This window comes from Cohnella terricola, assembly GCF_007786475.1.
Taxonomy (GTDB): Bacteria; Bacillota; Bacilli; order Paenibacillales; family Paenibacillaceae; genus Cohnella; species Cohnella terricola.
The window spans coordinates 396,741-454,411 of sequence record NZ_VNJJ01000003.1 but is presented as its reverse complement, the minus strand read 5'-3'; the positions used below and the strand labels follow the sequence as shown (position 1 = coordinate 454,411).

The 57,671-nt window shown below is 54.0% G+C and carries 55 protein-coding genes (2 of these 55 cut by a window edge); 47 read left to right on the top strand and 8 right to left on the bottom strand.

The window, feature by feature from the left end:
* The 15 genes from FPZ45_RS07745 to glnA form a co-directional block, all read left to right on the top strand.
* A protein-coding gene (locus tag FPZ45_RS07745) for a putative amidoligase domain-containing protein (protein ID WP_144700022.1) crosses the window boundary here: on the top strand, positions 1-1,215 show its 3' portion. Its footprint begins 288 nt before the window's first position; 1,215 of the gene's 1,503 nt are visible here — the last part of the coding sequence; its start codon lies off the left edge, out of view; it ends in the stop codon at positions 1,213-1,215.
* Between the two features lie 273 nt (positions 1,216-1,488).
* Positions 1,489-4,158, top strand: a complete 2,670-nt coding sequence (mutS, locus tag FPZ45_RS07740; protein WP_144700021.1) for a DNA mismatch repair protein MutS — start codon at positions 1,489-1,491, stop codon at positions 4,156-4,158.
* A complete protein-coding gene (locus FPZ45_RS07735) occupies positions 4,155-5,576 on the top strand; it encodes a S41 family peptidase (RefSeq protein ID WP_144700020.1) in 1,422 nt (473 codons plus the stop codon). The genes mutS and FPZ45_RS07735 overlap by 4 nt, the downstream gene beginning before the upstream one ends.
* A 51-nt stretch (positions 5,577-5,627) precedes the next feature.
* A complete protein-coding gene (mutL, locus tag FPZ45_RS07730) occupies positions 5,628-7,556 on the top strand; it encodes a DNA mismatch repair endonuclease MutL (RefSeq protein WP_144700019.1) in 1,929 nt (642 codons plus the stop codon).
* Complete coding sequence (locus FPZ45_RS07725; protein ID WP_144700018.1) at positions 7,553-8,329, top strand: class I SAM-dependent methyltransferase; 777 nt, start codon at positions 7,553-7,555, stop codon at positions 8,327-8,329. Before mutL ends, FPZ45_RS07725 begins: the two co-directional genes overlap by 4 nt.
* Positions 8,322-9,311 (top strand): tRNA (adenosine(37)-N6)-dimethylallyltransferase MiaA, encoded by a 990-nt coding sequence (gene miaA, locus FPZ45_RS07720; protein WP_144700017.1) that lies wholly within the window; start codon positions 8,322-8,324, stop codon positions 9,309-9,311. Before FPZ45_RS07725 ends, miaA begins: the two co-directional genes overlap by 8 nt.
* A gap of 29 nt (positions 9,312-9,340) precedes the next feature.
* Complete coding sequence (gene hfq / locus FPZ45_RS07715; RefSeq protein ID WP_144700016.1) at positions 9,341-9,583, top strand: RNA chaperone Hfq; 243 nt, start codon at positions 9,341-9,343, stop codon at positions 9,581-9,583.
* A 241-nt stretch (positions 9,584-9,824) separates the two neighbouring features.
* Complete coding sequence (locus FPZ45_RS07710) at positions 9,825-12,305, top strand: transglycosylase domain-containing protein (protein WP_144700015.1); 2,481 nt, start codon at positions 9,825-9,827, stop codon at positions 12,303-12,305.
* Between the two features lie 211 nt (positions 12,306-12,516).
* The gene (locus FPZ45_RS07705; protein ID WP_144700014.1) at positions 12,517-13,077 is read left to right on the top strand and encodes a ribonuclease FAU-1 family protein; all 561 of its coding nucleotides are present in this window, start codon (positions 12,517-12,519) and stop codon (positions 13,075-13,077) included.
* The gene (locus FPZ45_RS07700) at positions 13,056-13,742 is read left to right on the top strand and encodes a YdcF family protein (RefSeq protein ID WP_246120357.1); all 687 of its coding nucleotides are present in this window, start codon (positions 13,056-13,058) and stop codon (positions 13,740-13,742) included. Before FPZ45_RS07705 ends, FPZ45_RS07700 begins: the two co-directional genes overlap by 22 nt.
* Before the next feature lie 74 nt (positions 13,743-13,816).
* Positions 13,817-14,800 carry an AAA family ATPase gene (locus FPZ45_RS07695; protein ID WP_144700012.1) on the top strand — a complete coding sequence of 328 codons (984 nt, stop codon included), beginning with the start codon at positions 13,817-13,819 and terminating at the stop codon, positions 14,798-14,800.
* 24 nt (positions 14,801-14,824) lie between these two features.
* Positions 14,825-16,114 carry a GTPase HflX gene (hflX, locus tag FPZ45_RS07690; protein ID WP_144700011.1) on the top strand — a complete coding sequence of 430 codons (1,290 nt, stop codon included), beginning with the start codon at positions 14,825-14,827 and terminating at the stop codon, positions 16,112-16,114.
* 54 nt (positions 16,115-16,168) lie between these two features.
* A complete protein-coding gene (locus FPZ45_RS07685) occupies positions 16,169-17,428 on the top strand; it encodes a methionine gamma-lyase family protein (RefSeq protein ID WP_144700095.1) in 1,260 nt (419 codons plus the stop codon).
* A gap of 103 nt (positions 17,429-17,531) precedes the next feature.
* Entirely contained in the window at positions 17,532-17,945 is a 414-nt protein-coding gene (locus FPZ45_RS07680) for a MerR family transcriptional regulator (RefSeq protein WP_144700010.1), read from the top strand.
* Between the two features lie 21 nt (positions 17,946-17,966).
* The gene (gene glnA / locus FPZ45_RS07675; RefSeq protein ID WP_144700009.1) at positions 17,967-19,295 is read left to right on the top strand and encodes a type I glutamate--ammonia ligase; all 1,329 of its coding nucleotides are present in this window, start codon (positions 17,967-17,969) and stop codon (positions 19,293-19,295) included.
* Positions 19,296-20,006: 711 nt separating this feature from the next.
* On the opposite strand, the gene FPZ45_RS07670 is transcribed toward glnA, so the two are convergent.
* Both FPZ45_RS07670 and lexA read right to left on the bottom strand, forming a co-directional pair.
* Positions 20,007-20,345 (bottom strand): hypothetical protein, encoded by a 339-nt coding sequence (locus tag FPZ45_RS07670; RefSeq protein ID WP_144700008.1) that lies wholly within the window; start codon positions 20,343-20,345, stop codon positions 20,007-20,009.
* A 153-nt stretch (positions 20,346-20,498) separates the two neighbouring features.
* On the bottom strand, positions 20,499-21,122 hold the full coding sequence (gene lexA / locus FPZ45_RS07665; RefSeq protein ID WP_144700007.1) for a transcriptional repressor LexA: 624 nt from the start codon (positions 21,120-21,122) through the stop codon (positions 20,499-20,501).
* 161 nt (positions 21,123-21,283) lie between these two features.
* On the opposite strand from lexA, the gene FPZ45_RS07660 reads away from it, so the two are divergent.
* From FPZ45_RS07660 to FPZ45_RS07645, 4 genes are all read left to right on the top strand, one after another.
* Complete coding sequence (locus tag FPZ45_RS07660) at positions 21,284-21,685, top strand: LysM peptidoglycan-binding domain-containing protein (protein ID WP_144700006.1); 402 nt, start codon at positions 21,284-21,286, stop codon at positions 21,683-21,685.
* Positions 21,686-21,808: 123 nt separating this feature from the next.
* A complete protein-coding gene (locus tag FPZ45_RS07655; RefSeq protein WP_144700005.1) occupies positions 21,809-21,997 on the top strand; it encodes a DUF896 domain-containing protein in 189 nt (62 codons plus the stop codon).
* Between the two features lie 51 nt (positions 21,998-22,048).
* On the top strand, positions 22,049-22,567 hold the full coding sequence (locus FPZ45_RS07650; RefSeq protein ID WP_144700004.1) for a hypothetical protein: 519 nt from the start codon (positions 22,049-22,051) through the stop codon (positions 22,565-22,567).
* Positions 22,568-22,579: 12 nt separating this feature from the next.
* Complete coding sequence (locus tag FPZ45_RS07645) at positions 22,580-23,377, top strand: HAD family hydrolase (RefSeq protein ID WP_144700003.1); 798 nt, start codon at positions 22,580-22,582, stop codon at positions 23,375-23,377.
* Between the two features lie 58 nt (positions 23,378-23,435).
* On the opposite strand, the gene FPZ45_RS07640 is transcribed toward FPZ45_RS07645, so the two are convergent.
* A complete protein-coding gene (locus FPZ45_RS07640) occupies positions 23,436-23,975 on the bottom strand; it encodes a 1,2-dihydroxy-3-keto-5-methylthiopentene dioxygenase (protein WP_144700002.1) in 540 nt (179 codons plus the stop codon).
* 143 nt (positions 23,976-24,118) lie between these two features.
* Here FPZ45_RS07640 and metH point away from each other — a divergent pair, with 143 nt between their 5' ends.
* Entirely contained in the window at positions 24,119-27,574 is a 3,456-nt protein-coding gene (gene metH / locus FPZ45_RS07635) for a methionine synthase (RefSeq protein WP_144700001.1), read from the top strand.
* Positions 27,575-27,738: 164 nt separating this feature from the next.
* On the opposite strand, the gene FPZ45_RS07630 is transcribed toward metH, so the two are convergent.
* On the bottom strand, positions 27,739-27,945 hold the full coding sequence (locus FPZ45_RS07630; RefSeq protein WP_144700000.1) for a hypothetical protein: 207 nt from the start codon (positions 27,943-27,945) through the stop codon (positions 27,739-27,741).
* 38 nt (positions 27,946-27,983) lie between these two features.
* Positions 27,984-28,205: a small acid-soluble spore protein Tlp gene (tlp, locus tag FPZ45_RS07625; protein WP_144700094.1), complete on the bottom strand. Its 222-nt coding sequence runs from the start codon at positions 28,203-28,205 to the stop codon at positions 27,984-27,986.
* Between the two features lie 535 nt (positions 28,206-28,740).
* Here tlp and FPZ45_RS07620 point away from each other — a divergent pair.
* The 12 genes from FPZ45_RS07620 (at position 28,741) to FPZ45_RS07565 (ending at position 41,256) form a co-directional block, all read left to right on the top strand.
* Positions 28,741-31,026, top strand: coding sequence for a DEAD/DEAH box helicase (locus FPZ45_RS07620; protein WP_144699999.1), 2,286 nt, complete (start codon positions 28,741-28,743; stop codon positions 31,024-31,026).
* Positions 31,023-32,342 carry a ribonuclease H-like domain-containing protein gene (locus FPZ45_RS07615; RefSeq protein WP_144699998.1) on the top strand — a complete coding sequence of 440 codons (1,320 nt, stop codon included), beginning with the start codon at positions 31,023-31,025 and terminating at the stop codon, positions 32,340-32,342. The genes FPZ45_RS07620 and FPZ45_RS07615 overlap by 4 nt, the downstream gene beginning before the upstream one ends.
* 7 nt (positions 32,343-32,349) lie before the next feature.
* Positions 32,350-33,192 carry an HAD-IIA family hydrolase gene (locus FPZ45_RS07610; protein WP_246120356.1) on the top strand — a complete coding sequence of 281 codons (843 nt, stop codon included), beginning with the start codon at positions 32,350-32,352 and terminating at the stop codon, positions 33,190-33,192.
* A 36-nt stretch (positions 33,193-33,228) separates the two neighbouring features.
* Positions 33,229-34,050, top strand: a complete 822-nt coding sequence (gene mutM, locus FPZ45_RS07605) for a bifunctional DNA-formamidopyrimidine glycosylase/DNA-(apurinic or apyrimidinic site) lyase (protein ID WP_144699997.1) — start codon at positions 33,229-33,231, stop codon at positions 34,048-34,050.
* On the top strand, positions 34,047-34,889 hold the full coding sequence (locus FPZ45_RS07600; RefSeq protein ID WP_144699996.1) for a deoxyribonuclease IV: 843 nt from the start codon (positions 34,047-34,049) through the stop codon (positions 34,887-34,889). Before mutM ends, FPZ45_RS07600 begins: the two co-directional genes overlap by 4 nt.
* Entirely contained in the window at positions 34,886-35,230 is a 345-nt protein-coding gene (locus FPZ45_RS07595) for a cyclic-phosphate processing receiver domain-containing protein (protein ID WP_144699995.1), read from the top strand. Before FPZ45_RS07600 ends, FPZ45_RS07595 begins: the two co-directional genes overlap by 4 nt.
* A complete protein-coding gene (locus FPZ45_RS07590) occupies positions 35,223-35,543 on the top strand; it encodes a thioredoxin family protein (protein ID WP_144699994.1) in 321 nt (106 codons plus the stop codon). The genes FPZ45_RS07595 and FPZ45_RS07590 overlap by 8 nt, the downstream gene beginning before the upstream one ends.
* Positions 35,540-36,319, top strand: a complete 780-nt coding sequence (locus tag FPZ45_RS07585; protein ID WP_144699993.1) for an ABC transporter ATP-binding protein — start codon at positions 35,540-35,542, stop codon at positions 36,317-36,319. Before FPZ45_RS07590 ends, FPZ45_RS07585 begins: the two co-directional genes overlap by 4 nt.
* Complete coding sequence (locus FPZ45_RS07580) at positions 36,316-37,338, top strand: SAM-dependent methyltransferase (protein WP_144699992.1); 1,023 nt, start codon at positions 36,316-36,318, stop codon at positions 37,336-37,338. The genes FPZ45_RS07585 and FPZ45_RS07580 overlap by 4 nt, the downstream gene beginning before the upstream one ends.
* Before the next feature lie 108 nt (positions 37,339-37,446).
* Positions 37,447-39,054 carry a serine/threonine protein kinase gene (locus tag FPZ45_RS07575; protein WP_144699991.1) on the top strand — a complete coding sequence of 536 codons (1,608 nt, stop codon included), beginning with the start codon at positions 37,447-37,449 and terminating at the stop codon, positions 39,052-39,054.
* A 148-nt stretch (positions 39,055-39,202) separates the two neighbouring features.
* Positions 39,203-39,904, top strand: a complete 702-nt coding sequence (locus tag FPZ45_RS07570) for a response regulator transcription factor (protein ID WP_144699990.1) — start codon at positions 39,203-39,205, stop codon at positions 39,902-39,904.
* Positions 39,901-41,256, top strand: a complete 1,356-nt coding sequence (locus tag FPZ45_RS07565; RefSeq protein ID WP_144699989.1) for a sensor histidine kinase — start codon at positions 39,901-39,903, stop codon at positions 41,254-41,256. The genes FPZ45_RS07570 and FPZ45_RS07565 overlap by 4 nt, the downstream gene beginning before the upstream one ends.
* 67 nt (positions 41,257-41,323) lie before the next feature.
* On the opposite strand, the gene FPZ45_RS07560 is transcribed toward FPZ45_RS07565, so the two are convergent.
* Positions 41,324-41,812 (bottom strand): C40 family peptidase, encoded by a 489-nt coding sequence (locus FPZ45_RS07560; protein ID WP_144699988.1) that lies wholly within the window; start codon positions 41,810-41,812, stop codon positions 41,324-41,326.
* Between the two features lie 298 nt (positions 41,813-42,110).
* Between FPZ45_RS07560 and FPZ45_RS07555 the strand changes: the two genes are divergently transcribed.
* From FPZ45_RS07555 to FPZ45_RS07545, 3 genes are all read left to right on the top strand, one after another.
* Positions 42,111-42,776 (top strand): GNAT family N-acetyltransferase, encoded by a 666-nt coding sequence (locus FPZ45_RS07555; RefSeq protein ID WP_144699987.1) that lies wholly within the window; start codon positions 42,111-42,113, stop codon positions 42,774-42,776.
* A gap of 1 nt (position 42,777) precedes the next feature.
* A complete protein-coding gene (locus tag FPZ45_RS07550) occupies positions 42,778-43,449 on the top strand; it encodes a GNAT family N-acetyltransferase (RefSeq protein ID WP_144699986.1) in 672 nt (223 codons plus the stop codon).
* A 156-nt stretch (positions 43,450-43,605) separates the two neighbouring features.
* Positions 43,606-44,379 (top strand): MBL fold metallo-hydrolase, encoded by a 774-nt coding sequence (locus FPZ45_RS07545; RefSeq protein WP_144699985.1) that lies wholly within the window; start codon positions 43,606-43,608, stop codon positions 44,377-44,379.
* Here the strand turns inward: FPZ45_RS07545 and FPZ45_RS07540 are convergent.
* A complete protein-coding gene (locus tag FPZ45_RS07540) occupies positions 44,376-45,035 on the bottom strand; it encodes a thiamine diphosphokinase (RefSeq protein ID WP_144699984.1) in 660 nt (219 codons plus the stop codon). The genes FPZ45_RS07545 and FPZ45_RS07540 overlap by 4 nt on opposite strands.
* A gap of 145 nt (positions 45,036-45,180) precedes the next feature.
* On the opposite strand from FPZ45_RS07540, the gene FPZ45_RS07535 reads away from it, so the two are divergent.
* Positions 45,181-45,804, top strand: coding sequence for a trimeric intracellular cation channel family protein (locus FPZ45_RS07535; protein WP_144699983.1), 624 nt, complete (start codon positions 45,181-45,183; stop codon positions 45,802-45,804).
* 1 nt (position 45,805) lies between these two features.
* Positions 45,806-46,273, top strand: coding sequence for a low molecular weight protein-tyrosine-phosphatase (locus tag FPZ45_RS07530; RefSeq protein ID WP_144699982.1), 468 nt, complete (start codon positions 45,806-45,808; stop codon positions 46,271-46,273).
* A gap of 718 nt (positions 46,274-46,991) precedes the next feature.
* Here FPZ45_RS07530 and FPZ45_RS07525 read toward each other — a convergent pair.
* The gene (locus tag FPZ45_RS07525; RefSeq protein ID WP_144699981.1) at positions 46,992-47,741 is read right to left on the bottom strand and encodes an alpha/beta hydrolase; all 750 of its coding nucleotides are present in this window, start codon (positions 47,739-47,741) and stop codon (positions 46,992-46,994) included.
* A gap of 246 nt (positions 47,742-47,987) precedes the next feature.
* On the opposite strand from FPZ45_RS07525, the gene pdhA reads away from it, so the two are divergent.
* The 10 genes from pdhA to FPZ45_RS07475 form a co-directional block, all read left to right on the top strand.
* Positions 47,988-49,091, top strand: coding sequence for a pyruvate dehydrogenase (acetyl-transferring) E1 component subunit alpha (gene pdhA, locus FPZ45_RS07520; RefSeq protein ID WP_144699980.1), 1,104 nt, complete (start codon positions 47,988-47,990; stop codon positions 49,089-49,091).
* 51 nt (positions 49,092-49,142) lie between these two features.
* Positions 49,143-50,120, top strand: coding sequence for an alpha-ketoacid dehydrogenase subunit beta (locus FPZ45_RS07515; protein ID WP_144699979.1), 978 nt, complete (start codon positions 49,143-49,145; stop codon positions 50,118-50,120).
* 88 nt (positions 50,121-50,208) lie between these two features.
* On the top strand, positions 50,209-51,540 hold the full coding sequence (locus FPZ45_RS07510) for a dihydrolipoamide acetyltransferase family protein (protein WP_144699978.1): 1,332 nt from the start codon (positions 50,209-50,211) through the stop codon (positions 51,538-51,540).
* Positions 51,541-51,543: 3 nt separating this feature from the next.
* The gene (gene lpdA, locus FPZ45_RS07505; protein ID WP_144699977.1) at positions 51,544-52,965 is read left to right on the top strand and encodes a dihydrolipoyl dehydrogenase; all 1,422 of its coding nucleotides are present in this window, start codon (positions 51,544-51,546) and stop codon (positions 52,963-52,965) included.
* Between the two features lie 174 nt (positions 52,966-53,139).
* Positions 53,140-53,631 (top strand): acyl-CoA thioesterase, encoded by a 492-nt coding sequence (locus tag FPZ45_RS07500; RefSeq protein ID WP_144699976.1) that lies wholly within the window; start codon positions 53,140-53,142, stop codon positions 53,629-53,631.
* A 111-nt stretch (positions 53,632-53,742) separates the two neighbouring features.
* The gene (locus tag FPZ45_RS07495) at positions 53,743-54,705 is read left to right on the top strand and encodes a thymidylate synthase (RefSeq protein ID WP_144699975.1); all 963 of its coding nucleotides are present in this window, start codon (positions 53,743-53,745) and stop codon (positions 54,703-54,705) included.
* Between the two features lie 46 nt (positions 54,706-54,751).
* Positions 54,752-55,243, top strand: a complete 492-nt coding sequence (locus FPZ45_RS07490) for a dihydrofolate reductase (protein WP_144699974.1) — start codon at positions 54,752-54,754, stop codon at positions 55,241-55,243.
* A gap of 124 nt (positions 55,244-55,367) precedes the next feature.
* Positions 55,368-56,858: a glutamate synthase subunit beta gene (locus FPZ45_RS07485; protein WP_144699973.1), complete on the top strand. Its 1,491-nt coding sequence runs from the start codon at positions 55,368-55,370 to the stop codon at positions 56,856-56,858.
* A gap of 93 nt (positions 56,859-56,951) precedes the next feature.
* Positions 56,952-57,278, top strand: a complete 327-nt coding sequence (locus tag FPZ45_RS07480) for a hypothetical protein (RefSeq protein WP_144699972.1) — start codon at positions 56,952-56,954, stop codon at positions 57,276-57,278.
* A gap of 120 nt (positions 57,279-57,398) precedes the next feature.
* Positions 57,399-57,671: the 5' portion of a hypothetical protein gene (locus tag FPZ45_RS07475; protein ID WP_144699971.1), read on the top strand. 828 nt of this gene lie beyond the right edge of the window; the window shows 273 of its 1,101 coding nt (coding positions 1-273); it begins with the start codon at positions 57,399-57,401; its stop codon lies off the right edge, out of view.

Below are 57,671 nucleotides of genomic sequence, written 5' to 3'. Positions count from 1 at the left end.
CCTGCCTCGGAGTTGGAGCGTCGGCTTCGCCGGGAAGGGCTACCCGCTAGAATCGGAGATCCCGTTAGAGGAATCGACAACACGATTATAACGGTGGCTGTATGGGGATTCGACGCGGTCGAAATGAGGAGAATCCTAGCTGAGTCGGCGGGATTGAACGGGATACGTGTGCCTGGCAAAGATCTAAATCCATCTGTTATTCCTTACGGACACGGGTTATGGAAACCGGCCGAGAGGCTGTCTGTCCGAGCGATCTACGCTTTGGGCCTCGATTTTGGACAAGTCGAGTTGACGCTTAGCGGCGAGGGGAGGCTCGGCATTACAAGTATATCGTCGGAATTGAACGTGCAAACCCCCGAAGGCGAGCGGCGACTCAAGGAGCTTCTGGTCGCTTTTTCGACGGAATGGGAGCAAGAAACAGGCCGCGACGATATGAAAGTTACGCTTGGTGCGGACCCTGAATTTGTTCTTACGTCGGCAACCGGTCGTCTCGTGCAAGCCTCTAAATTTTTCCCTCTTGGAGGCGAAACGGGATGCGACTCGATTCGGTTTCGCGGCGAGAAATATTGGCCTTTGGTCGAGCTGAGACCGCGACCTTTCGCGGAACCTGGTCGGCTGGCGGCGGATTTGCGGAGGTTGCTTAATGTCGCTTCCGGATATACAGCCGGGGCCAAGCTCTCATGGAGAGCAGGGGCGATGCCGGTTCAAGGCGTTCCTCTCGGGGGGCACGTGCACATCAGCGGAATAGCCTTGCACGGAGAACGGGTGCGCGCTCTCGACAACGCCGTCGCACTGCCGCTGCGCCTGCTGGAACCGGCCGTCGCGAAGCGGAGAAGGCCGCGTTATGGCGCGCTTGGCGATGTACGCAGGCAGCCGCACGGCGGATTCGAGTACCGGACGCCGCCGAGTTGGCTCGTGTCCCCGCGTCTTGCGCTGGGCACTTTTGCCTTGGCGAAGGTGGCGGCGGAACATTCCCGCGAGCTTGCCTCCGATGGTCGGCCTCTCGACGACGACGCCGTCCGCGACGCGTTCTATGATGGCAATCGCGACATTTTGTTACCCGCCGTGGAGCAAATGTATCGAACGTTGTCCGCGACGTCCGGGTACGCAGCGCATAAAGAGGCGATCGATTTCGTATTCGATGCCATTATGCGGGGGAGGAGTTGGGACGAAAGCGCGGACATTCGAATTAAATGGCGGATACCGATCGTGTGAGTTGAATATGATCAAGCAGGCTACGGGTATCCCTTCCGCTCAGAGTGGATAGCCGCACATTACAGGGAACGTTCGAACGAAGGCCAAAAAAGTGCCTCAGCTGGACGAATCCCGGAACAGCGTGCGAATGAAGGCCCACCTCAAAACTCGCAATCCCCGTTCATCTGCGCCAACCGTCCTCATTTTCCCCGCGCCCTGTCCCGGCACCTTACAGTTTGGTATAATGAGATATTGAACTCATTATGCATTGCTGAAGATATCGGGAGGAAGACCATGGCCGGATACACCCCCATGATGGAGCAATATTTATCCGTTAAAGCGACCGCGAAGGACGCTTTGCTGTTTTTCCGCTTGGGCGATTTCTATGAAATGTTTTTCGAGGACGCGATTACAGCGTCGCGAGAGTTGGAGATTACGCTTACTGGCCGCGGCGCCGGACAGGAAGAAAGGGTGCCGATGTGCGGGGTGCCTCATCACGCCGCGGAAGGTTACATAGCCCGATTGATCGAAAAAGGCTACAAAGTCGCCGTATGCGAGCAGGTCGAAGACCCTGCCAGCACGAAAGGCGTCGTCAAACGGGAGATCGTTCGCATTGTCACGCCGGGTACGGTGATGGACGCGAAAATGGTCGGGGACGCTTCGAACAATTTTATCGTCGGAGCGGCCCGGCAGACCGGAAGATTCGGTATGGCGGCGTGTGATTTGACGACGGGAGAGCTGTATTTAACTTCCTTCGCGGAATCGCCGGAAGCGGTCAACAACATTTTGAACGTATACCGGCCGGCGGAAGCCGTGGGAGACGAGGCGTCCATCGCCGCGATCGATCAAGTCGCTCCGCCTGCTCTGCGGTCGCTGACGACGACGATCCGCGAAGAAGCAGATCTCGCCAAGCTGTCGTCGCAATTTCCGGACGAGCCGTGGAACGTTCATGAAGCCGTTCGTCAGCAAGCGGTAGCCCGGCTGATCGCTTATTTGGAAGAAACGCAGAAGCGTTCGCTCGCCCACCTGCGTGCAGTTAAGGCGTACGAGTCCGAGTCGTTCATGTCGCTTGATGCGTTCACGCGACGCAACCTCGAGCTGACAGAAACGGTTCGCGACCGCTCCCGCAAAGGCTCTTTGCTTGCCTTGCTCGATCGTTCCCGTACGGCGATGGGCGCACGTCTCCTTAAGCGCTGGATTGACCAGCCGCTGTTGAACCGCGAAGAGGCGGAACGCAGGTTGGATGCGGTCGAAGCGCTGAACGGAGACTGGATCAAACGCAAGGAACTTCGAGACGAGTTGGGCGAAGTGTATGACCTGGAGCGGCTAGCGGGAAGAATCGCCTACGGCACGGCGAATGCCCGTGATTTGAACGCGCTCCGCAATTCGCTCAGGCGAATCCCGACCGTACAAGCGCTTTGCCATAGCTTTGGCACAGCTCCGTTAACCGCGTTGGCCGAGCGGATGGACGCTTGCGAGGACATCGCGGACGCCATCGAACACGCGATCTCGGACGATCCGCCGGTTACGCTTAAGGAAGGCGGAATCATTCGCGCGGGCTACGACAAGAAGCTCGACGAGCTTCGCGAAGCGAGCCAGAACGGCAAGCAATGGATCGCCGAGCTGGAACGCCGGGAACGCGAGGTTACCGGAATCAAATCGCTGAAGATCGGGTTTAATAAAGTGTTCGGCTATTATTTGGAAGTCACCCGTTCTAATCTGGCCAGCTTGCCGGAAGGCCGCTATGAGCGGAAGCAAACACTCGCGAACGCCGAGCGCTTCGTCACGCCGGAGCTGAAAGAGAAGGAAGCGCTCATCCTGGAAGCGGAAGATCGGATGTTCGATCTGGAGTACGAGACGTTCATCGCCTTGCGCGATCGGATCGCCGAACAGATGGCCCGTCTGCAGCGGCTCGCCGAAAGCGTCGCGACGTTGGATGTTCTGCAATCGTTCGCGGAAGCGAGCGCGGAACGCAGATATTCGCGTCCAAGCTGGACCGATGGCGACGGCTACGATCTGACGATCGAAGACGGGCGGCATCCGGTCGTGGAATCGGTGAACGAGAACGGCGTTTTTATCGCCAATGATACGTCGTTAACTGTCTCTGGAGGTTCGATTCTATTAATTACGGGACCGAACATGGCGGGTAAAAGCACGTACATGCGACAAGTGGCGATGATTTGCTTGATGGCGCAGATCGGTTGTTTCGTTCCGGCACGGCGCGCGGTATTGCCATTCGTCGATCGGATATTCACCCGGATCGGCGCGGCGGACGACCTGGTCGGCGGCCAAAGCACATTCATGGTTGAGATGAAAGACATCCAAGTGATGACGGAACAAGCCACTTCGAGAAGCTTGATCATTATCGACGAGCTGGGACGGGGCACTTCGACCGACGAGGGGATGGCGATTGCCCAAGCGGTAATCGAATACGTACATCACCATATCGGCTGCAAAGCGCTTGTCTCGACGCATTTTCATGAGCTGGCCCATCTAGAAAGCTCACTACCCCGACTCCGCAACGGATGCATGGCGGTCAGGGAAAGTGCGGACGGCGTCACGTTCCTTCGCAAGCTTGTTGCTGGAGCGGCGGATTCCAGCTATGGGATTTATTGCGCGCAGTTGGCCGGCTTGCCGGATACAATCGTCTCCAGAGCTTATTCGCTACTGAACGATCGCGGCACGGTTGATGTCGAGGGACATATTCCCAAAGATGTTACGGCGCGGGAAGCAGCGGCAGCGTACAGCGCTCCTTCACCGGAACCGGTTGCTAACAAAGAAATCGAACAACTAAGCCTGTTCCCTGAAGCGGCGCCTAAGGCCAAGGCCGCCAAATCGCCGGCCGGAGACAAAGTGCTGGAGAAGCTGAAAAAGCTCGACGTGATGAGAATGACGCCGATGCAGGCTTTGGAATGGTTGAACGATGCGAGAAACCAATTGACGGAAAGCGGTGAACACGGATGAACTTTTTCAAAAAAATAAAAGCTTCAATCGGGATACTTCTCACGTTCGCCTTATTTTTCGTCTACGTTCCGGCTGCGCTGGGCGCAAGCGCCGTACAGACGGAGGAAGTGCGGGAACTACTTGAACAATATCATCTCAGCAAACCTGCGGATAACGATCTTGTGGACAAAGACGTTGAAGAGATGGTCAATGCGCTCCACGACCCGTATACGAAGTATTTCAACGAAGACGAATGGGAGTCGTTCAATTCGGACCTTGAACAGACATTCGTCGGAATTGGCATCGTCATGGCTGAAGACAAAGGGATCGTCTATGTCGACGACGTTATTCCGGGCAGTCCCGCCGCTTCGGTCGGCATACTGCCGGGGGATGCGCTCGTAAGTGCGGACGGAAAATCATTCAAAGGCAAATCAACCGCGGAGATCCAGTCCGAGCTGCGCGGCGCGGAAGGTACGGTTGTCGCACTTAGCGTATCCCGCAATGGCCAAACGCTGAAATTCAAAATTACGCGCAAATCGGTCCATTTGCCGATCGTCACGACCGGCATGTTGGATAAGGGAATCGGATACTTAGCTCTGTCGGGATTTACTTCCGACTCGGGCAAAGAAGTCAAACGCCAATTGGCAAACCTCGAGAAAAACGGATTAACCTCGCTTGTGCTGGATTTGCGCAATAACGGCGGCGGTTATGTGAATGCAGCTCAGGAAATTGCCGGTCTATTCATCGAGAAAGGCATTCTCGCCCACATGCGAGACCGGGATGGGGTGGATCAGCCCCTCGAAATCACCGGCTCTGCAAAGCCTTACCCGGTCGTCATTCTCGTAAACGGCAATACGGCCAGCGCTTCGGAGCTGCTTTCGGGCGCGTTGCGCGATTACGGTGTCGCCAAACTCGTCGGTACGAAAACGTACGGTAAAGGCGTTGTTCAGTCGCTCATCCAAATGAAGAGCGGCGGCGTTCTGAAAATAACGATTCAAGAGTATTACACCCCGCTCGGCAAAAAAGTCGACAAAGTCGGCTTGACGCCCGATCTTGTGCTGAACGGTTACGCGCAACAGTTGATCGAAGCATACCGTCAAGCCGGGGGTAGGAAGGTATCGATCACTTCCGGCAAAGGCGGCTTGACGGTGAACGGCATTCGTTCGGCGCAGCCGGGTGCGATCCGAAAAGAAAACAACGTATGGTACGTCAACCTCAAACTGGCCGCGACTTTGGTCGGCGCGCAACTGACTTATGACGCGAAAAGCCATACGTACAAGCTGGACAACGGGAACCGTAAAGTCTCGATCAAGACGAACGACGCCCAGCTTAGGATTCTGGACGGGCAATCGAATGTCGATGTTAAGTGGCTCAAAAAATGGTTCCCTGATTTGACGTATTCGGCATCCGGCGACACGCTCAAGCTGAGCATCGGTTAAACGACGCGCCGGCAAAGGGGATCATCACAATCGGAAAGGAGTGGGGACGGTATGGGGATCATTCGCTCTCTCGATGAACATTTGGCGAATCAGATCGCGGCGGGAGAAGTCGTCGAACGACCGGCTTCGGTGCTGAAGGAACTGATCGAGAATGCTGTCGACGCCGGCGCTAGCCGTATCGACGTATCCGCAGAGGAAGGCGGCCTGCACATGCTCCGCGTTGCGGACAACGGCAGCGGGATCCAGCCCGACGACCTGCTGCTAGCTTTCCAGAGGCACGCTACGAGCAAAATCTCGACGGGCAAAGACTTGTTCCAGATCGCCACGCTTGGCTTCCGGGGAGAAGCGCTTCCCAGTATCGCAGCCGTAGCCAAAGTCAAATGTGTCAGTTCGACCGACGATGGCGGGCTAGGCCAACTGCTCGAGATTGAAGGCGGCGCCGTCAAAGCGAATCGCGAGACGAACGCGCCGAAGGGGACGGAAATGATCGTCAAAGATCTTTTCTACAATACGCCCGCAAGGCTCAAATATATGAAAACGATACAGACGGAGCTCGGCCATCTGTCCGATATCGTCTATCGCCAAGCGCTGGCCCGCCCGGATATCGCTTTTACGTTCTCCCATAACGGCAACCTTCTACTGCGCACACCCGGGAACGGGGAACTGCGGCAGGTCGTTGCGGCCATCTACGGAACGTCGTCTGCAAAGGCGATGATCGAACTGAAGGATGAAAATCCGGATTATGCTTTGCACGGATTAACGGCGATGCCCACCGAGACGAGAGCCAATCGCAATGCATTGACTTTTCTTGTGAACGGACGTTACATTCGCAGCCAGGCGCTGATGCAGCCGGTCATGCAGGCATATCATACGCTGCTGCCGCTGCATCGCTTCCCGCTAGCGGTATTGGACTTAAGAATGCATCCGTCTCTGGTCGATGTCAACGTGCATCCGGCCAAGCTGGAGGTGCGTTTCAGCAAAGAAAACGAGCTGCGGGCGTTCGTGGAGAGTGCCGTTAAAAAAGCGGTGAGCTCGGAAGCTTATATTCCTTCCGGCGCTGCGACGCGCACACCCAAAACGAATATGTGGGTTCAGGAGCAGATTCGCTTCCAGGTTCCGCCAGTCACCGCGGAGGATTCCGAGGTTCCCGCAGCGCTCGCGAAGCAAGAAGTTGCGGCCGCGCCGCAAGAGCACTCAAGCGGGACTGCGGCTCCTTCGCCCCGAGAATCGGTCGTTGGGGAAAGTCCGTCCGGTTACGCGTGGAAACCGCAAGCAGGACAATATTCATCTACTACGCGGGAGCGGGACAGCGGCCGTCAGGCGCTGTCTGAGCCGATTCCCGAAGAGACGTGGAAAGCCGCTTTCGCCGCTCCGGCGGTGAAACCGCAAGTCCCGGACTTTCCGGAGCTTGGTTGGATAGGGCAACTGCATGGGACTTATATCGTGGCCCAGAATAGCAACGGTTTATATTTGATCGACCAGCACGCCGCCCATGAGCGCATTCATTACGAATTTTATTACGATAAGTTCGGCAGACCGGAGGAAGCCAGCCAGGAGCTGCTTCTGCCGGTGACGCTCGAATTCGCGCCCGACGAATGCACGGTGCTTCGCAGCCGGTTAGCAGCCTTTGAGAGCGCTGGCGTATATATGGAGGATTTTGGGGGCAATACCTTTATCATAAGGGCCGTGCCTCACTGGTTTCCGTCCGGCGACGAAGCGGCAATCGTCCGCGAGATGGCGGAGTGGATCATCCAGGAGCGAAGCGTGGATCTACGCGTGCTTAGGGAGAAGGCGGCAATCATGTGCTCTTGCAAAGCCTCCATCAAAGCTAACCAAGCTTTGACGAGGGAGTCCGGGGAGAAGCTTTTGCAAAGGCTTGGGGAATGCAAACAGCCTTATACTTGCCCTCACGGCAGGCCGATCGTCGTCAGTTTCAGCACCTACGAGCTCGAGAAAATGTTTAAGCGGGTGACGTCTTGATCGTAACGACATCGGATCGTCCGTCCGGCAACGCCGTAGAGCGGGCCGAGCGCTTGGCTGAAGAGCTTCAGGCGGCGTACGTTCCCAGAGCGGGGAGAACGATTCGCGCTTTGCATACGAAGTTAGGGGAAAAAGAAATTGTCGTCGTTGGACCTCGCGACATCCGGCTCGTGGCGGAAGGCGAGCTGCCTTTTTATTTTCACCCGAGCATGGCGCTCGTCCGGATTAAAGGCTTGCTCGCAGGCGGTAAGGATACGCTGCTGTCCGTAACCGGAGTTTCGCCGGGGGATACGGTTCTCGATTGCACGGCGGGGCTGTGTTCGGATTCTATCGTGTTTAGCTACGCGGTCGGCGACAAAGGAAGAGTCATCGCCCTGGAGACGGTCAAAACGATGCACGCACTCGTCCGGGAAGGCTTGCTCGCGTACGAGTCCGGCGTTCCCGACGTCGACCGTGCCATGCGCGCGATCGAAACCGTTAGCGGGAGTTACGAGGAAATTCTTCCATGCATGGAAGACGCCAGCGCGGATATCGTATATTTCGACCCGATGTTCGAGAAGCCGGTATCGGCTTCAAGCTCGATGGTCCCTCTTCGTTCGTTGGCGGCTCACGGCACGCTTACGGAGAAAGCCGTGCAGGAGGCCAGACGCGTCGCCCGCCGGAAAGTCGTTCTGAAAGACCATAGAGACAGCGGGCGGTTCGAGAAGCTGGGCTTTTCGCTCGCCAAGGTTTCTTCGTCCGCAGTCGCATACGGAGTGATTGAGATTGAGTAATGAAACGGAAGACAATCGACCGCGTTTGCTGGTGCTGGTCGGTCCGACCGCAGTCGGCAAAACCGCACTCAGCCTGCAAGTGGCCAAAGCGTTTAACGCGGAAATTATTAGCGGTGACTCCATGCAGGTGTACCGCGGAATGGATATCGGCACTGCAAAGCTGATGCCGGACGAGATGGCAGGCATTCCGCACCATCTCATCGATATTTGCGAACCCGAGCATCCTTTTTCCGTATCTGAATTTCAAAGCCTGTGCAACGATAAAATCAACGAAATCCATCAACGCGGCCGTTTGCCGTTTATCGTCGGGGGGACGGGATTATATGTGGAGTCCGTCTGTTACGGCTTCCGCTTCCAAGAGTACGGGGCGGACGAGCCGTTCAGGGCGGAGATGAGGGCGCTCGCGCGAGACGAAGGATCGCAAGCGTTGCACGACCGGTTGAAGTCCGTCGATCCGGGGAGCGCGGCCAAGCTGCATCCCAATGACGAAGGTAGGGTCATTCGCGCGCTGGAAGTGTTTCGGTTAACGGGCAAACCTCTGTCCGAAATACAGGATCAATCCCGGGGAGACGTGAAGCGTTCCCCCTATCGGCTTTGCTTGATCGGGCTCACGATGGAGAGGGAGGAGTTGTATCGCCGGATCGATTCGCGTGTGGACGACATGCTTGAGGCAGGCCTTGTGGAAGAGGTTCGCGGGCTGCTGGATTCGGGCATACCGCGGGGCGCCGTATCGATGCGGGGACTCGGCTATAAGGAGATCGCGGCCTACCTGGCAGGGGAGACGAACTACGACGAGGCGGTTACGATTTTGAAGCGGGATACGAGGCACTTCGCCAAGCGTCAATTGAGCTGGTTTCGGCATATGCAAGGGCTCGATTGGGTCGATGTCGCAGACCGTTCAAAAAACAACGCACTTTTCCCGGAGATCTGTGCTATAATAGCAGGAAAGTTTCAGATTGATAACGAATATATTTGTTCATAAATATTTGTGGCGATGGGGGTTTACGGCCAATGAACAAGTCCATTAACATCCAGGATACCTTTCTTAATCAACTTCGCAAAGACAGCATTCCGGTCACTGTTTATTTGACCAACGGGTTTCAAATTCGCGGCATCGTCCGCGCTTTTGACAACTTTACCATCGTGATCGACAGCGAGGGTCGCCAGCAGATGGTGTATAAGCATGCGATCAGCACGTTTATGCCGCAGCGCAACGTGTCCCTCATGCAGCAGGAGAACGGCACGGATAACTGATCCAGCGTCGTAAGGAGACGGTTGCGTTCTCTTCATGATCGTTATTGGCCGAAGGATCGCTCCCGGTTCGGGAAGCGAGGAAGTGAAACTTTTCCCTAGCCATATGCGTCTAAGAAAATAGGCCGGCACTTGAGCAACCCGCTAACCGGGTTGTTCTTTCTTTTACAACATTGGTTGTTGTCCTTATTGTTGGTTAAATTAAAGACTAGAGAGAGAGTTACGGATAGAAGGGGAGAACACGATGAACCATCCTGAAGTTCCGATCCCATCGGGTCAGACAACTAGAAATACGAAAAAAGCCAAAGGCGGGAAAGGCAAGGGAAAAGGCCCGCGCAAAGGACGCAAAAAGGCGGCATTGATCTGGCTGTTTTTTATTTTGTTATTCGCCGCGGTCATCGCCGTTGTCGGTTATTTGCTCGTTATTCTGAACGGACAGCGCATCCTTAGCGCGAACGAAAATAAATTGAATTTGGATCAAGCTTCCATCGTCGTGGACAGAAACGGAAATGAGATCGCGAAGCTTGCCATGGCCGGAGGGAACCGGGAAGTCGTGCCGGTCAACGAAATTCCGAAGCTTTTGCAAGACGCGTTCGTCGCGACCGAGGACAAACGTTTCTACGAGCACGGCGGGGTAGACTTCCTTGGAATCGGCCGCGCGCTCGTGAAGGACGTTATCGCCAGGAGCGCCGTCGAAGGAGCGAGCACGATTACGCAGCAGCTTGCCAAAAACCTGTTCCTGAACGCGGATAAGACGGTATTCCGTAAAGGAACCGAAGCGTCGATCGCTTTGGCGCTGGAGCAACAGAAGAGCAAGCAGGAAATCCTCGAGCTGTACTTGAACCGGATTTATTTCGGCAAGGGGCAGTACGGGATCAAAACCGCGGCGAAATATTATTTCGACGTCACCGATCTCAATGAGTTGAAAATCTGGCAGATCGCCACTCTCGCAGGCATGCCTAAGGCGCCGAGCGTGTACAATCCGATCAATAATCCGGAAAAATCGATGGATCGGCGGGGCGTCGTGCTCAAGCTGATGTACGACCAGGGGCTCATTACGGAGAAGGAAAAGGACGAAGCTGCGAAACACGTATACAAACCGTCCAAGTCCAGCAAAGCGGACGACAAGTATATTTCGTTCATCGATTACGTGCTCGACGAAGCGCAGGAAAGAACCGGGCTGAGCGAAGAAGAATTGCGCAGCGCGGGCTATAAGATCACGACGACGATCGATACGAAAGCGCAGAACGCCATGGAGAAGGAATTCGCCAACAACGACCGTTTCGAGAAAAGCGTCGACGAGCAGAAAGTCCAGGGCGCGATGGTCATCATGGACCAACACGACGGCTCGCTGATCGCGATGGTCGGCGGCAGGGACTACGAGACGCAAGGCTGGAACCGCGTCACGAAGCAACGCCAGCCGGGATCGTCGTTTAAGCCGATTATGGATTATGGGCCGGCGATCGAGACCGGGAAGTATTTCCCGTGGTCGACCGTTCAGGACGTCAAAAAATGTTTCGGCAATTATTGCCCGTCGAACTCCAACCGCAATAAATATTTGGGCGATATCCCGATGAGTCAGGCGATCAAGGAATCCCGCAACGTATCTGCCGTATGGCTGCTTAACGAGATCGGCATCGGGAAAGGGCTTGCGTTCGCGGATAACCTTGGCATTAAGCTCGATAAGGAAGACCGCAACCTGGCCGTGGCGCTCGGCGGACTGACGCGCGGAGTAACTCCACTGCAGATGGTCAGAGCCTACGGGGCGTTCGCCAACGGCGGCAAGCTTCAGGATCCTCACAGCATCGTGGCGATCGCCGATAACAAAAACAAAGTCATATACGAATTCAAATCGAATGCCAAGCAAGTTATGAAGGAGAACACATCCTTCTATGTGACTGAGTTGTTGAAGGGCGTCGTCCAGAAGGGTGGAACCGGAACACGGGCCGCCATCAGCGGACGCGAAGTCGTAGGCAAGACGGGAACGACCCAAGCAGGTATTCCGGATTACAAAACGAGCAAAAACCGCGACGTCTGGTTTGTCGGCTATACGCCGGAGCTTACGGCGGCGGTCTGGATGGGTTACGATAAAACGGACAAAACCCATCTGCTCGACGGCAGCAGCGGACAAGCGGCGTCGATGTTCTCCGCGGTCATGTCCAAAGTGCTCGAAAATTATAAGAAACAAAGCTTCCCCGTGCCTTCCGGATTACAGGAAGATGAGAAGGTCGGCGCCGTTACCGGTCTGATGGCGGCTTACATGCCGGAATCCGTCAGCGTCGAACTGAAATGGAACCCGGTAGAAGGCGATAACGTCACGTACAAAGTTTATCGTAAAGAAGCCGGGGAACCGGATTTCCGCAAAGTCGCCGAAGTAAGCGATCCGGCTTATGACGATCTGGCGTTGCTGCCGGATCAGACGTTTACGTATTACGTAACGGCGTATCAAGCGTCCTCCAATCAGGAGAGTGCCCCTTCGGAAAAGGTTACCGTTACGATTACGTCGGGAATGGACAACACGCCTCCTCCGGACGAGAACGATGGAAACACGCCACCGGACGAGTCGGGAGAGCCATCCGGGCCTCCGATCGATATCAACATTCCGGGCGAGTCGCCGTCGCCGCCTTCGGAGGGCGAGTCGCCGATTCCTTCGGACAATCCGGATTCTTGGCAGCCGCCGGGCGAAAATCTGAACTCGGTTCAGGGAGACGTTCCTTTGCAATAGAAGCAATATGCAATCCGATTGATCGACCGGGCTCGAGACGAGCCCGGTTTTTTCATGTTCCCGGGCAGCGATACGGCGGGGGAAACTGGTTCGGCAAGGCAACTTGTGGTAAGCTTTGATTATATTGAGTTGCCTTTGCGCGCTTCAGGAATTGCGATCGGCAACGCGTGTACACCCACTAACGGTTGAACGGACGGAAAGGAAAGACGCGATGAAACGTAAATTTTCAGATCGGGCCAATTGGCGGCGAATCTTGAAGAAGAGTTATGCATGCATTCCGATGGATGAGCCTCATTTTAGAGGTTTCGTCACTTTGTACCGTATACACGAACTACGCGATCCACTGTGGAAGGAATATAACGGAAAAAGAATGTGTTTGGCAGATCGCGGATACTTGTGGATGCAGCATTTTCCCCGGGGCGAACACTTCGTGGTGACGACGATGTTCGATGATAAAGGACAAGTGGTGCAATGGTATATCGATATATGCAAAATACAAGGACTGACCGATCAGCAAGTGCCTTGGTTCGATGATTTGTTCCTGGACATCGTTGTTCTGCCGACAGGAGAAAAACTTCTGCTCGACGAGGACGAACTGGAGGAGGCTCTGGACGAAGGGCAGATTACGCCCCGCGATTCCGCGATGGCCCAACGAACGGCGAATCGGCTGCTCGATCTGATCAATCAAAACAAATTCCCGTATTTCGATATGAGTATTCAGCATAGACGATCGCTTCTGGAGAAACTGGGATGGGAGAAAGGAAACGGATAATGCGCGGATCGTCGAAAAGCATGATCGCCTCCGGTTCGTTGTCGCGATCGACCCGGCCTCGCCGCAAATGGCTAAGAAGATTGTCTGTATTCGTTGCCATATGCGCTGCAGCCCTGCTCATTTGGTGCCTGTCGATCTATATCATGATCGTTCGTTTCGACGGCGTTCCCAAAGGAGGCAAACCGCTCCCGTCCGACGTCGGTATCGTGCTCGGAGCGAGATTATGGAACGACGAGCCGAGTCCGGGGTTAAAAGAGAGACTGGATTTGGCGTTGAAATTGTACCGCAACGGTACGTTTCACGACTTAATCGTGACGGGCGGTCTCGATGCCGGCGGCGCGACGGTCACCGAGGCGGAGGGAATGCGCGATTATCTATTGGCGCAAGGCGTTCCCGAACAGTCCATCGTGATGGACTCTTTATCCCGCAGCACGTACGAGAATTTGATCTTCGCCCAGGACATTATGGATAGTCGCGATTGGCATACCGCCGTCATTGTTACGCATAGCTATCACGGATCGAGAGCCGCGGACATTGCGCGTAAGGTCGGTTTTGATCCGGTTCAGGTAAGCGTGACGGATTCGAAAGTGCTCAATATGGCCTTTCACGAGAGCAGGGAAGTATTGGCTTATACGAAATGGCTGCTCATGAAGCCGTTCCTATGACTAGGGATCGTACGAACCGAATACATTGGTATTGCGGCATATTCGTCGACACAAGCCATATGGGGTGAAGCTTGATGAACGCTAGAGCGGGCGCATCGGACGCCAGGGAAGCTTCGGCCGCGCAGAAAAGGCCCTCCCGGCAAATCAACGTCATACTGCGCAATGCGGATCATGATCCATTACTCGGCAACGCCAATGCGGCGGATTCTTCGGGCAATCTCAAATCGCTTCCGCAATCGGGGCCATGGGCGGAATGGCAGAAGGAACTGGATCGCTTGGTCGGGCTCGACGATATTAAAGAACTCGTGTACGAGATTTATGCCTTGCTTCAAATCATGCAATATCGCAGCGAAGCGAGCTTGCAAGCACAGCCGCACGTCTATCACATGATTTTTAAAGGCAATCCAGGCACGGGCAAGACGACGGTCGCCCGCTTATTGGCGAAGCTGTTTCAAAGCATGGGTTTGCTCGCGAAAGGCCATCTCGTCGAAGTGGAGCGAGCGGATTTAGTCGGCGAGTATATCGGACATACCGCACAGAAGACAAGGGAGCTCGTGAAAAAGGCGCTGGGCGGGGTTTTGTTCGTGGATGAAGCGTACAGCTTGGCCCGCGGAGGAGAGAAGGACTTCGGGAAAGAAGCGATTGATACGCTCGTAAAGGCGATGGAGGATTACAAAAATCAATTCGTGCTCATATTAGCCGGGTACACGCTCGAGATCGAGACGTTCCTGATGACCAATCCCGGACTTCCCTCTCGATTCCCGATTCAAATGGTTTTTCCCGACTATTCCGTCGACCAGCTCGTCCAGATCGCCGAAGGAATGACCAAAGACAGAGACTATACGTTGTTGCCGCAGACAATATATAAGCTGCGACAATTACTTGTTCAAGAGAAGACGGATGCGATCTATGATTTCAGCAATGCCAGATTCGTCCGGAACGTATTGGAGAGAGCGATTCGATACCAAGCGGTTCGATTGTTATCGCAGTATCCGGTTGCCTCGCCTGGCCGGCAAGAGCTGATGGCTCTACGGCCCGAGGACGTTCGCGGGCTTTAAGCCTAATCGGAAAGAGGTAAACGGATGATACAAAGCACATATGAGACGAACACGGGCGGACAGGAGAGAGCTTTGCTCGTCAGTCTAGTTACGGACGCAGTTAAAAGGTCCGGGGCGGATCCTGTACACTCCATGGAGGAGTTGGCTTCCTTGGCCGATACGGCCGGGGTGGCCGTCATCGGTTCCGTCATGCAGAACCTGGACGTCCCGGATAATAAGTATTTCGTCGGCAAGGGCAAAGCCCAGGAAATCCGGGCGCTTGCGGAGGAGACAGGGGCGACGACGGCGATCTTCGATCAAGAGCTGTCCGGCGCCCAGGTCCGAAACCTCGAAGAGACGCTCGACTTAAAGATTATCGACCGCACGCAATTGATTCTGGACATCTTCGCCGGACGGGCCAAAACCCGCGAAGGCATCCTGCAGGTTGAACTGGCGCAACTTTCTTATCTTCTTCCAAGGCTTTCCGGCCATGGGAAAAACCTGTCGCGCCTGGGAGGCGGAATCGGTACCCGGGGGCCGGGAGAGACGAAGCTGGAGACGGACCGCCGCCATATTCGGCGGAGAGTTACCGAATTGAAGCGTCAGCTCGAGACGGTAACGGCCCATCGCAATCTGCATCGCGAGCGCCGTCGCAAAGTCGGCGCCGTGCAGGTCGCGCTTGTCGGCTATACGAACGCGGGCAAGTCGAGCCTGCTTAGACAGTTGACGGATGCGGACGTACTCGCGGAAGACAAGCTGTTCGCGACACTCGATCCGACATCGCGGAGTCTGGAATTGCCGAGCGGCAAAGAGATCGTCCTTACCGATACGGTCGGATTTATTCAGAATCTTCCTCACGATTTGGTTGCCGCGTTTCGCGCGACTTTGGAGGAAGCGGCAGAGGCAGATTTGCTCCTGCACGTCGTGGACGCGTCTTCCCCGATGCGCGAACGGCAAACGAAAGTCGTCGAGGAAGTCTTGCGCGAGCTTGGGGCGGGAGGCAAAGCGACATTGCTCGTGTATAACAAAATCGATTTGGGTACGGAAGAATCGCTGTCGATGTTGGCGGGCGGTCCGGATACGATTCGCGTCAGCGCCTTCGATAAGGACGACATGGCTCGCCTTCGCACGGCGATCGAGGATCGGATTCTCGGAGAAATCGCCAGATTTCGCATTCCGGCGGCCAGAGGAGATCTCGCGGCGTTGGCGTACAGGGTCGGCGAGGTAATGGAGCAGGACGCGGACGAAGACTGGCTTTGCATGTCGGTCCGACTCAATCCGGCGGACATGGAGAAATCCGGCCGCGCATTGGAAGAGTATCGTGTAATCGAATAATCGCGACCCCATCATCGGAAGAGACGCATATTAAAGGAGAGCATCATGCAAGCAATGGAACACGAGCAATATGAACGGCAATGGGAGCAATGGGCGGAGGCGGCCGAAGAGCGAATAGCTCCGCGTTTTCGTCTTCTCGATCGCATCGCGGAGAGGAATCAATGGAAAATCATTCAAGCCTTCCAGAAACATCGGGTCAGTGATTTTCATTTCGCGCCGTCGACCGGTTACGGTTATAACGACAGCGGAAGGGAAACGTTGGATCTCGTATACGCGGACGTGTTCGGAGCGGAGGCCGCAATCGTCAGGCCGCATCTTGTGTCCGGCACGCATACGATCTCGGCGGCCTTATTCGGATGCTTGCGCCCCGGCGACGAGCTTTTATTTATTACGGGGAAGCCTTACGACACACTGCATAAAGTGATCGGCAAGCCGGGGGACGGACTGGGTTCGCTTTCCGATTGGGGAGTGACTACGAAGATCGTTCCGTTGCTTGAGAACGGAAGCGTGGATTGGGACGGTGTCGCCGCGGCGGTGTCGGAACGAACGAAAGTGTTCGCGATCCAGCGTTCGCGAGGGTACGATTGGCGCCCGTCGTTCACGATTGAACAGATCGCGGAGATGGCGGCGCGAGTTAAGGAACTGCGCCCGGATGCTATCGTATTCGCCGATAACTGTTACGGGGAGTTTACGGAAGAGAAGGAACCGACCGAGGTCGGCGTCGATCTGATTGCGGGTTCTCTCATCAAAAATCCGGGCGGCGGATTGGCAGCGAGCGGAGGATATATTGTCGGCAAGCAGCATCTCGTCGATCTTGCCGCCTATCGGTTAACCGCTCCGGGAATCGGGGGAGAGGTCGGTGCGATGCTCGGGACGACCCGTTCCATTTTCCAGGGGTTGTTCTTGTCGCCTTTGTTAGTCAGCCAGGCCGTGAAAGGCAGCATTTTCGCGTCCGCGATATTCGCGAACTTAGGGTTCGATACGCATCCGCGCTGGGACGATCCGCGCACGGACTTAATCCAGGCGATCCGTTTTTCCGGTGCGGAGCCTTTGATCCATTTTGTGCAAGCGATCCAGAAGGCCGCGGCCGTCGACGCGCACGTCGTACCGGAACCATGGGATATGCCGGGGTACGAGCATCCCGTGATCATGGCGGCCGGCACGTTCATTCAAGGCGGAAGCCTCGAATTGTCCGCGGATGCGCCGGTGCGTGAACCGTATATTGCTTACATGCAGGGCGGGCTTACATATGCGCATGTGAAGTATGCAGTCAAATTGGCGGTGAAGTCGCTCTGGGAGCGCGGATTTTTGTAAGTTAATGCGCCGAAAACCTTACATGCATTGACATGTTTTGGGGCCGAAGGTACAATGAAACTGATTTCGATTACAACATGTTAAGTTGGAAGGTTGGTATGAGATGGGCGACGAGATTCGCAGGAATATGGCGTTATTTCCGATTGGCATCGTAATGAAGCTGACCGACCTGACCGCTCGCCAAATCCGCTATTACGAACAACACGAACTGATTCAGCCCGCCCGCACGGACGGCAATCAACGTTTATTTTCATTCAACGATGTCGAGCGATTAATGGAGATCAAATCCTTGATCGAGAAAGGCGTCAACATCGCAGGAATTAAACAAGTTATGAATCCAGTCGGTCAGGACGAGAACGAAAGCACGATCATTAACGAAGTGTCCGAAGTGAAGAGACGGGAGATGACCGATTCCCAATTGCATCGCATGTTGAAGCAACAGATTATGACCGGCAAACGACCGGGCCAAGTTTCCTTGATCCAAGGAGAGCTTTCCCGTTTCTACAAAAACAAATAAGTTAAGGTAACAGGAGGCTTTATGACCTACACTCGCGAAGACATCACACGGATCGCCAAGGAACAGAACGTACGTTTTATTCGCCTGCAATTTACGGATTTGCTCGGTTCGATCAAAAACGTCGAGATCCCGGTCAGCCAGCTTGAGAAAGCGCTCGACAACAAAATGATGTTCGACGGCTCTTCCATCGAAGGTTATGTGCGCATCGAAGAATCGGATATGTACCTGTATCCGGATCTCAGCACTTGGGTCGTATTCCCGTGGGTTACCGAAAATAAAGTCGCGCGTCTGATCTGCGACGTCTATATGCCTGATGGAACCCCTTTTGCCGGCGATCCGCGCGGCATTCTGAAGCGCGCATTGGAAGAAGCGGAGCAAATGGGCTTCACGACGATGAACGTCGGACCGGAACCGGAGTTTTTCTTGTTCAGAACCGACGATAAAGGCAATCCAACGATGGAACTGAACGACCAAGGCGGTTATTTCGACTTGGCCCCTACGGATTTGGGCGAGAACTGCCGTCGCGATATCGTGCTCACGCTCGAGGAGATGGGCTTCGAGATCGAGGCCTCCCATCACGAGGTTGCTCCCGGCCAGCACGAGATCGACTTTAAATATGCCCACGCTGTGAAAGCGGCCGACCAGATTCAAACGTTCAAATTGGTCGTCAAAACGATCGCGCGCCAGCACGGCCTTCATGCGACTTTCATGCCTAAGCCGTTGTTTGGCATGAACGGTTCGGGCATGCACTGCCATCAATCGCTGTTCCGCGGCAACGAGAACGCGTTCTACGATCCGAACGATAAGTTGGGCTTAAGCGTTATAGCGCGCCAATATATGGCCGGAGTGCTCAAGCACGCCCGCGGTATGGCGGCGATCACGAACCCGACCGTAAACTCGTACAAACGCCTCGTCCCCGGTTACGAAGCGCCGTGTTACGTGGCATGGTCGGCCAGCAACCGGAGCCCGATGGTGCGGATTCCGGCTTCCCGCGGATTAAGCACGCGCATCGAGCTGCGCAACCCGGATCCGGCGGCCAATCCGTACTTGACGCTCGCCGTGACGCTCAAAGCAGGTTTGGACGGCATTCAAAACAAACTTCCGATTCCGGCCCCGGTCGATCGCAACATTTACGTGATGAGCGAGGAAGAGCGGATCGAGGAAGGCATTCCGAGCCTGCCGATCGACTTGAAGGAGTCTTTAGCCGAACTTCTGCGCGACGACATCGTTTGCGATGCGCTCGGTGATCACGCGCTCAGCCACTTCTACGAGTTGAAAGAAATCGAGTGGGATATGTATCGGACGCAAGTCCATCAATGGGAACGCGATCAATATTTGACGATGTATTAAAATAGGAAATCCCCCGACCGGCTTTGCTTGGTCGGGGGATTTTGTTATGAGGCGGGAGGGTATTAGATGAAGCCGCTATTCAATTGGATAAGAAACCGATTCAACATATGGGATAACCCCTTCAACATTTTTTGCTGGTTGTTGCTGGTGGCGATAGTCTATTTTCTCATAGGCGTTTACGGTATGAACTTTACGCACCTTCCCTTTCGGTAACCTCTATTTCGTCATTATCGTTTTCGACAATGCTGTGGGGTGTAGAGCAAACTATTCCGATTAACAATCCTCGCTAACGGAAATAGCCGCACTTATATGGCCGATTTTCCGCCGATAGGTAATCTAACGGAACGAGACGCCGCTATTCTTTAGAAAAAGGCCGAATTCATACTTTTGGGTCTGAATAAGGTCTCTGACTTCCGTAAGATTCTGAGCAGCCTAGATTTCGATGAATTAACGGCGCTGGCATCCGTTAGACCGGTCGATAGATGTGGTTGGCCCGTCATTGACGCATTTTGCGACAATAGTTAGGCATACGGGGCGGAAGTATCGTTCATTGCTGCTTTTTGCAACAATGACAGTCTACATGTAGCGAAGAACCACGCCATTGCTGCTTTTTGCAGCAATGAGAAGGTGTATGAAGAAGTAGCCCCCGCCATTGACGCGTTTTGCGACAATGGCGGGGGGGGGGGGGGGGGGGGCGGCAAATTAGCAGCTTCAGGATCTAAACGTAAAATAGATAAAGACCATAAACGCGATGCTTCCTAATATAGCTGCGGAAAGGATGCAATTAATCGTTAATCCGGCAATTGCCAGTCCTTTACCGGATGTGGAGCGCATACCTTTTAACGCGAAAGGGTACGTGAAATAGTTGCAAGCGATCGTGAGCAACAGGACGAACAGAATTCCAAGCGGAGTACGATCTTCGTCGTAATAACGATAATGCATCAATCCGTAAAAAAAAGCGATGAGAAGGAATGCCCCGAAGATGCTCATGATCAAACTGGCGACCGCTGAACCGATCCGGTTGTGCGCGACCTGGTGTTCTGAGTACAAATGCTCACCCCGAATAAAGTTGATTAGTCCAATCGTATCATAAACATCGAAAGTTGCTAGGAAATTGTTGGCCAAAATGTAAAAGGCAGCCCGTTGCGGATGTAAAATCTGCAACGGGCTGCTTGGCTTGCGTATGGTTTTGGATAAATCGTGCTACATGAAGGAACGGATCAAGCCGATGACTTTGCCGAGAATGCTGACGTTCGGCAACCGAATCGGTTCCATGCTGGAATTTTCCGGCTGCAGGCGAATATGGTCGCGCTCCTTATAGAAGGTTTTGACCGTCGCTTCGTTATCGTCCGTCATGGCGACGACGATGTCGCCGTTGACTGCGGTTGGCTGCTGGCGGACGATGACATAATCGCCGTTATGAATGCCGGCTTCGATCATGCTGTCTCCCATAACGGACAACATGAATACGGGCTGATCGCCGATCATGGTTACAGGCAGCGGGTAATACTCTTCGATGTTCTCCGTCGCAGTGATAGGAACGCCCGCCGTAACCTTCCCGACAAGGGGAATGGGACGCACGGCGGCCGAAAACTTCAACACGGAGTCGTCTTCGTCCCCCAAAATCTCGATCGCACGAGGTTTGGTCGGATCGCGACGGATCAGTCCTTTCTTCTCCAACCGGTCAAGATGACCATGCACGGTCGAACTGGATGCGAGCCCCACGGCTTCGCCGATCTCGCGAACGGACGGGGGATAACCTTTCTCGCGAACTTCACTTTTAATGAATTCAAGTATGGAATTCTGGCGATTCGACATTTTAGACACGCCAAACCCTCCCTATGTAATAACTCATGATGACAAATTATAACACAGAACTCGAGTTCGCACAAACACTCGTTCTAGAGAACGGGTGTTCCGAAAAATGATTGACATGAACGTATGTTCGTGTTATTCTCAAACCAGAACAAACGTTTGGGGTGGGTATAATGGTGCATTCATGGATTGCGGCAGGAACAACATCTTCTTCGGTAGTTAGCCGGACGAAGAGAAGCATGTCCGAACGCAGCTCTTCGAGAGGGGCTGGCTTTTCGATCCACTTGAAGATAGGCAAGGGCTTGTTCTTCCTGTTCGCATTTTGTATTCTTTTCAGCGGAATCACCTTTATGCGCACGTTCGCATCTTCCGGAGAAATCGTGCCACCCTCGAACGGAGAGCAAGTCATTTCCGTCGATTCCGGCGATACGTTGTGGGAATTGGCCAGATCCTATAAGAACCCGACGATCGATACGCGTCAAGCCGTCCATGAGATCCTTGAGCGGAACGGATTGTCCTCGTCCAATTTGACGAGCGGACAAGAGATCATTATCCCTACCAATATATTGCCTTAAGTGAAGTTAAAGGCGACTTATAGAGACCGGGCTACCCGGTCTATTTGTCGTTCGGCGCTTCTTGACAATCTATCGGCGAAAGTGGCAAAGTAGAGAAGATGCCAAAAAGGGAGTGAGACAGCAATGGATATGGATCATTTGATTCAGCGTATAAACGAGCTATCGCGTAAAAATAAATCAGAGGGTTTAACCGAAAGCGAAACGGCGGAGCGTGATCGTCTTCGCAAGCAGTATCTAACGGTATTCAGACAAAACTTCCGTCAAGAGCTCGACCGCATCGAAGTCGTGGACGAACCAACGATCAAGCATTAACCCTTCTTTATCTCACGAAAGCAAAAGCGCATAGCGCCGAGGAGGATCATTATGTCCCGCTCATGGGAACGCATGGTAACGAAAAATACGAAACAGATTAACAAACGGCGCAAAAAAGATGGCAAGAAAGGGTTAACAACAAGCACGCAGCAGATCGACCGCTTCCAAGGCCGGAACTATGTCATTCCCACTCTGTTGTTCTTACTCATTTTGTTTTATATTACCCTTTCTCAGCCGTGGTCGACTTCATTTGTACAAGATCCCACCTTATTCTGGGTAACGATCGGATGTTACGTCTTGCTTGCCGTGTTCTACTATTTCCGACGTCCGTATTTGTCCGTATCTCGCGATACGTTGGAAACGCGCAAGTTTACCGGATACAAAACTTTGCGCCCGACCGAAATTCGCAAGATCGTCATTCAGCCGGGCTACGTCATTGTGGAGTCCGTCAAAGGCACGAACTGGGTATTCTCCCGGTTGATGAACCGCTTCCCGATCGACCGAATGGCCGATAGATTAAAAACTTTCACGGACTTGCATCATATTGAAATGGAAGTAAAAGCAAAGTGAGGAGACGGCAAGATGTCTGTTAAAGCGGTATTATTTGATTTGGACGATACGCTGCTGTGGGATGACCGCAGCGTGAGCGAGGCTTTTAAGGCGACTTGCCGGTACGGAGCCGAAGCGACGGGAGTCGACGAGAACGAACTGGAGGCGGCCGTTCGCCGGGAGGCGCGGGCTCTGTATGAAACCTACGAAACTTTCTCGTTCACGCAGATGATCGGCATCAATCCGTTCGAAGCGTTATGGGGCAAGTTTGAAGCCGGAGAGCATCCGATGTTTCGCAAGCTGCAACAGATTGCGCCGGAGTACCGCAGCAACGCATGGACTCGTGGGTTAGCCGCGCTTGGCGTCGATCAACCTGGGCTCGGGTTGCAGCTCGCGGAGATGTTCCCCGCGCAACGCCGTAAGCTGAAATACGTATATGAAGAAACATTTGCGATCTTGGACGAACTGAAAAAAAGCTATAAGCTGCTTTTGCTAACGAACGGTTCACCGGATTTGCAGCAGGAAAAGCTGGACGGTGTACCCGAACTCATTCCTTACTTTGATTCGATCGTCATCTCAGGCAACTTCGGAGAAGGCAAGCCTTCGTCTAACCTGTTCGCCCATGCGATGGAGCAAATCGGCATTCGTCCGGAGGAAGGCATTATGGTTGGGGATAAGCTGACGACCGACATACTCGGAGCCAACCGGATCGGCATGACTTCGGTCTGGATCAACCGTCACAATACGGTTCGAAGCGACGAAATCATTCCTGCTTACGAAATCAAGAGTTTGACCGAATTGTCTGATCTGTTGAAATCATTGAATTCATAAAGAAAAAGCGCCCAAAAAGGCGCTTTTTTCATTACATTCTTTTTATCGCAATCGAACCTTATTTCACGAAAGCGGGATCGTCGTACGGGTCAGCGACCCATCCGGCTGGTTCGATGAACAGGCGAACGGCGACGATCGCTTTGTTGTCCATCAGCGTGAAGAAGTGAGGCTGGCCTTCCGGAACGGAGATGACGTCCCCGGCGCTCAGCTCGACGTCGAAGTATCCGGTCGCTTCGTCGCCTTTAATAATGAAGATTCCGCGTCCCGCCGTAATGGCGCGTACTTCGTCTTCGGTATGCGTATGAACTTGCTCGAATTTCTTCAGCAGTTCGGGCAGATTGGGCGTCGATTCGGACAAGGCGATAATGTCCCAAGTCTTGTAACCACGGCGACCGGCCAAGTCACGAATTTCTGCGTCGTATACAGATAGTAGTGATTGTTTATCTTCATCCGTCAACGAGAAATTCTCTACCAAGTTTGCAGGAAGCTTACTTGTATCCCAGTGTTCGTACAGGACGTTTTGCTTTTCCAGAAAAGAACGAACTTCCGCTTCTCCGGAAATTCTCTCGTTCTTATTGCGGATACGAATTTCAGCCATTTTAATCCCTCTTTCTCCAATAAGAATTTATGCCTTTATTATAGTCCTTTTCCTCTATGCTGTCGATGAGCACCTTTTCGTACCGTAAGGATTCTGTTACTATAGGGTTTAATGATTTAACAGACAGGGGAAGAGACCTATCTATGACTTTAACGCATACTAAACCGTCTCTGCAAGATGCTTTGAACGCTCGTATATTGTTCCTTGACGGAGCTATGGGCACGATGATTCAGCAAGCGAATTTGACGGCAGACGATTTCGGCGGCGACGAGCTCGATGGTTGCAACGAGATTCTCGTTCTGACCCGCCCAGACTTGATATCGAACATTCATGAAGCTTACTTGAAAGCGGGTTCGGACATTATCGAGACGAATACGTTCGGCGCTACGGCAGTCGTGCTCTCCGAGTATGATATTCCCGAGAAAGCAAGAGAGATCAATCTTGTCGCGGCTAAGCTCGCGCGGGAGGCTTGCGATAAATATTCGACTCCCGACAAACCGCGATATGTCGCAGGCGCTTTGGGCCCGACGACGAAGACGTTGTCCGTGACCGGAGGCGTCACGTTCGAACAGCTCGTTCTCGATTATGAGGAACAGGTCGTCGCCTTAATCGAGGGCGGGATCGACTGCATTTTGATTGAAACTTGCCAAGATACGCTGAACGTCAAAGCGGCCAGCATCGGCGTACGACAAGCTTTCGAGCGGACGGGCCAAGAACTCCCAATCATGATCAGCGGCACGATCGAGCCAATGGGAACGACTTTGGCGGGCCAGAACATCGAATCGTTCTATATTTCTCTTGAGCACCTCAATCCGATCTCGATGGGCCTCAACTGTGCGACCGGTCCGGAATTCATGCGCGATCATATTCGGACGCTCGCTTCGATCTCCAAGTCAGCAGTGAGCTGTTATCCGAACGCGGGTCTCCCGGACGAGAACGGCAATTACCACGAATCCCCGGACTCGCTTGCCATTAAAATGAAAGGTTTTGCGGAGCAGGGCTGGCTGAATATCGCCGGTGGCTGCTGCGGAACGACGCCCGCGCATATCAAAGCCATGGCCGAAGCCATGATAGACTTGGTTCCGCGCAAGATCGACGGGGAGCATCCGCCCGCAGTATCCGGCATCGAAACGGTATACATCGAGAACGACAATCGGCCGTATATGGTCGGCGAACGAACCAACGTGCTCGGTTCGCGGAAGTTCAAACGGTTGATCGCGGAAGGCAAGTACGAGGAAGCTTCGGAGATTGCCAGAGCCCAAGTGAAGACCGGCGCCCACGTTATCGATATCTGCCTACAGGATCCGGATCGTGAAGAGACTTCGGATATGAAGCAGTTTCTGGAATTCGCAACGAAGAAAGTCAAAGTACCTTTCATGGTCGATACGACGGACGCCGCCGTCATCGATATGTCGCTCAAATACATTCAAGGAAAATCGATTATTAACTCCATTAACCTTGAAGACGGCGAGGAGAAGTTCGAGAAAGTCGTACCGATATTGCATCGATACGGAGCGGCGGTCGTCGTCGGAACGATCGATGAGCGGGGACAGGCGATCACGCGGGAGGATAAGCGGGACGTAGCGATTCGTTCCCATGACCTGCTCGTGAACAAGTACGGCCTACAAGCCGAAGACTTGATATTCGATCCGCTCGTTTTCCCTGTCGGAACGGGAGACGAGCAATACATCGGCTCCGCTAAGGAAACGATCGAAGGCATTCGGCTGATCAAGACAGAATTGCCTAAATGCCAGACGATACTCGGGGTCAGCAACATTTCCTTTGGCCTGCCAGAAGCGGGTCGGGAAGTGCTGAACTCTGTTTTCCTATACGAATGCACGAAGGCTGGATTGGACTACGCGATCGTGAACACCGAGAAGCTGGAGCGTTACGCTTCGATTCCCGAGCACGAGAGGAAGTTGTCCGAGGAGTTGTTGTACAATACGAACGACGATACGCTCGCCGCGTTCGTCGCCGCTTTCCGCGACAAGAAAGTGGAGAAAAAAGCGAAAGTCGAAAACCTCAACCTCGAGGAACGGCTCGCGAATTACGTGGTCGAAGGCAGCAAAGAAGGATTGGCGCCAGACCTTGACGAGGCGTTGAAGAAGTATGCGCCGCTCGAGATTATTAACGGTCCGCTCATGTCGGGAATGACGGAAGTCGGTCGTTTGTTCAATAACAACGAGCTGATCGTCGCCGAAGTGCTGCAAAGCGCGGAAGTCATGAAGGCTTCTGTGGCTCAGCTCGAGCCGCACATGGAGAAGGCGGAATCCGCCGTCAAGGGCAAAATCATGCTCGCGACGGTGAAAGGCGACGTTCACGATATCGGCAAGAACCTCGTCGAGATCATCCTATCCAATAACGGGTACGAGATTATCAATTTGGGCATAAAAGTGCCACCGGATCAAATTATTGAAGCGGCTCGCAAAGAAAATCCGGACGCGATCGGCTTGTCCGGACTGCTCGTCAAGTCCGCGCAGCAGATGGTCGTGACGGCTCAAGATTTGCGCAGTGCGGGCATAGACGCCCCGATCCTCGTCGGCGGCGCGGCGCTTACTCGCAAATTCACGAAGACCCGAATCGCGCCGGAGTACGACGGCGTCGTGCTCTACGCGAAGGACGCGATGGATGGGCTCGACATCGCTAACAAATTGAGCGATCCAGGCCATCGCGCGCGCATTATCGAGGAGCATTGGGAATCGCAGGCGAAGCTGGCGGAAGAAGCGGAAAAACCGGTGAAGGTACTGCCGGAAGCATCGCGCGCACGCCGTTCCAACATCTCGCCGGACGCGCCAGTGTTCTCGCCGCCAGATTACGATCGCCACGTGTTGCGAGATTATCCGATCACTCACATCATGCCGTACGTGAATATGCAGATGCTGCTCGGACATCATCTCGGATTAAAAGGCAATGTGGACGAATTGATCGCGGCGGGGGACGAGAGAGCCGTTAACCTGAAGGAAACCGTCGACGATATTCTGAAGCAATCGCAATCGAAAGGCTGGCTGAACCCGCAGGCGATGTACCGTTTCTTCCCTGCGCAATCCGACGGTAACGATATTTTGATCTACGATCCGAACGATCATTCCCGAGTACTGCAGCGGTTCTCGTTTCCCCGCCAGCAGGTGGAACCTTTCCTCTGCCTCGCGGATTTCTTAAAAGCGGTGGACAGCGGAGTAATGGACAACGTCGGATTTCTCGTGGTGACCGCCGGACAAGGTGCGCGGGAACAGGCGGAAACATGGAAAGAAAACGGGGATTACTTGCGTTCCCACGCGCTGCTCGCGACGGCGCTCGAAGTCGCGGAAGGACTGGCCGAGCGCGTTCACCATATGATGCGGGATATTTGGGGATTCCCGGATCCCGCCGACATGACGATGAAAAAAAGGTTTGGGGCGAGATATCAGGGCATTCGGGTATCGTTCGGTTACCCGGCATGTCCAGATCTGGAGCTTCAGGGCCCGCTATTCGAGCTCATGAAGCCGGAGGATATCGGAGTCGAACTGACCGAAGGTTTCATGATGGAACCTGAAGCCAGCGTATCCGCCATGGTATTTGCGCATCCGGAAGCGCAATATTTTAACGTGGACAAGGCATAATAGCGCAAAAGAAAATCCCTGAACGAACATACCGCGGTGGTCGGTTCGTCTGGGGATTTTCTTGTCGGCCGGGATCGCAACGGTCTGCGAGACCGTACTACGCTCGAAGTGGTCTTTTCGGGCGCTCTAACGGTCTGCGAGGCTTTAGCAACGCTCGAAGAGGTTTACTTGGGCGTTCTAACGGTCTGCGAGACCGTACCAACGCTGGAAGTGGTCTTCTTGGGCGCTCTAACGGTCTGCGAGACCGTACCAACGCTCGAAGTGGTCAACTTGGGCGTTCTAACGGTCTGCGAGACCGTACCAATGCTGGAAGTGGTCAACTTGGGCGTTCTAACGGTCTGCGAGACCGTACCAACGCTGGAAGTGGTCAACTCGGGCGCTCTAACGGTCTGCGAGACCGTACCTCCGGCTATTCTTTGGCGTCGGCTTCGTCTTGCATCTCGCTGCGCATGCTGGAGATCGCTTCGTGGCGCCTTTCGTTTTTCGCCCGGAGCGTCTGCGACTCGTCGGGGGAGAGTTCGACGGAATGTTCGTCCAGGTAGTGCTCGGACTCCTCCAAGTTTTCCATCGTATTCTGAATGCTGTTTTGAAGTTTCTGCACATTATCGGAACGATCGTCCGGCTTTGCCATTAAATTATCTCTCCTTATTGGGGATTGAGGCGAATCGCCCATCGGATAGTATGCGATCGAGAGCAAGGAGCTATTCGGATAGTAGAACAACACGAAAAAATCGTACAACTTGCGCATGTTGGGACTCCGACAACGGAGTAAAACGAAAAAATCGTACAACTCGCGCGTGAAGGGACTCCGACAACGGAGTAAAACGAAAAAATCGTACAACTCGCGCATGTTGGGATTCCGATAATGGAGTAACACGAAAAAATCGTACAACTCGCGCATGATGGGACTCCGATAATGGGGTAACACGAAAAAATCGTACAACTTGCACATGGTGGGATTCCGTAGGCGTGGGAAATCTCATACTTTCCCGGGAAAGCGCAGGAGCCGACAAGCGATGTCGCATTTCGCTCTATCGTTGCGAATTGGGTAAGATCGGTAAAGTCCCACGTCTTCATTTTGTCGAATATCGTCCGGAAAGCGACCGTTGCCGGGCGAACATGTATTCTGTACAATGAGAGTATTATGTTATTTAGGAGAATTGCCCATGAATCCGTATACGCAAAAAGCGGAATCGGTGGAAGAGTGGCTCAGCCTGCTGCGTGCGCTGCCGGAATTGATGGAGAACGTCACTTACTGGCATACCCAGCCGGCTAAACCCGCGCGGACGGTTCCGCTGCCGGACTCTGTTCATCCACAGCTAGTTCAAGCCCTTGAACGCAAAGGGATTACGCACTTATATACGCATCAAGCCGCTTCATTCCAAGCAGTTGCGGAAGGCAGTCACGTCGTGACCGTGACGCCTACTGCATCGGGAAAGACGCTCTGCTATAATCTGCCCGTCATTCAGAAGCTGCTCGCGGACGATAGCGCTAGAGCGTTATATCTGTTTCCGACGAAAGCGCTGGCCCAGGACCAGGTAGCGGAACTGCAGGAGCTGGCCGACTTAATGGAAGCCGACATCAAGACGCATACATATGACGGAGACACGCCTCCGACCGTACGACAGGCGATCCGCAACGCGGGACATATCGTCGTCACGAACCCGGACATGCTGCATTCCGCGATCTTGCCGCATCATACGAAATGGGTCAAGCTTTTCGAAAATATCCGGTATATTATCATCGACGAATTGCATGCTTACCGCGGCGTATTCGGAAGCCATGTGGCGAACGTCATTCGCCGGCTAAAGCGGATATGCCGGTTTTACGGCAGCGAGCCGCAATTTCTGTGCGCCTCCGCGACCATTCGCAACCCCCGTGAGCACGCGGAGAGACTTATCGGGGAGCGCGTAACGCTCGTCGACGACAACGGGGCGCCAACGGGCGAGAAGCATATGGTTTTCTATAATCCGCCGGTCGTGAACAAACAGCTCGGCATTCGCCGCAGCAGCGTCCTCGAATCGCAAAAGCTTGCGGCGCTGCTGCTGAAAAGCGGCATTCAGACGATCGTGTTCGCGCGCAGCCGGGTTCGCGTGGAAATTCTGTTGACCTATTTGCAGGAAACCGTCAAGCACGAACTCGGGACGAAGACGATAAGAGGTTATCGCGGAGGCTATTTACCCAAGCTTCGCCGGGAGATCGAGCGGGGCTTGCGCAGCGGCGAAATCCGCGGCGTCGTCAGCACGAACGCGCTTGAGCTCGGCATCGATATCGGGCAACTGCAAGCTTGCGTCCTGAACGGATATCCAGGAACGATCGCCAGCACGTGGCAGCAATCCGGACGAGCCGGCAGAAGGCAGGGCAGCTCCGTCACGTTCCTCGTGGCCAGCAGCAATCCGCTCGATCAATATTTGATTCAGAATCCCGATTATTTCTTGGGCCGACCTCCCGAGGAAGCGCGGATTCATCCCGACAACCTGCTAATCCTTCTCGACCACCTGAAGTGTGCGGCATACGAGCTGCCGTTCGAGGAAGGAGATAAGTTCGGCGAAGAGAAGCTGACGGATCTGCTTGAGTTCTTAACGGACGAGAAGGTTCTTCACAAGGTAGGCAGCCGGTGGTACTGGATGGAGCAGGCGTTTCCGGCCCACAACATTTCGCTTCGCTCTGCGGCGCAGGAGAACTTCGTTATCATCGACCAGACGGAAGGCCATCGCGTCATCGGCGAAGTCGACCGGTTCAGCGCGCCGACGCTGATCCACGAAGAAGCGATCTATCTGCACGAAGGCGTGCAATATCAGGTCGAGAAGCTTGATTATCCTGAGAAAAAGGCTTACGTGCGCGAAGTGAACGTGGATTATTTCACCGATGCGAATTTGGCGGTGGAACTGAAGGTGCTGCATGTAGATCTCGAGTCGATGTCAGGACCGCTGGAGCGTCAATACGGCGAAGTGACGGTCATGGCTAAACCGACGATTTTCAAAAAAATCAGGCTCCGCACCCATGAAAACATCGGATCAGGTCCGATCCATCTGCCGGAGGAAATACTCCATACGAGCGGCTACTGGTTTTCGTTCTCGGAGGAAGAGTCGGCCAAGAGAAGTGCCAACGATATGCAGATGGCGCTTCTCGGTCTGGCGAACGTGCTGATCCACTTGGCCCCGCTGCATCTGATGTGCGATCCGCTCGATATTCGCGTCGTGCCGCAAGTGAAGGCGTTGCACACGAAACGCCCAACGATCTTTTTCTACGATCGATACCCTGGCGGAATCGGGCTTAGCCAGCGTCTATACGAGAAGCATGACGAATTGCTCGAGGAGGCGCAGCGGCTGATTCGCGGCTGCGGCTGCTTGAGCGGTTGTCCGGCCTGCGTCGGACCGATCGAAGAGGTCGGATTGCTCGGCAAAGATTTGGCATTGTCTCTATTGGAGGGTACGAGGGCAAATCCATGAGCGGTTTAAGGGAAAGATTAAACAGGCTTCGGCAGGAGACGAGCACGAGCAATCCGCCGGCGGAGGTAACAAACGGAGGTCAGGCTGACTTATCCGTTCGTGAGCCCGCAACTACCACAAATCAGAATCTGCCCGACGCCTTCCGTCAGATCGGGGTCGAGCTCCGCGAGAACGAGTCCGGACCATTCTTGCTTCGCAGAGCGGTATATTCTCTGCCACACCAGCACGGAGATTACGAGCTAGGCGCACTGATCGCATGCGCGCCGAATTTGCGGCCCCTTGCTGGTCGTCAGAACAAGCAAAGCGAGCCTGCAGCGATCGACCCGTATCGTCTGTTGTTTCTGGATACGGAAACGACCGGACTCGGGGTCGGGACGGGCAACGTTCCGTTTATGATCGGTTTCGGTTATTATACGCATGACTCGTTTGTCGTCGAGCAGACGCTCATTCGCCATCCCGGCGAGGAGAAAGCGATGCTTTCCTACATCCTTGGCCATATGCAGGACAAAACGCATTTGGTTACGTATAACGGACGAACGTTCGACTGGCCGGTACTCGTCAATCGATTTATACTGAACGGTTGGCGAAGAAGCGGGCAGGAGCCAGGCCACCTTGATTTTCTCCATCCGGCCAGGTCGTTGTGGCGCAATACGCTGCCTTCCTGCCGGTTGGGGACGGTAGAGGAAGAGAGGCTCGGCATACGGAGAGGTCAGGACGTTCCCGGATCGCTTGCCCCAGCCTTGTATTTTCAATACTTGAGCGACGGTGATCCAAGCCATCTTCATGGGGTCTACGCTCATAACGAAAAAGATATTTTGACGCTGGCTTCGCTTTCCGTCCACTTCGGGCTGCTCCTCGGCGGAATCGTCGACGAAGAAGGCATGCCGGAAGGCGAAGAAATGTTTCGCACCGCAACCTGGCTTGAGCTGCACGGAGTGACCGATGCCGCCGAACGGTTATATACCGCGCTCTGCCGGCGGCAGGATCGGTATGATAGCTCTTGGGGACTGTCGCTGGCGGCCAGGTTCAAGAAGGCTGGCGAATTCGAGCGGGCGCTTCCGATCTGGCGAAATTACGCTGAATCCGCGGAGCGTTCGGCCGCTCCCAAGCTGGATGCGCACGTGGAACTCGCCATCTATTTCGAACATCGAAATAAGCAATTGTTGATGGCATTAAACTATGCCGAAAAAGCGCTAGAGCTTGCTTCACGGCGTGCGAAGTTGATCGGCGACGCAGCCAGGCGCAAAGAAGAGCAAGACAGCTTGCGTCACAGAGTAGCGAGGCTTAGAGATAAATTATCGAGGGAAGGGAAGTAAGCGCAGCTTGAAACACCTATTGAAACCGATTAAGGATTACCCGGTCCCTGAAGCACTGCTATTCGATCTTGACGGAACGTTGTACAGAGGCAACGAACCCGTTCCGGGAGCGGACCGGCTTATTGCGGGTCTGCAAAGTCGGGGAATGCTATGTTTGTACGTGACGAACAATTCAACGCGGACTCCGGCGGAAGTGGCCGAACATCTGCACGAGATGGGGATTCCTGCTACCGAAGAGATGATCGTCACATCCGCATTGGCGGCAGCAGAATACGCGCGGGCGAATTATCCTGGCGCGGATACGTACGCTATCGGCGAGAAAGGGCTAAAGGAAGCGCTCCAGAGCGCGGGCATGCGCTTGCTGCCGGAGCTTTCGAGCAGCGAGCGGGCGGCTTTGGTCGTTCAAGGGCTCGATCGCAAGCTGGAATACGACCAGATCGCAACCGCTGTTACACATCTTTTGAACGGGGCGGCTTTCGTGCAGACGAATCCCGATCGGTTGCTGCCCATAGACGGAGGTTTCCTACCCGGAGCCGGTACGATCGGCGCCTCTCTGCAAGCCGCGACCGGAATTGAACCGGTCGTCATCGGTAAGCCTTCCCGCATATTGATGGAATACTCCCTTAAGCTGGCTGGCGTTCCGACGGAACGTTCATGGGTTATCGGTGACAATCCGTACACTGATCTGGCCGCCGCGCGCAATGTCGGCTGTCCCTCCATACTGGTACTGACGGGATTATGTACGAAGGCGAATTGGGAAGAGCATTGTGCGGCGGCAGGCGTTTCCCCCGATGCCGTGTGCGAAGGTCCGCAACAATTGCAGGAATTGCTTGACGAAGTTCTGTCCTGAAATAAAGTGACAACAGCGGAAGGGAAGAAAAACATCATGCCGGAATACCCGGAAATGGAGCATTATCGCACGCAATTATCCGCGCTGCTTGGCGGACGCAAAATAACGGGCGCGGTCGTCAACCGCGCGGCCACGATTAACGAGCCAATCGACGTTTTCAATTCAGCGCTCGAAGGCCGAACGATTCTGTTCGTCGAACGAAGAGGCAAATATCTACTGTTCCACTTGGACGATGGAAATCGATTAGTGCTGCATTTGATGCTTGGCGGCTGGCTGGCCTACGGGGATGAAGGTCCGAAGCCCGACAGCCATTTTCAAGTCATTTTGTCGTTCGATGGCGGACAATCGCTTTATTTCGGAGGGTTGCGTCTCGGTTACCTGCATCGTATGACAGCTAAAGCCGCGCTGGAGAAAATGAAAGAGCTCGGTCCGGAGCCATTCGATCCGCGGCTCACGCTGGAAGCTTTTCGCAAGAGGCTGGCAGGGAGAAAAGGCAAGTTGAAGACGACGCTGACGGATCAAAAATTTCTAGCGGGAATTGGCAATTGCTATAGCGACGAAATCTGTTTCGATGCCAAGCTTCATCCTGCCGCTGCGGCGAACAGGCTGGACGACGAGGAATCGGAGCGCCTGTATCGTTCCGTTCATAAAGTGTTGACCGAAGCGAAGGAAGCGGGAGGTTACATGGGCCATCCGTTAACAGCAGGCGATCAGCTCACCGGCGGATTTAACGAACGTTGCCGCGTTTACGACCGCGTAGACGAACCGTGCGTTGAATGCGGGACCCCGATTAAGTTCGAGACGTTGACGGGTCGCAAAATGTTTTATTGCCCACACTGTCAGAAAGGCCATGAATGATTTCGGCCGGAAGCCATGTCAGCACGCGCGGCGGATATTTGAAGGCTGCGGAATACACGGTATCTCTAGGCGGCAGCGCCTTTCAATATTTTCCGAAAAACCCGCGGACGCTTGAACCCAAGTCGTTCGACCGCAGGGATGCGGAGAGATGCGCCGTTTGGTGCAAGGAGCGGGGAGTACGATCGATCGCCCATGGACCGTATCCCGTCAATCCCGCATCCGAGGGAGATACGGCGCATAGGATGGCCTTGTGCACGCTTAACGATCTGCAAATCGCCGAAACTTGCGGGTCTATCGGAGTCGTCGTCCATTTCGGTACATTCAAGGGTAAGGATCCGTTACAGGGATACCGAAATATAATACAATGGATCAATAACGTTACTGCGCTATGGCAAGGAAACGCGCTGATCCTGCTGGAGAATCAAGCGGGCGACCATGGTCCGATGGGGACTACGCCGGAGGAACTCGTGCAAATCCGCTCGCTTGCGAACGATCCCGAACGCATCGGATTTTGCTTGGATACGTGCCATCTGTTCGCCAGCGGCGAATGGAAGCCGGGAAAGTGGGAGTCGTTTGCAGAGCGCGCTGGAGAATTAGGTTTCTGGAACGGTTTGCGCGCGATCCATTTGAACGATTCGCGTTACCCGAGCGGCTCCCGTAAAGATCGGCATGCGGCGATCGGGCAAGGCTGGATCGGGGAAGAGGGGTTTAAGGAGCTGCTCGCGACGCCGGAGCTTCGGGAACTCCCGTTCGTATTGGAAACGCCTGCCGACGGGGATGGCACGCATCGCGGCCAGATTCGGTTAATCAGGCAATTGGCGGGGGAGGAAGAAGGATGATCAACCTGTTTCTGGACGATGTGAGGCCTTGTCCTCGCGGATTCGCCCTCGCTCGTTCGGCGGAAGAATGTTTGCTCATGCTGGCGGAATGTGAAGTTAATATTCTCTCGTTGGATTTCGAACTCGGCTACGGACAACCGAACGGCCTTGTGGTCGTTCATGGCATAATCGCCAGCGGCAAATATCCTCGACATATTTACATCCATTCTTCCAGCATCATGGGAAGGATCCAGATGGTGCGTGATTTAAGGGCCGCGAACCCATTGGGTGTTGAGATTCACGACGGTCCGATGACTCCGCAAGTTCTTGAAGCGGCGGCGAAGGAGACCAGCGATGCTTGAATGGAAACCCGAGGCTTGGAAACGGGAATGGACTTTTACGTCCGCTCCGTACGCGGTATTCGTACATACACCTTTATGCGGAACGTGCCAAGCGGCGAAGCGTATGCTCGCGGTGGCGACGGAAGTCGTTCCGGAATTTCGGCTTGCATCGGCGAATCTGAACGAGATACCCGAACTGGCTCAGACGTTCAAGATCCAAAGCGTACCCTGCTTGCTGATCAAACGCAAAGATGGCAACATATACAAGCATTATCGTTTCCCCTCCGTCGTGGAGCTGGTGGAACTTCTTAAGAATGAGGGGGAAATCGCATGATACATTTGCAAAATCTGACTTTTCGGCGCGGTGACCGGGATATTCTTCGCGGGGTCGACCTGGAAGTGAAACCCGGGGAACAATGGACGCTGCTTGGGCGCAACGGGTGCGGGAAGTCTACCGTCCTCGAGCTGATCACCGGCTATCAATTTCCGACTTCGGGCAAGATTGACGTGCTGGGCAACCGCTACGGGACGGTCGACGTTAGGGAAGTCCGCAAGGAAATCGGGTATATCAGTCCGGCCCTGATCGAGAAAATGACGCTTAGCGATCCTGTTTGGGAGATTGTCGCTAGCGGAGCTTTCGCTTTTCTGCGATTTTATGAAGAAATCGAGGATGAAGTTCGCGAGAGAGCGTATGCCGAACTGGAGCGGGTCGGGTTGCGATCGCTGGCTGATCAGCCATTCGGAACGCTGTCGCAAGGGGAACGCAAAAAAGCGCTGCTCGCGCGCACGTTGATGGCTTCGCCGCGACTGCTTATTCTGGACGAGCCTTGCGCGGGATTGGATCTATATGAACGGGAAAAGTTTTTGCAGGCTTTATCGGTGTTATCGTCGCAAAATATGTCTATGCTGTACGTAACGCACCATATCGAGGAAATCATCCCTATATTTACTCATGTCGCGTTGATGACGCAAGGGAAGCTTATCGCTTCCGGATTAAAGCGGGAAGTACTTACGCCGGAGCTTCTTCGGGAGGCGTACGATTTGCCAATTGAAATCAGGTGGACGGATGATCGGCCTTGGATCGAAGTCGGGAAGGTGGATCTTTCATGAACGTTTACGTCGGTAGCGCAAACCCGGGATTTGCGCCTTACGCGATGGAAGAACTGAGGAGGCGCATTCGGGGGACGAAGCTATCCGGGCTTGCGCCGGGAGAAACGTTTACGTTCACGAGCGGAGATCAGGACGACGAATCCCTGCTGAAAGATTTGCGTCGCAAAGAACCGATCTTCTTGCGGCATCTATTCCCTGTCGAAGCGGAAAACGAGGTTACGGGCGATCGCGAAGAGATGGCGGCCCGAATGAAAGCCTACGCCGCGACTCTTGGCGATCGCATGAAGGGCAGCAAAGTGGCGATCCAGGTTCGTAAAGAGCAGAACAGCCCGTTTCCTTTCACCTCGGCGGAAGGCCGCGACGAGCTCGTTCCGGTCGTGACAGAACTCGGGGGTGATGCCGTCGCGCGCGAAGCGGATTGGATCATATCGGTATACGCATCTAAGAAAAAGCTGCTGATGGGCTGCTCCCTGCCGCGCGATAATCTGTCCGATTGGCCAGGGGGAGCGGTTCGATTCCGCAGAGACGAAGGACTAATTTCGCGCGCGGCGTTTAAGCTGTTGGAGGCTGAGCGCTCGTTCGGGATACAACTGGACCGCTTCTCCAATGCTCTCGATCTGGGAGCGGCGCCGGGAGGATGGACGTCCGTGCTGCTGGAGCGCGGCCTTAAAGTGACCGCCGTCGATCCGGCGGAGATGGACCCGTCGCTTGAGCTTCATCCGAACTTGCGCCATATCCGGCGCAATGCGGCCGACGTCAGTTTCGCTCCAGGCACGTTCGATCTGCTCGTTTGCGACATGAGCTGGGACCCTCATCATACCTGCCGTCTCGTGTCCGAGCTTGCACCGGCAATTACGGCCGGCGGGTCGGGCATCATCACGCTGAAGCTGATGTACCGCAAACCGCTCCAAAGCATTGATGAACTCGTGGAGGATTACAGTTACTACTTCGACGTTCGCAAAGTGAAACAGTTGTTTCATAATCGCGAAGAAGTTACAATATGGGTGAAAAGAAAATGATCCGTCCGTAACGGGAAAGCATCCCGCATCCGGGCGAAGCCTTGTCTAAGACAGGTTTCGCTCCGATGCGTTTTTTTGTTTATCCGGCACTGAAAGGAGAAATCGTATATGGAACATGGAGATCCCCATGCGTTGGAATTGGTCCCGGAGCAGCTATTCGGAGAGCGTTACAAGGTCGTGAAACCGATCGGCAAAGGAGGCATGGGGCGCGTATACTTGGTCGAGGATTTGCGCTTGGGCGGCAAGACGAGAGCACTAAAGCTGACTCGTCCGCTTCCGGAGGAGCGCCGTTCGTTCTTGCCCGAGGCGGAGCTGCTCAGCGAACTGGATCACCCGCACTTGCCGGCGATCGTCGATTATTTTCCGCCCGACGAGGAAGGCGTCGCCTGCATCGTGATGGAGTATATTCCCGGAGATACGCTGGCGCAGAGGTTCGAACGATACGGGCTGAAGCTCGGCTTCGCTTTCGTGCTCGACGTTCTGATCGATCTGTGCGAAGTGCTCACTTATCTGCACGCGCAGAGTCCACCCATCGTTTTCCGTGATCTGAAGCCCGCGAATGTCTTGCTCGGTCGTCACGATCAAGCGGTGCTCGTCGACTTCGGCATCGCCCGCAGATATCGGCCAAGCCAGCTAAACGATACGTTCCGGCTCGGAACGCCGGGATTTGCCGCTCCGGAACAGCTGCGGGGAGAGCAATCCGACGGCCGAACCGATCTTTATGGACTCGGCGCGCTCGCTTATTTTCTGCTGTCGGCCGGTCAATTCGCGATCAGGCATCGGGGGCCGATGGGCAAAGCGCTCCAAGACGACGTTCCGATCGATTTCGTCTTCCTTCTTGAAAGGCTGCTCGCGAACGAACCCGATCGTCGCCCGCAGACGGCTCGCGAATTGCTGAACGAGCTGCAAGCGGTCAAGCTGGAGTTGGTCGGCGGCGCCGACCAGTCCCTGAATTATTCGAATAACGGCCACGATAGGGAGAAGACCGCCATCGTCGCGGTCGCGTCCGCCTACCCGGGCGCCGGCGCAACGTTCGTCGCGCTTGCCCTATCGTCCGCGCTGGATCGCGCCGGTATATCGCATGCGCTGGTCGAATACCCGGGAAGAGACGCGGAGCTCTACTCGCTTCTCAATGGAGCCAAGCGGATGCCCGGAGACGCCGTGTTCGCCAGTGCCGACGGACGGCAACCCGCCGCTCCCGCTTGGCGTCACGGGAACGCAGCGTATTATCCGCTGGACCCGGAAGGGGCGGCAACCGCAAACCGGAACCCGGACAAAGAATTCACGAAGTGGATTAGACGTCTCGGTGTTCCACTTGTATTGTTAGACGTGTCCAGCAGATGGGACGAGCCGGACGTGACGGACTGGCTGCTTCGGTCGGCCGATCGGATCACGATGGTCGCCGATTGTTATCCGGCCAAATGGTCGACGCGCAGGCAGGCCGCTTGCCTGGAGATTCATCTTCAAGCGAACAGGCGATTTATCGTGTTTGACTGGATCGCCAATCGGGATCAGCCTTTTGCGGACAGGAACAACTGGCTATCGCTGCTCCCCGTTCAACCGGAGGCACACTTGCCCGAACTGCCCGGACCGTCCGTGCTCGAGGCGATATGGAGGGGCGAAGGCATGCCGAAAGATGCTGCGACGCAACGTATTTTCGAACGCGTTTTTTCCCGGGTCATTCGTTCGTATTCAAAGGCGGCACAACGCTCATAAGCGATATGCCGCTCCGGTTCGACGGATTTTTCTTCGCTTTGACAGGCATGTTACAATATAGTGGGAGAGTAGCATTTGATAGGGGAGAACGATCGACGGTTTCTTGAATGTCGGAACCGAAATTCTCTTAAGGCGAAGGTGAAAGAAAATGAATAACAATGAAAATATACTGATTATCGAAGACGAGGATTCCATCGCGAGAATATTGCAGTTGGAGCTGGAGCATGAGGGTTATGGCGTAGGAAGGGCGGCGGACGGCCGCAAAGGGCTGGAGATGGCCGTTTCCGGAGAGTGGGATCTGGTGCTGCTCGACGTGATGCTTCCAGAATTGAACGGTATCGAGGTGCTGCGCCGGTTAAGGCAGAACGACGCGGCAGTCCCCGTCATTCTGCTGACGGCAAGAGATACTGTGCCGGATAAAGTCAGCGGTTTCGAGCACGGAGCCAACGATTATATTACGAAACCGTTCGCGATGGAGGAACTGCTCGCGAGGGTGAGAAACCTACTGCGGATTTTCAAGGCGTCCCGCGAGGGAGAGAGCGAGGACGTGCTGAAAATCGGAGACTTGTCGATCGAGCTTCTCACGCGCAAAGTATACCGGAAAGACCATTCCATCGACTTGACGCCCCGCGAGTTCGAATTGCTGTTGTATTTGGCCAGGCATAAGAACGAGGAGAAGACGCGCGACGAAATCTTGTCCGACGTATGGGGATACGAATATATCGGGGACACGAACGTCGTAGACGTGTATATCCGTTATTTGCGCCAAAAGATGGACAAAGGGTACCGCCATAAGCTTCTCCATACCGTACGAGGAGTCGGATACATGCTGAAGGAGCCCGATGCATGACCCTAAGATCGAGATTTACTTTGTTCACGGTTTTTTGGCTCATTTTTATTCTGATTTTGTATAATATTTTCGTTTATTTTTTCGTGATCCGGGTGACGACGCGGGGCGAGGAACAATTGCTCATGAACAAGGCGGACCTCGTCATCGAGTCGCTGCGCAAGCGGGGAATGCAAGGGTTCGACGATCCGAAGCTGCTGAGCGACCTGTACAACTACAACGAAATGATGCGAATCGTAACTAGCGATCTGAGAATCGTGAACCAGATCGGAACGGACAAGGAGCTTCTGTCCATTCCGCCGCAAATGCAGGTGTACAATCTGTCGGAGACGCAACAGATCAACGGCCAACGAGTCCTGTATTTGTCGATGCCCTTTTTCGACCAGGGCAAGCTGGTCGGTACGGTGGAGGCGGCTCGCCGCCTGACCGTGCTCGACAGCTACTTGCAGATCCTCGTCGGCGCGCTGAGCGTGACGAGCATTGGGGCGATCGTGTTCGCCATCTTCGGGACGTATTGGTTCACTTCCCGGCTTACCGGACCGATCGGGCAGATGGTTCAGACGATGCGCGAGATCGACCGAAGCGGCAAGCTGTATCGCGTGAAGCTGAACGGGCGCGAAGAATCGGTGGAGCTTCAGCAGATGGTCAGGGCGTTTAACCAGATGATCGACCGGCTCGACCGGACGATCGAGAGCCAGAAGCATTTCGTGGCAGACGCTTCCCACGAGCTGAAGACGCCGCTTACCGTTATTTCCAGCTATGCCGACATGCTGAAGAGGTGGGGCAGAGACAACGCCGAAGTGCGGGACGAGGCGATCGAAGCGATCGCGAAGGAGACCGAGAGGCTGCAGAACTTGATCCGCTCCATGCTGACGCTCGCGGAAGCGGAACAGGACAACTGGCTGAACGTCACCCGGTTCGACGTGAACGGCGTCGTCAGGGAGCTGTCCGAAGTGCTGGGCAAGACGTTCAAGCGCAACATTCGCGTGCATTCGGACAATCATTCGGTATTCATGCGAGGAGACAAGGAGAAAATCAGGCAGTTGCTGCTTATTTTGATCGACAACGCGATCAAATACAGCAAAGAACCGATAGACGTTAGGATTCGCAATCAGAAAAACGGGATTAAGCTGGAAGTCACCGATTACGGAATCGGCATTCCGGAGAACGAGATCCCGAACATGTTCCAACGGTTCTACCGCATTGACGAAGCCCGCCACCGTTCCACAGGGGGCAGTGGACTTGGTCTGTCCATCGCCAAGAAAATCATCGACGTTCACGAAGGCAACGTGGAAGTGTACAGTAAGCCGGGCAACGGAACGACGATCTCGATTCAATTGCCGCGCAAAATTTAGCCGACACGTTCAAGCGTATAAAAAAGCCTCCGTCATCGAAACGTTCGATGACGGAGGCTTGTTCGTGTTAAAGGACGCGGCGAGCGGTGACGTAATGGGATTTCCAGTATCTGGAATTGATCGCCGAGTACGTGACTCCCGGCGCGCCGTAAGTATGGAGCATTTTGTTGTTGCCGACGTACACGCCGACGTGACCGATCTTTTTCCCGGTGCGGGCCGTCGTGAAGAAGACGAGATCGCCGCGCTTCAAGTTGCTCTTCGCGACTTTATAACCTTTGGCCGCTTGCGAGTTGGATACGCGAGGCAGCTTAATGCCGTGCTTTCCGTATATATATTGCGTGAAGCTGGAGCAGTCGAACGCCGACGTCGAACCCGAAGGAGCGCCGAAGCGGTATTTCACGCCCAAATATTTTTGGCCGAGCGAGATGATCTTGTCAGCTTTGGACGTTGCCGCGGATGCTTCTGGGGCTTGTCCCATGGCAAGTCCGGCAAAACCGATGGCAGCACATAGGCTGATTCCGGCGACTTTGCGAACGAGTGTGTTGTGAAAGCTCATACAGTTTTCCTCCTGTGTTCCCGTAACTATTTGCAACGTGCTAGAGTATAGCAGACCGGGCCTTCCCTAACTTTTTCCAAGGAGAAGCGGAAAAGGGGATTACGAACGGTTCGACATGTTTTCTTAAAAAACGATGATAATTTTCTCATTCCTTGCTCTTTGATTGCCGTATTCCCGCAATAGGGCGAATTCGACCGGAATAAGCTTGCCCCATCCCAACGAATTCCATTAGTATAAGGAGTGAGCATGGGGACATCGAGGCGCTTGCGAAAAGCTGCACGGGCATGGAGGTGAAGGCTTGTTTAAACAACTGAAAGTCACGGACGGACATCGAATGCTTACGTTAACGATCAGAACCTACGAGTTGGAGGACTTCGAGAATCTAATCGCTTTGCAGGCGGAATGTTTTCCGCCGCCTTTTCCTTCCGATCTCTGGTGGAATCTTGATCAATTAACCGAGCACGTGTCCCGTTTTCCGGAAGGGGCTCTATGCGCGGAAATAGACGGACGCATCGTCGGATCGATGACAGCGCTCCGCGTCGCGATGGAAGATGAAATGTCCCATACTTGGGCTTCGGTTACGGACGATGGTTACATTCGCAACCATGACTCCGAAGGCGATACGATATATGTCGTTGATTTGTGCGTAGCTCCGCAGTACCGCAAACTGGGTATAGGAAAATGGCTTATGCAGTCCATGTACGAGACGGTCGTGCACTTGGGGTGCCGCAGGCTTCTCGGCGGAGGAAGAATGCCCGGTTATGGCGAGTACGCAGACAAGCTTGAACCTTGGCAATATATCGATCGGGTATCGACGGGGGAATTGTACGACCCTGTCATCACCTTTATGCTGCGATGCGGCAGACTTCCCATCGGCATCGTCGCAGGTTATTTGGAAGATGAGCAATCCGCCCATTACGCGGCTTTAATGGAATGGCGAAATCCTTTTAAGGTGGAGAGATAAAATGGAATATATTCGTATCCGTTCGATTGAAGATGCTAGATTCGCAGAGATGCACCAATTGATGAGCACGATTTTCCCTTCGGAAGAAGTGCTTGAGTTCGGTTTATGGAAAGAACCGATCGAGGACCCGGACATTCACGTTTACGTCGCCGTACACGAAGGCGCGGTCGTCGGGGCGACGGAATATCGGTATTACCCCGATCTGCGCGTGGCGATGACCGATTTTACGATCATCTCCACGATGGGGCTCGGAATTGGGCGTTTCCTGTACGTGCAACGGAAGAACGATCTGGAGCGCATGCAACGCGAGAGCGGGACAGAGTCGATCGGCATGTTCGCGGAAATATACCGTCCTCAAGCGGTTTCGTCATTCAAGTTCGGCAATGCGCTTCCGATGCATCCGGCCGTAAGGCGAGAAGTTTTATCTCATTTAGGTTACAGGAAGCTCGATATTGCATACGTTCATCCTTCGTGGGATCACGAAGGAAAAGCGGTTACCGAGCTTGACCTCGGCTTTTTCCCAACCGACGAGGCGCAAAACAAATTGCCTGCAGAGCTGGTCGTTCGTTTCCTGAAACAGTATTATTCCGCGTTGCCCAACAAGCCGAAAGAATGGCTGGAGATGATTGGACAGCTGGAAGAACGGTCCGAAGTAGAGCTTCTTCCTCTTTAGGACGATTAGATAACTTAACTTTTATAATTTTGCCAGTATGGGCGATATTAACTTCGACCTTTACGGCTCCGATGTTCGGGACGGCGTCGCCGTCCCGAACGTTTTTCTCCCAAACCTACTTCTTGCGAATGAAACGACTTTACGAGGTGAACTCAGATGAGGATTACTTTTCTCGGCACCGGAGATTCAATGGGGACGCCTAGAGTGTACTGCGATTGTGGGGTTTGCGAGGAAGCGCGGACGGATGGAAACAACTTGAGGCTCCGTTCCTCGTTGCTGCTCGAAATAGATAACGAGCTTCCACTCCTGTTGGACTGCGGGCCGGATTGGCGCGCGCAGATGGAGTCGATGGGGATACGGAGCATGCCTCAGGCACTTTTGACGCATGCTCACTTCGACCATATCGGGGGGGTGACGGAGTGGGCGGACGCTTGCCGATGGAGAGAGGAGAAGGGGCGTATATACGCTCCGCAGGAGGTTCTGGGGGAAGTGCGGACTCGCTTCCCATGGATCGAGAGTCAACTGACGATGTTCGGTAACGACGAAGGCATGGAATACGGGGATTGGTGGATTAAACCGTGGCGCGTGAACCATGGCAAGAACGGTTATTCCTATGCCTATCGTTTCGAGAATAAAGAGAGCGGCGCGAATTGGGCGTATTGTTCGGACGCGATTAATTTGTCCGAAGCCCAGAAAGCGCCGCTTGCCGGATTAGAACTGCTCGTGTTGGGGACAAGCTTCGCGGCCGAGCCTTATCCGATGGACACACGATCCGTCTACGATATGAGAGAAGGAGTGCTCCTTGTTGGGGAGACGAGGCCGGAGCGGGTTTTATTTACTCATCTGTCCCATGATATCGACGTTCGTCTCGATTACGGGTTGCCATCTCACGTAAAGCTTGCCACGACCGGCATGCAGGTCGTTGTCTAATCCCTGCTTCGGATAACGAGTAGAAGGCCGTCTCTTATCGAGATCATGCCCTCGGATGCTTCGAGCACGTTGCTGATTCCAAGTGACCACCCTAGCTTCAGTACCGCGTCCGTAAGCGGGTAACGAAAACCTTGAAGTGTTATGCCGGTGACTTCCGGGGTAAGCGGCAGCAACGAAACGAATGGAAAAATAGGATTCGCTTCCAGCCAGAGTTGTCCGGAACAGAGGCGAATATCGTTATGTTCGTCGATGATAGTCAGCTCGCAACCTTGTTCGTGCGCTTGCCGCAACAGATGCACATTGCCGAGCGAATGATCGAAGCGGGTTCCCAATGCGCCGAACAGAACGATTTCCTTGAATCCTCTGGAGACGGCTTCGCGCAGCGCAAGCTCGGTATCCGTCCAGTCTTTGTCGAACGCGTCGCAAGAGAGCAATTGCAGGGCGTTCGCCGAGATCTGGCTCATTTCGGCGTCGGAGACGGAATCGAAGTCTCCTAAAGCCAGATGGGGAATTCGTCCGTGGCGAACAAGAAATTCGGCACCGCGGTCGGCTCCGATCAGGAAGTCGCCGGCGGACAACCCTTCCAGCGCCCAAGGTCCCAAGCGGCCTCCGGTAAATATGACGGCGCGAGTATAAACGGAAGTTGACGTAGACATGAAGTAAATGATCCTTTTCTTTTGGTTTTTCTATCATTATACCGTATCTTACACGTTGCGGAATAATCGACCTACCCGTTACAATGAGGAGCGGATACGACATTTTTCGCTCGTTGATTGAACGAAGCGCGGGGGAGAACTTCAGTTGGACTGGGACGTGTTCTATTTTTTTAGCGTGATCGGTACGATAGCTTTTGCGGTCAGTGGTGCGATCGTAGCGATGGAGGAAGAGTACGATATATTAGGCGTGTTCGTGCTCGGATTGGTAACCGCCTTCGGTGGCGGAGTCATTCGTAACTTGTTGATCGGAGTGCCGGTGACGATGCTGTGGAGCCAAGGATTCTTATTGAAGACGGCTGTCATCGCCATTTTGATTGTATTTATTCTGCCGCTGCCCTGGATTCGTCATTGGAAAAAAAGCGAAGCATTCTTCGATGCGATCGGACTCTCGGCGTTCGCGATCCAAGGGGCGCTCTACGCGGTTCAAGAGAAACTACCTATTAGCGCCGTTATGGTCGCGGCAATGCTGACGGGAATTGGCGGCGGGATGGTTCGCGATATTATGGCGGGGCGCAAGCCGCTCGTTTTGAGAGATGAGATATACGCCGTATGGGCAATCGGAGCGGGCTTCGCGGTCGGGATCGCCAATCTTCAGAAACCGTGGCAGTTGCTCTTGCTATTCGTGTTTGTCGTCCTTTTTAGAATGTTATCGGTTTATTATAAATGGAAGCTGCCGCGGCGTTCGTTGCAAAGCGGCTTAGGAGGTTAACATGAGTTATTCCGTATTGTTCGTTTGTCTAGGAAATATATGCCGCTCTCCGATGGCGGAAGCAGTTTTCCGCGATCTAGTCGGCAAAGCGGGGTTGTCCGGGAAGATTAGCATCGATTCGGCCGGAACGGGCGACTGGCATATCGGCAAGCCTCCTCATGAAGGAACGCGCGAGCTGTTGGACCGGTATTCGATTTCTTACGAAGGCATGAAGGCGAGGCAACTGTCGACTCGCGACGGAGGCGACTTTGATCTCATCGTGGCGATGGATACGAAGAACGAGCAGGACATCCGGGAGAAGCTCGGAGCGAATTCCCGGGCCAAGGTGATCCGTTTCCTATCCCTGCTGCCGGAGAAAGGCATCGACGACGTCCCCGACCCGTACTATACCGGCAACTTCGACGAAGTGTACGAGCTCGTGAAGGCAGGCTGCGAGAAGCTACTCTCGCGGATTAAAGAAGAGCTGTAAGAGGACGAGCCGGTCGGCAGATCGGGAGTAATCCCGGCGCGAGTTGCTCGATTATTTCGAGCAATTCCCGGGGGTGGCCTGTCGTGGCGCGAGTATAGGTCATTAATGTGCCTTGGTAGACGAAGTTCGGTGTGTATTGAGAATGGAGGCCATTAAAGTAACTTGGTTGGTGGAGTTCCGGTGCATGGAGCGAATGAAGGCCATTAAAGTACCTTGGTTGGTGGAGTTCCGTGCGTGGAGCGAATGAAGGCCATTAAAGTATCTTGGTTTGCGTAGTTTCGGAGCGTGATGTGGTAAAAAGGCAGGTTTCGCCGAACTAAAACCACCCAAACCCCGCATCGCGCCGTCTAATCGGTTTCGCCGAACTAAAACCACCCAATCTCCGAATCACACCGTCTAATCAGGTTTCGCCGAACTACAACCGCCAAAAGCCCCGCATCGCGCCATCTAATCAGGTTTCGCCGAACTAAAACTACCAAAAGCCCCGGACCGCACCGTCTAATCAGGTTTCGCCGAACTACAACCACCAAAGCCCCGTATCGCGCCGTCTAATCAGGTTTCGCCGAACTAAAACCACCAAAGCCCCGAACCACGCCGTCTAATCAGGATTCGCCGAACTAAAACTACCAAAAACCCCGCATCGCGCCGTCTAATCAGGTTTCGCCGATCAAGAAAGCGGCGCAGGAATCGCTTCCCTAACGCCGCCTTATTTTCAGCCTTATATCCTGTCCTGTACAGGGCCGAGGAAAGCCCCTAGCGCTTCGGGAAGCACCTGTTGCCAGAATCCCCATTTATGTTCTCCGTCTTTTTCCGTATAACGCACGATTGCGCCTTTTTCCTCCAACAACTGAACCGCGTCGCGGTTTAATGCCACAAAGTCGAACGTACCGCGATCCGTCGCATATTCCCGCTCTTGGAGACCGACGATCATCCACAATTTTAAGTATTCTAACGACGCCGCTTGACGGATCTGTTCCATGTAAGGACCGTAATAGGCGCCAGACAGAGAGAGGATCCGGCTGAACATATCGGGATAGGCGATAGCCAGCGACAACGAGACCGCTCCGCCGAGCGAATCGCCTGCAAGCAATCTTTGCTCCGGAACGTCGCGCACGGGATAGTGGGATTCTACCCAAGGGATGAGTTCCTCCGCGAAGAAACGGGTATACAGTGAATAACGTTCTCCGTCGGGTGCATATTCCGAAGTGCGCAACTTCACGTTGACGTCGACGCCAACTACGATAAACGGCTCCCAATCTTCTTCCAGAATAAGTCTCTGGGCATGGGTCGCGATTCGACCGAAATTAAAAAATTCTTCTCCGTCCTGGCAATAAACGACAGGATAACTGATCCATTGCTGAAAACCGGGGGGCAAATACACTCTGACTGTTCGACTTCCTTCGGGCAATAAAACGCTGGGTACTTCATGCTTATGAATCGTTCTTTTGAATAACGGATTGTCGCTCATGGTGACAAACCTCCTTGATAGGTATGGGAAATCACAGGCAAGGGAAAACCAAAAGAAGACTTTTAACGATAGAGTGTACTATACTGTTACATAAAATTATAATTCCTGTTATATGAACATGATAAGGGCAAAAGCTTTATAAAATAAGGATTTTTCGAGTTTTTCTTTGACCAAATCACTTGTACAGGGATATAATAATTCTATAACAGAAAGCCCTCTTCCACAATTACAGATGAGGTGAACCTAATGAGCCAAGTATCCACGGAATCTCCGGTGAAGAACACCGGTGCATTGTCGCACGAAGTTAAGTCAGAAGATATTGCTCCATTGCAGGTATTGTCGCCGGAAGGCGAAATCGTCAATCTGGAGCGCATGCCCAAACTGTCAGACGACCAATTGAAAGAAATTATGTATCGCATGGTGTTCACGCGCACTTGGGACGATCGCGCGGTTAATCTGGGCCGCCAAGGCCGCCTCGGCTTCTACGCTCCGGTATCCGGACAAGAAGCGACGATGGTCGGCAGCGAGTACGCCTTGACGAAAGAAGATTTCGTTTGCCCGGGTTATCGCGACATGCCGCAGCTCGTATGGCACGGCCTGCCTTTGTATCAAGCTTTCTTGTATTCCCGCGGGCATCAGCATGGCGGACAAATTCCAGAAGGCGTAAACGTTCTGATGCCGCAGATCATCATCGGCGCGCAAATCCTGCATGCCACCGGAATCGGAATGGGCTTTAAGTTAAAAGGCGAGAAACGCGTTGCCATTACCTACACGGGCGACGGCGGTTCTTCCGAGGGCGATTTCTACGAAGGTCTTAATTTCGCCGGCGCGTTTAAGCTCCCGGTCATTTATTTCGTGCAAAACAACGGTTATGCGATTACGACGCCTTACGCGAAGCAAACGGGAGCCCAATCCATCGCGCACAAAGCGCTGGCAGCCGGCATCCGCGGTTTGCAAGTAGACGGAATGGACGTGCTTGCGGTCATTTCTGCCGTGCAGGAAGCTGCCGAAATCGGCCGCAACGGCGGCGGAGCGACGCTGATCGAAGGTCTGACTTACCGCTTCCGTCCTCACTCGATGGCGGACGACGCGACGAAATACCGGTCCAAGGAAGAAGAGCAAGAGTGGAGCCTGAGAGATCCGCTCGTGCGTTTCGGTAAGTTCCTCGAGAAAAAAGGACTGTGGACCGAAGAAGATACGGCGCGCGTGAAAGAAGAAGCGAAAGCAGCGGTAAACGAACATATCAAAAAAGCCGAGCAAACGGAGAAAATGACCGTGGCCGGATTGATCGATTCGATGTTCGAGCAAACTCCGCCGCACCTCGAAGAGCAAAAGGCGGATTTTCAATAACACGCTAACAGCCAGATCGGTTGTAATCATAATGACGGGGGAGTATACAGCATGGCGCAAATGACAATGATTGACGCAATTCGAGACGCGATGCGGGTCGAGCTTGCTCGCGATCCGAACGTGCTCGTATTCGGTGAAGACGTCGGCCACGTAGGCGGCGTATTCCGCGCGACGGAAGGACTGCAGAAGGAATTCGGCGAACAACGGGTATTCGACACGCCCTTGGCCGAATCTGCGATCGGCGGTCTCGCGGTCGGTCTCGGAATTCAAGGTTTCCGTCCGATTGCGGAAATTCAATTCGTAGGCTTTATCTATGAAGCGTTGGATCAAATGTTCATACAAGCAGCCCGCATGCGTTACCGCTCGGGCGGACGTTATAACGCTCCGATCGTATTCCGCACGCCTTTCGGCGGCGGCGTTAAAGCGGCCGAGCTTCATACCGACTCGCTTGAAGGACTGGCGATCCAGACTCCGGGCATCAAGGTGATCGTGCCTTCCAATCCTTACGATGCGAAAGGATTGCTGATCTCCGCGATTCGCGACAACGATCCGGTCTTCTTCATGGAGCATCTTAACTTGTACCGCGCATTCCGCGCGGAAGTGCCGGAAGGCGAATATACCGTGCCGATCGGCAAAGCGAACATCGTGCGCGAAGGTAAAGACATTACGATTATCGCTTACGGTTTGATGGTTCACACGGCAATGAAAGCGGCCGAAGAGCTGGAGAAAAACGGCGTATCCGCGGAAGTCATCGACTTGCGCACGCTGCTGCCGCTCGATATCGACACGATCGTCGCGTCGATCCAGAAAACGAATCGCGCGATCGTCGTTCAGGAAGCGCAGAAAACTTCCGGAGCGGCCGCGGAAATCATCGCGCAAATCAACGAGAAGGCGATCCTGCATCTGGAAGCGCCGGTACTTCGTTGCGCAGGGCCGGATACGGTGTACCCATTCGCGCAGATCGAAGACGCATGGCTTCCGACTGCGGCGCGTATCGTGAAAACCGCCAATCAAGTGCTACAGTTCTAATCTGAAAAATTCGGGGTCCCTGAAAAGTAATCGGAATAGGCTGAGAAGCGTCGTGTCACTTTTTGGGGTGAGATAAGGAGGGTTCCAGATGGCGAGATTTGAATATCGGTTCCCGGAGCTCGGCGAAGGAATGCACGAAGGCGAAATCGTCAAAGTGCATATCGCACCGGGACAGACGGTAACGGACGATGATATTATTATGGAAGTACAGAACGACAAGGCGATTGTCGAAGTGCCTTGCCCGGTTAACGGCAAAGTCACGGAAGTGCTGGCCAAAGACGGACAAGTTATGCGCGTCGGCGAGATCGTCGCGATCATCGAAGCGGAAGGCGAATTGCCGGATCAAGTTCCGGCTGCAGAAGGCCACGGACATGCTGCGGCCGACAACAGCGCGACCGGCGGAGCGGATACGAAAGGCGAGCCTGCGCAGCAACCTGCGGCGGCAGCCGAACCGGCTCCTGCGGCAAGCGCGCCTGCCGCGCCTGCAACCAGCCAGGTGCTGGCTACGCCAAGCGTTCGCAAGCTCGCTCGCGAGAAAGGCGTAACGATCTCGGCGATCGCGGGCAGCGGAAAGAACGGCCGCATTACTCGCGAGGACGTATTGGCATTCGCAAGCGGCGGTGCACCGACAGCGGCAGCCGAAACTTCCGCAAATGCTCCTGTTTCCGCAGCTCCTGCAGCAGCTTCTTCGGCTCCGCAAGCCGTTGCAAGCGGTCAGGGCGTGGAAGAGCGCGTACCGTTCAAGGGTATCCGCAAAGCGATCGCGAACGCAATGGTCAAATCCGTCTATACGGCTCCGCACGTCACGCTGATGGACGAAGTCGATGTCAGCGGACTTGTCGCGCTGCGCACGAAAGCTAAACCGGTTGCCGAGAAAAAAGGCGTCAAGCTGACGTACTTGCCGTTCATCGTGAAGGCGCTCGTCGCAGCGTGCCGCGAGTTCCCGGCACTGAACGCGATGATCGACGAAACTGCCAACGAAATCGTGTACAAGAAATACTACAATATCGGAATTGCTACGGACACGGATAACGGCTTGCTCGTGCCGGTCGTCTTCGACGCCGACCGCAAGAACATCTGGTCTATCGCTAACGAGATTCGCGATCTGGCAACTCGCGGACGCGACGGCAAATTGGGCGCGAACGAGCTCAAAGGCAGCACAATCTCGATTACGAATATCGGTTCCGCAGGCGGCATGTTCTTCACGCCTGTTATCAACTTCCCTGAAGTCGCCATCCTGGGAACGGGACGTATCTCCGAGAAAGCCGTCGTCAAAAACGGCGAGATCGTTGCCGCTCCGGTAATGGCATTATCCTTGAGCTTTGACCATCGCATCATCGACGGCGCTACGGCGCAAAATTTCTTAAACTACATCAAGCAGTTGCTTAACGATCCGGAACTGCTTGTCATGGAGGTGTAATTCATGGTCGTAGGAGATGCTTCCCTAGACATTGATTTGCTTGTTATTGGTGCGGGTCCCGGCGGATACGTCGCGGCCATTCGCGCGGCTCAACTGGGCCAAAAGGTCATTGTCGCGGACAAAGCCACCGTCGGCGGCGTCTGCTTAAACGTAGGTTGTATTCCGTCTAAGGCGCTGATTAATTCTGCTCACCACTTCGAGTCCATGCAACACGCGGCGGCTTACGGCTTGTCCGCGGATAACGTAAGCGTAGACTTCGGCAAAGTTCAGGAGTACAAAGGCTCCGTCGTGAATAAAATGACAAGCGGCGTCGAGATGCTGCTGAAGGCAAACAAGGTGCAAATCTTCAAGGGCGAAGTCATGTTCATCAACGAGAACGAAGCCCGCTTGTTCAACGACCAGGAAGCGCCTCGCTACCGCTTCAAGAACTGCATCATCGCGACCGGCTCCCGTCCGATCGAGTTGAAGCCGTTCCCGTTCGGCGGACGTATTCTGTCTTCGACAGAAGCGCTCTCGCTGCCGGAAGTTCCGAAGAGCCTCGTCGTCATCGGCGGCGGCTACATCGGCATCGAGCTCGGCCAAATGTACTCGAAATTCGGAACGAAAGTGACCGTGCTCGAAGGCGCGGATACGATTCTTCCGGGCTTCGACAAAGACATGAGCCAGCTCGTCGTTAAGAAGCTGAAAAAAGCGAACGTGGAAATCGTCAACGGCGCGCTGGCTAAGAGCGCGGAACAAACCGATAAAGACGTTACCGTGACGTACGAAGTCGGAGGGGAGCAGAAGTCGGTAACCGCCGATTACTTGCTCGTTACCGTCGGACGTCGTCCGAATACGGACGGAGAGCTCGGACTCGACCTGATCGGCGTCAAAGTGAACGAACGCGGTCTGATCGAAGTTGACGACCAATGCCGTACGAACATTAAACATATTTACGCGATCGGCGATATCGTTCCGGGCGCAGCTCTCGCTCACAAAGCTTCTTACGAAGCGAAGGTTGCAGCGGAAGCGATCGCGGGATTGCCGTCCAAAGTGGACTATAAGTGCATTCCGGCCGTTGCTTTCTCCGATCCTGAATGCGCAAGCGTAGGCTACACGGAGAAAGAAGCGAAAGAAAAAGGCTACAACGCCAAGAGCAGCAAATTCCCGTTCGGCGGCAATGGCCGTGCGGTAACGCTGAACGGCGCGGACGGCTTCATGAAGCTGATCCACGACGCGGACACGGGTCTTGTGCTCGGCGCGCAAATCGCCGGCGTAGAAGCATCCAACATGATCGCTGAGCTTGGACTAGCGATCGAGATGGGCGCGACGATCGAAGATATCGCGCTGACGATCCACGCGCACCCGACGCTTGGCGAAATCACGATGGATGCCGCGGAACTCGCGATGGGTCACCCGATTCATACGCTTGCTCCTAAATCCTAATTCGCCGAAAGCCAAAAACCTTTATGAGATCTTCGCGGCCTTGCGCCGCGGAGTACCTTCATAAAGGTTTATTTCTTTACAAGGGTTTAATCGTCGCACAAGAGCCGCTTCAAAAGTGAATATATTTGTTATGACATAAACGGACTCAAATCCAGATAAAAGGAGTTGTCGCGTATGAACGAAGCGGCAAGACCGATGAGCCGATCGCGCTCGATCATGACGGAGCTTGTATTTCCAACAGATACGAATCATCACGGCACGATGTTCGGCGGAACCCTCATGAAAGACATAGACAAGATCTCCGCGATATCCGCAATGCGTCACTGTGGTCGACCCGTCGTTACAGCTTCCACGGACAGCCTCGATTTTCTGGCGCCGATTCGGCTTGGGGAAGCCGTCGAGCTTGAGGCGTTCGTGACGTGGACGCATCGCAGCTCCATGGAGGTGTACGTCGTCGTCAGATCGGAAAATTTGTTTTCGGGTGACAGAAGGGTCACTTGTACGGCTTTCTCCACGTTCGTCGCCGTCGACGAGAATGGAAGGCCCGTGCCCGTCCCGCCCGTCATTCCGGAGAACGACGCCGAACGGAAACTGTACGACAGCGCCCCTGAACGTTACGAGCAGCGTAAGAAGCGGCGTTCGCAGCGGTATTCCTCGCCAGAATAACAAGTTTACCTTAAATAATAGAATGCTATATTTGCGGAAATCAGGTTATAATTATTTAAATTAGCGTTCGTATGTGGCGAAGGCGGCAAGAAATGAACGGGAGGCTTCGGCATGAGTCATAGTGAACATTCATATCTAAATTTGCTCAAAGATGTACTAAACAACGGCGTAAAGAAAGAAGACAGAACCGGCACGGGAACGATTTCCGTTTTCGGTTATCAAATGAGGTTTAATCTGAACGAAGGGTTCCCGCTGCTGACCACCAAAAGAGTTCCGCTCAAATTGATTACAAGCGAATTGATTTGGTTTATTAATGGGGATACCAACATTCGCTATTTGCTTCAGCACAATAACAACATTTGGAACGAGTGGGCCTTCAAGAAATGGGTCGAGAGCCCAGACTACGCAGGACCCGACATGACCAATTTCGGTCTTCGTTCTCAGCAGGACGAAGCGTTTAATCTGCTTTATCTCGAACAGGAAGCCATTTTTAAGAAACGAATTCTTGAAGACGATGATTTTGCAAAAGAATTCGGGGACTTAGGAAACGTGTACGGCAAGCAGTGGAGAAGGTGGCAGACTTCTCAAGGCGAAATTATCGATCAACTGAAAAACGTGATCGAACAAATCAAAACGAACCCGGATTCAAGGCGCTTGCTGGTTACGGCTTGGTCCCCGGAAGACGTAACGCCGCAAAGATCCGCCTTGCCGCCTTGTCATACGCTTTTCCAATTTTACGTTGCGGATAATAAACTATCTTGCCAGCTTTATCAAAGAAGCGGAGATATCTTCCTGGGCATCCCGTTTAATATTGCGAGCTATTCTTTATTGACTCATATGATCGCTAAGGAATGCGGGTTAGGCGTAGGGGATTTCGTCCATACCATTGGCGATGCCCATATTTATCTCAATCATCTTGAACAAATCGAAATGCAGTTGAGCCGCGAAGTAAGACCGCTTCCGAGACTGAAAATCAACCCTGACGTTCAATCGATATTCGACTATAAGGTCGAAGATATTGGCGTTGAGGATTACGCGCCTCAACCTGCGATTAAAGCTCCGGTGGCGGTGTAAAGGAAAGTTCGACTGCATAAAATAAAACGAAAGTAGGAATGCGGCCATGACCGTTACGCTGATCGCCGCCGTCGCCTCGAACGGAGTAATAGGCAAAGATAACGATTTGATATGGCGGCTTCCCGCCGATATGCAATATTTTAAGAAGCATACGCTTGGCAAAATCGTTCTCATGGGACGCAAAACATTCGAATCGCTTGGGCGTCCGTTGAAGGATCGGACGAATGTCGTGTTGTCCAGAACGCTGGAGGAAGCGCCGGAAGGCTGCGAGCTGGTTCGATCAATTCCCGAAGCGCTGGAACGTTACGGCCGGGACGAGCTCATGGTCATCGGCGGCGCGGAAATCTATAAGCAAACGCTGGAGTTTGCGGACCGGCTGCAGTTGACGGAAATCGACCAAGCTTTCGAAGGCGACACTTATTTCCCGAACTTCGACCGAAAACAGTGGAAACAGGTCTCCCGGGAAGAGGGGCAATTGGACGAAAAAAATCGACTTCCTCACGCTTTTTGCATATACGAAAGGGCAACCATCGAATAGTACAAACAATGCTACGGATTATCCATTCTGAATAGCGGATACTTTTGTTAGGATGATCTATCATCGATATCGAAATGATGCAAAGACGTCGCTGACAAGATACCGACAGATGGAGGGTGGCAAAATGTCTACACCTACGGGATTTATGGAATATAAGCGCGAGTTGCCGGACGATCGCGATCCAGTTGCGCGTATCCGGGATTGGAAGGAATTCCACCGCATGTTCTCCGAAGAGCAGCTGCGTACGCAAGGCGCGAGGTGCATGGACTGCGGTACGCCTTATTGCCATACCGGGATGGAGCTGGCGGGGAATGCTTCGGGGTGCCCGATCAATAATCTGATTCCCGAATGGAACAACCTCGTGTATCGCGGACTTTGGAAGGAAGCGTACGAGCGGCTGGCCAAAACGAACAACTTCCCGGAATTCACCGGGAGAGTCTGTCCCGCGCCTTGCGAGGGCTCGTGCACGGTCGGATTAATCGGCGATCCCGTTACAATTAAGACGATCGAGCAGGCGATCATCGATAAAGCTTTCGAAGAAGGCTGGGTCGTGCCGCAGCCGCCGAAGGCGCGCACGGGCAAACAAGTCGCAGTCGTCGGCTCCGGTCCGGCCGGACTCGCGACGGCCGCCCAATTAAACAAGGCCGGGCATACTGTTACGGTCTATGAGCGTGCGGATCGCGTAGGCGGGCTGCTGATGTACGGCATACCGACGATGAAGCTCGAGAAGGAGATCGTACAGCGCCGCGTAGATCTGCTCGCCGAAGAGGGCGTGAAATTCGTGGTGAACACGGAGATCGGCAAAGACATTACCTCGAAGGAGCTGCTTGAGAGATTCGATGCGGTCGTTCTTTGCGGAGGTTCGACGAAAGCCCGACCGATCGGCAACGTGGAAGGCCATGAGCTTAAAGGCATTCATCAGGCGATGGATTACTTGAACAGCACAATCAAGAGTTATCTCGATAACGGACTGCAAGAGGGGACTTATATTTCCGCCAAGGGCAAGAACGTCATCGTTATCGGCGGCGGAGACACCGGAACGGATTGCGTAGCCACTGCGCTGCGCCACGGCTGCGCGAGCGTCACGCAATTCGGCACGCATGCGAAAGCGCCGCTGGAACGCGATAACTTGAACAATCCGTGGCCGGAGTTCCCGAACGTGTACACCCTCGATTACGCTCACGAGGAAGCAAAAGCGCTGTTTGGAGAGGACCCTCGCGCGTTCTCCGTATTGACGAAGAAATTCGTCGGAGATGAGAACGGCAACGTGAAGGAGCTGCACACAGTGCAAATACGCCGATACGTGGACGAACAAGGGCGCAAGATCTACGAGGAAATCCCGGGTACGGAGAAAATATGGCCCGCCGATCTCGTGCTCGTCGCGGTAGGCTTCGAGGGTCCCGAGCGCACGATCATTGACCAAATGGGATTGGAGACGGACCGCCGCTCCAATGTCAAAGCACCGTACGGCAAATATACGACCAATGTGAATAAGGTGTTCGCAGCGGGAGATATGAGACGGGGACAAAGTCTGATCGTGTGGGCGATTAACGAAGGCCGCGAGGCGGCTCGCGAAGTCGACAAATATCTGATGGGAAGCACGTTGCTCCCTTGATGAATTTGGGTTAATGTAGAGAGGTCGTTCCGATCGGCGGAACGGCCTCTTTGTCTTAAGAATGACGTTGTAGTTGCGAAAGGAGAATGAAGCATGATTCGATACGGCGACGAATCGTGGTCTGAATTGCGATTCGAAAGCTTCGAATATGAGGCCGAACGAAGGGATGGACAGTGGGTAGATGTCATGCTTAGGGCGAAGGTGGCCGACGAGACGCCGCTTCCGTCCGACCTGATCGACTTTTCGATTATGGCAATCTGCACTCATCAAGGCCATCCGATTCAGCTTGTCACGATGGACGAGGGCTGCGACTGCGAATATCAGTTGACCGAATGGGAGAAAGATCAGATTCAAGCATTTATTCTTACCGACGAGGTCAGAACTGCGATTATAACCGAAGCGAACCGAGTCGAAGTTTAACGGAGCGGCTAGGCTTTTCCCGTTTGCCGTCTTCCCTTGGTTCCTAGGACAGGGCTTCCCCCAAATCTTTCCTGTATGTTACACTGATGAGGAATGTTTCGGGAATGGGGGGGCGAGCTCATGGACGGAGCGGCATTGTTGTCACCGTCGGATATTACGACGATCCGCAGATACGTACAGACGAAATACGCTCCGCTTCCTGACGGTCGGCGGGCCGAGATTGTCGCCGACGCCATTCGCCGAACGCTTGAACGGAGATTGCCGAGTATCCCGGATGAGTTGAAGGGGCGCATGGTGGATCAATTAATTACTAGATGTCTGATCGGTGAGCGGAGGGACGTTCTCCCGGAAGACGTGATCGACCTGTTCTCGGAGATTGCGGATGACGAGATG

Coding starts and splice junctions, on each gene's coding strand:
- FPZ45_RS07500 (WP_144699976.1), top strand. CDS start 53,140: ATGAACGAAGCGGCAAGACCGATGAGCCGATCGCGCTCGATCATGACG.
- hfq (WP_144700016.1), top strand. CDS start 9,341: ATGAACAAGTCCATTAACATCCAGGATACCTTTCTTAATCAACTTCGC.
- FPZ45_RS07545 (WP_144699985.1), top strand. CDS start 43,606: ATGAGGATTACTTTTCTCGGCACCGGAGATTCAATGGGGACGCCTAGA.
- FPZ45_RS07595 (WP_144699995.1), top strand. CDS start 34,886: ATGATCAACCTGTTTCTGGACGATGTGAGGCCTTGTCCTCGCGGATTC.
- FPZ45_RS07660 (WP_144700006.1), top strand. CDS start 21,284: ATGGTGCATTCATGGATTGCGGCAGGAACAACATCTTCTTCGGTAGTT.
- FPZ45_RS07525 (WP_144699981.1), bottom strand. CDS start 47,741: ATGAGCGACAATCCGTTATTCAAAAGAACGATTCATAAGCATGAAGTA.
- FPZ45_RS07685 (WP_144700095.1), top strand. CDS start 16,169: ATGGAACACGAGCAATATGAACGGCAATGGGAGCAATGGGCGGAGGCG.
- FPZ45_RS07530 (WP_144699982.1), top strand. CDS start 45,806: ATGAGTTATTCCGTATTGTTCGTTTGTCTAGGAAATATATGCCGCTCT.
- FPZ45_RS07710 (WP_144700015.1), top strand. CDS start 9,825: ATGAACCATCCTGAAGTTCCGATCCCATCGGGTCAGACAACTAGAAAT.
- tlp (WP_144700094.1), bottom strand. CDS start 28,205: ATGGCAAAGCCGGACGATCGTTCCGATAATGTGCAGAAACTTCAAAAC.
- FPZ45_RS07515 (WP_144699979.1), top strand. CDS start 49,143: ATGGCGCAAATGACAATGATTGACGCAATTCGAGACGCGATGCGGGTC.
- FPZ45_RS07490 (WP_144699974.1), top strand. CDS start 54,752: ATGACCGTTACGCTGATCGCCGCCGTCGCCTCGAACGGAGTAATAGGC.
- FPZ45_RS07655 (WP_144700005.1), top strand. CDS start 21,809: ATGGATATGGATCATTTGATTCAGCGTATAAACGAGCTATCGCGTAAA.
- FPZ45_RS07705 (WP_144700014.1), top strand. CDS start 12,517: ATGAAACGTAAATTTTCAGATCGGGCCAATTGGCGGCGAATCTTGAAG.
- FPZ45_RS07615 (WP_144699998.1), top strand. CDS start 31,023: ATGAGCGGTTTAAGGGAAAGATTAAACAGGCTTCGGCAGGAGACGAGC.
- hflX (WP_144700011.1), top strand. CDS start 14,825: ATGATACAAAGCACATATGAGACGAACACGGGCGGACAGGAGAGAGCT.
- FPZ45_RS07565 (WP_144699989.1), top strand. CDS start 39,901: ATGACCCTAAGATCGAGATTTACTTTGTTCACGGTTTTTTGGCTCATT.
- FPZ45_RS07650 (WP_144700004.1), top strand. CDS start 22,049: ATGTCCCGCTCATGGGAACGCATGGTAACGAAAAATACGAAACAGATT.
- pdhA (WP_144699980.1), top strand. CDS start 47,988: ATGAGCCAAGTATCCACGGAATCTCCGGTGAAGAACACCGGTGCATTG.
- FPZ45_RS07585 (WP_144699993.1), top strand. CDS start 35,540: ATGATACATTTGCAAAATCTGACTTTTCGGCGCGGTGACCGGGATATT.
- FPZ45_RS07590 (WP_144699994.1), top strand. CDS start 35,223: ATGCTTGAATGGAAACCCGAGGCTTGGAAACGGGAATGGACTTTTACG.
- FPZ45_RS07510 (WP_144699978.1), top strand. CDS start 50,209: ATGGCGAGATTTGAATATCGGTTCCCGGAGCTCGGCGAAGGAATGCAC.
- glnA (WP_144700009.1), top strand. CDS start 17,967: ATGACCTACACTCGCGAAGACATCACACGGATCGCCAAGGAACAGAAC.
- FPZ45_RS07620 (WP_144699999.1), top strand. CDS start 28,741: ATGAATCCGTATACGCAAAAAGCGGAATCGGTGGAAGAGTGGCTCAGC.
- FPZ45_RS07680 (WP_144700010.1), top strand. CDS start 17,532: ATGGGCGACGAGATTCGCAGGAATATGGCGTTATTTCCGATTGGCATC.
- FPZ45_RS07580 (WP_144699992.1), top strand. CDS start 36,316: ATGAACGTTTACGTCGGTAGCGCAAACCCGGGATTTGCGCCTTACGCG.
- mutM (WP_144699997.1), top strand. CDS start 33,229: ATGCCGGAATACCCGGAAATGGAGCATTATCGCACGCAATTATCCGCG.
- FPZ45_RS07570 (WP_144699990.1), top strand. CDS start 39,203: ATGAATAACAATGAAAATATACTGATTATCGAAGACGAGGATTCCATC.
- FPZ45_RS07735 (WP_144700020.1), top strand. CDS start 4,155: ATGAACTTTTTCAAAAAAATAAAAGCTTCAATCGGGATACTTCTCACG.
- FPZ45_RS07600 (WP_144699996.1), top strand. CDS start 34,047: ATGATTTCGGCCGGAAGCCATGTCAGCACGCGCGGCGGATATTTGAAG.
- FPZ45_RS07695 (WP_144700012.1), top strand. CDS start 13,817: ATGAACGCTAGAGCGGGCGCATCGGACGCCAGGGAAGCTTCGGCCGCG.
- mutS (WP_144700021.1), top strand. CDS start 1,489: ATGGCCGGATACACCCCCATGATGGAGCAATATTTATCCGTTAAAGCG.
- FPZ45_RS07495 (WP_144699975.1), top strand. CDS start 53,743: ATGAGTCATAGTGAACATTCATATCTAAATTTGCTCAAAGATGTACTA.
- FPZ45_RS07575 (WP_144699991.1), top strand. CDS start 37,447: ATGGAACATGGAGATCCCCATGCGTTGGAATTGGTCCCGGAGCAGCTA.
- FPZ45_RS07485 (WP_144699973.1), top strand. CDS start 55,368: ATGTCTACACCTACGGGATTTATGGAATATAAGCGCGAGTTGCCGGAC.
- FPZ45_RS07550 (WP_144699986.1), top strand. CDS start 42,778: ATGGAATATATTCGTATCCGTTCGATTGAAGATGCTAGATTCGCAGAG.
- FPZ45_RS07540 (WP_144699984.1), bottom strand. CDS start 45,035: ATGTCTACGTCAACTTCCGTTTATACTCGCGCCGTCATATTTACCGGA.
- FPZ45_RS07560 (WP_144699988.1), bottom strand. CDS start 41,812: ATGAGCTTTCACAACACACTCGTTCGCAAAGTCGCCGGAATCAGCCTA.
- FPZ45_RS07640 (WP_144700002.1), bottom strand. CDS start 23,975: ATGGCTGAAATTCGTATCCGCAATAAGAACGAGAGAATTTCCGGAGAA.
- FPZ45_RS07700 (WP_246120357.1), top strand. CDS start 13,056: ATGGGAGAAAGGAAACGGATAATGCGCGGATCGTCGAAAAGCATGATC.
- FPZ45_RS07645 (WP_144700003.1), top strand. CDS start 22,580: ATGTCTGTTAAAGCGGTATTATTTGATTTGGACGATACGCTGCTGTGG.
- lpdA (WP_144699977.1), top strand. CDS start 51,544: ATGGTCGTAGGAGATGCTTCCCTAGACATTGATTTGCTTGTTATTGGT.
- FPZ45_RS07480 (WP_144699972.1), top strand. CDS start 56,952: ATGATTCGATACGGCGACGAATCGTGGTCTGAATTGCGATTCGAAAGC.
- metH (WP_144700001.1), top strand. CDS start 24,119: ATGACTTTAACGCATACTAAACCGTCTCTGCAAGATGCTTTGAACGCT.
- mutL (WP_144700019.1), top strand. CDS start 5,628: ATGGGGATCATTCGCTCTCTCGATGAACATTTGGCGAATCAGATCGCG.